Genomic DNA, 56135 nt, shown 5'->3' on the forward strand with positions numbered 1-56135 from the left:
TCCTGCCCAGCAGTCATGCTGAATCAGAAAAACACGCCCGTGTGAATCCCCCGCGATTCAAATCACCTCGAAAACGCTCTAGCAGCCGTTCAGCCCCTCTCCCCGTGCGGGAGAGGGCGACTCGGCGCAGCCGAGCGGGGAGAAGGGGGCAGCGCCGCACCCCTCTCTAAGCTTCGCTAGGCAGCCAGCTGCCAACCAAAGCTATTCTCTCCCGCAAAGGGAGAGAAGCTAGGATGGCGGGACCTCGGTTATGGAACCAGGCCGGCCGGTGGGATCGGGCATCCGCCACAGCGTGGTGCCGCCCCGTCGCCTCTTCCTAACTCGCCGCGTCGTACCCGAACTCCCGCAGCTCCTGCGCGCAGCGGCAGGCAGCGGCGATCTTTCGTGCCCATTCGACTGCGTCCTCGCGCGTCGGCAGCTCCAGCACGGTGAACCCGCCGTTGATCCGGCTGCCCGGATGGGTCCCGGCAGAGATCGACCCATCCGCGGAGACCAGCACGGGGGCGACCTGCTCGTTGATCCCGCCGCCGAACACATAGACGCCGGCGGCCTTCGCTTCCTCGATCACCCTGTGGGCGTCGGCGGAAACGGTCGGCAGATCCTCCTGTGCGACCACCATCGCTTCGCTCGGGAAGGAGATCAGATATTTTGTCATGACGCGATGGTGCATGGCGTATGGCGCGGCGGCAAGCCAGCGCGCTACTCGGCCGCGCTGACCCGCCAGATGCGGTTGCCGACGTCGTCCGCGACCAGCAGTGCCCCGGTCTTGTCGAGCGCCAGGCCGGCCGGGCGGCCGCGGGTGTGCTTGTCGCCGTCGAGGAAGCCGGCGAGCACGTCGATCGGCTTCACCCCTTTGGCGGGCATGCCGTCGTCCCCGAACGGCACGTAGATCACCTTGTAGCCGCTCAAGGGCTTGCGGTTCCACGATCCGTGCAGCGCGACGAAGGCTCCGTTGGCGAATTGGCGCCCAAGCTTCGCGCCCTCGGCGAACACCAGGCCCAGTGGCGCGGTGTGGGGGCCGAGCGCGTAATCGGGCCGGCGGGTATATTCGAGCAGGTCCGGCCGAGACTCGGTGCGCCGGTCCACATAGCCGCCCCAATAGCTGTACGGCCAACCATAGAAGCCGCCGAAATCGACGAAGGTCAGGTAATCGGGCGGGCTGTCACCGCCGAGCATGTCGCGCTCGTTGACGACGGTCCACAGCTCGTGCCGGTGCGGCTCCCACGCCAGGCCGTTCGGATTGCGCAGGCCGGCGGCGTAGATGCGGAACGTCTTGTTCTCGGGATAGACTTCCCAGATCGCGGCGCGGCGCTCTTCCTTGTCCATGCCGCGCTCACCGATGTTGCTGGCGGAGCCGACCGTCACATAGAGCAGCCGCCCGTCCGGGCTGGCGAGCAGGTTGCGCGCCCAGTGATTGCCGCCGCCGGGCAGGTTGACGATCTTCTCCGGCCTGGCCGTGATCCTGGTGTCGCCCGGCTTGTAGGGGAAGGCGAGCACGGCATTGGTGTTCGCGACGTAGAGCGTGCCGCCGACCAGTGCCATGCCGGTCGGCGAGTTGAGGCCGGAGATCAGCACCGAACGGGTCTCAGCCACGCCATCGCCGTTGGCGTCGCGCAACAGGGTGATGCGGTTCGCGGATGGGACGCCGGCGCCGGCGCGGCCCAGCAGCCAACCCATCACGCGATCGGTCAGGCTGTTCGCCTTGCGCGGCGGCGAGTTCGCCTCCGCCACCAGCACGTCGCCATTGGGCAGCGTATAGAGCCAGCGCGGATGATCGAGGCCGTCGGCAAAGGCCTGGACCTTCAGCCCTTTGGCCGGGGCGGGACGGGCGTTGCCCCAAGGGACCGGCGTCGCAATCGCGATCGTCGGAATCTGCTCGATATCGGGCGCGGCGATTGTCGGCCGCTGCCCCTCGACCGCTGTGACCGGCAAGGAAGCATTGCCCTGGCGCGTCACCAGCCAGATTCCGCCCAGGATCAGCAGCAGGACGACGATCAGGAAAAGCAGCGGGCGGGCAAGTCGGCCGAGCATCGGCACTCCAGGGCGAAAGGGTTCGCCGCCATCTAAGCGCAATTATCCGCTTCGGCAAAAAAAGTGCCGCCGGCCAGGGGGTGAAAGAACCGGCGGCACAGCGGAAGCAGGATAAGCGCTTCCTATCTAGCGACCTCAAAGGTTCGAGGGGTTGGCCCGCAAGCTCCGCCTCGAAACGTCCCCGCTTGAGACAATTCTCGTTCCTGACATGAATCAATTCCGTAGGCGGCACAATCGCCGTCAGGCGAACCGAGTCGGATTTGCGACGGACCGAAGCCTCGCAATTCTTATCCCCAGACTTGTCCGCAGAAATGGCGGATTCCGGCGCTATTCCTGCTCCAGCACCGGCTCCGGCGCGTGCAGGCGCACGCGAGTCACGTGGCGCGGGTCCGTCTCCGTCACCTCGATTTTCCAGCCGCTCGGATGGGTGACGATCTCGCCCGGCTCGGGGATCCGGCCGGCCAGGACGAACGTCAATCCGCCCAGCGTGTCGACGTCCTCCTCGATCTCCGCCAGCCGCGGGTCGAGCGTCGCGGCAACGTCCTCGAGCTCTGCGCGCGCGTCCGCGTCCCACATGCCGCCGCCCAGGTCGATCAGCGTCGCCTCGGGCTCGTCGTCATGCTCATCCTCGATGTCACCGACAATCTCCTCGACCAGATCCTCGATCGTGACCAGCCCTTCGGTGCCCGAATATTCGTCGACGACGATCGCCAGATGCGTGCGGGTCGCGCGCATCTCCGCGAGCAGGTCGAGCACGCCCATCGAGGTCGGCACATAGCGCGGCTCGCGGACCAGCCCGGCAATGCTGGCCGGCTTGTCGGCGCCGTTCGCCAGGATCTCGAACGCGTCCTTGATGTGGATCATGCCGGTGATCGCATCGAGGCTGTCGCGATAGACCGGCAGGCGGCTGTGCCCGGCCTCGGCGAACTGGGCGAGCAGCTCGTCGAAGCTGGCCGATTCCGCGATCGCGATGATATCGGCGCGCGGCACTGCGACGTCGCCGACGGTCCGCTCGCCGAAATGGAGCAGGTTGCGCACCATCTGCCGCTCGATCGGAGTCAGGTCGCCGGCCTCGGCCGGCTCGCCTTCATGCTCCTCGATCACTTCCTCGATCTGGTCGCGCAGCGTGGGCTCGCTCTCGGCTCCGAAGAGCATGTCGCGCAACCCACGCCAAAGTCGTCCGCTTCCTTCCGAGCTACTCGAATCCTCTGGCATCGAACTCCGGTTCGTCCCTGTTGTACGGGTCGTGCAGCGCCAGCCGCGCCATGACGTCGCGTTCCAGCGACTCCATGTGCTCGGCCTCGGCCGACCCCTGATGATCATAGCCTAGCAAATGCAACAGGCCGTGGACAATCAGATGGGTGGCATGCGCCTCCAGCGCCACACCCTTCTCGTCGGCCTCGCGCGCGCAGACGCCGTGCGCCAGCACGATGTCGCCCAGCAGCAGCTCGCCGTCGTCGCCGTTCTGCGACACCGTTTCCAGCAGGTCCGGCTGGACCATTGGGAAGGACAGAACGTTGGTCGGCTTGTCCTTGCCGCGATACTGGCGGTTGAGAGCGTGCACTTCCTCGTCCGACGTGAGCCGCACCGACACCTCGACGAGCTCAGGCGTGGTGGCAAGCTCCGCATGAGGCGTCGCCGCGAGCGCAGCCTTGACCGCTTGGGTCGCCAGTGCCTCCCAATCACCTTCGCGCCACGGGGTCTCCACCTGAACGGCGACGTCGATCATGCAAGGTCCGTCAGTGCGAAGTCGCCGCCCTTGTAAAGCAGCTTCGCGCCGTTCGCCTTGGCGCAGGCATAGGCGAAGCAATCGCCCATGTTCAGCCGCGCATCGTGATTGCCCTTGCCGTATTGCCGGTGAGCCTCGATCGCGAGTTCAGCTTCGCGCTCTCCGATAGCGACGTTCACAACATCAAAGCGGGAAAGCAATGCTTCGAGCTGCCGCGTGGCAATGGACGGGGACATTTGGTTGATTCGGGTCATCGCCCGCACCGTCTCCCATCGCGTAAGGCCCGATGTGAACAACTGATCGGCTGCACTCGCGGCGTCGCTCAGGACTTCGAACCCCGGCTCAGTCATGAGTATCGCGACCAAGGCCGAGGCATCGATGAAGAGCTTCAATCCTCATCCTCGTCGTTGAGCGAATCATAAAAAGCCTTGTCGGCCTTCAGGCCGGTCGGAGGCGGCAACGGGTGCTTCTTTCGATATTCCAGGATCCATTCCGTCATGGATTGCCGCGGCCGCGGTGGTTCCAAGCGATCAATGACCTCACGCAGTGCATCCTTCACGGCTTGGGTCTTCGTCTTTCCCTGCAAAGCGGCAACCTTGTCGGCCATCGCATTGGCTTCCGGGTCCTTGATGTAAAGAGAGGCCATAGATTCTCTCCGGATATCCTCGACTGCTAGATGGATATCCCGAAACTGGCAATCAAGCGCTCTCGCCCTCATACGCATCGACGATCTTGCCGACGAGCGGGTGGCGGACGACGTCGGCGGAGCCGAAGCGGATCATCGAGATGCCCTTGACGCGTTCCAGCCGGGCGACCGCGTCGGCGAGGCCGGACTTGCCGATGTCCGGCAAATCGACCTGGCGCGGGTCGCCGCAGACGACCATGCGGCTGTTCTCGCCGAAGCGGGTCAGGAACATCTTCATCTGCATCGGCGTGGTGTTCTGCGCCTCGTCGAGGATGATGAAGGCATTGGCCAGCGTGCGGCCGCGCATGAAGGCGATCGGCGCGATCTCGATCTCGCCGTTCGCCATGCGACGCTCCACCTGTTCGGTCGGCAGCATGTCGTACAGCGCGTCGTAGAGCGGGCGCAGATAGGGATCGACCTTCTCGCGCATGTCGCCAGGCAGGAACCCGAGCTTCTCGCCGGCCTCGACCGCGGGACGCGACAGGATCAGCCGGTCGACCGATCCGGCGATCAGTTGCTGCACCGCTTGCGCCACCGCGACATAGGTCTTGCCGGTACCGGCCGGGCCAAGCGCGAAGATGATCTCATCGCGCGCCAGCGCCTCCATGTAACGGATCTGCGTCGCCGAGCGCGGCACGATCGTCTTCTTGCGCGTGCGGATCATCACCGGCGGCGGCTGGCTGACATCGGTGCGGATAATACCGTCGAGCGTGGGTTCGGCCGACATCGCGATCACCGCATCGACGGTGCCGGAATCGATCTCCTGGCCTTGGACGATGCGGTTGTAGAGGCCGGTCAGCACGTCGCGAGCGCGCGCCGCCTGCTCCGCCTCGCCCTCGATCTGCAGCTTGTTGCCGCGCGCCGCGATATAGACGCCAAGCCTGTTCTCGATCGCGACCAGGTTCTGGTCGTAATGGCCGAACAGCTGGCCGAGGAGCTGGGGCCGGTCGAACACGACTTCGAGCCGGCTGCGGTCGCCCGGCTGGGCGGGAACGGGCTTACGCGACATGCACCTCCTAGTCAGGCGGCCTGCTTGCGAGTCAGAACGCCGGTCAGACTATTCGGTCCCGCCGCGACAATGTCCACGTCCAAAAGATCGCCCACCGCGCCTTCATCCACAACAATCGACTGCAGCCAGGGCGATTTGCCGATCAGCTGGCCGGGGTGGCGGCCGGGACGTTCGAGCAGGACCGATGTACGCGTGCCTACCGTTCGCTGATTGAACGCAAGCTGCTGCTCGACGATCAGCGCCTGGAGACGCTGAAGACGCTCGTCCATCACCTGCGGCGCGATCTGGTCCGGCATCGTCGCAGCCGGTGTGCCGGGGCGAGGCGAGTATTTGAAGCTGAACGCCATCGAATGGCCGATGCGCCGGACGATATCGAGCGTCGCCTCGAAATCGGCGTCGCTCTCGCCGGGGAAGCCGACGATATAGTCGCCCGAAATCGCGATATCCGGCCGCGCTGCGCGGACCTTGTCGAGGATGCGCAGGTAGCTGTCGGCCGTGTGGCTGCGGTTCATGGCCTTCAGGATGCGGTCGCTGCCGGACTGGACCGGCAGGTGCAGGAACGGCATCAGCTTGTCGATGTCGCGATGCGCGGCGATCAGCCCGTCCTGCATGTCGTTCGGATGGCTGGTCGTGTAGCGGATGCGGGCCAGGGCCGGCAGCTTTGCCATCTCCTCGATCAGGTCGTGCAGCCCGCGCGTGCCGTCGCGCCACGCGTTGACGTTCTGGCCGAGCAAGGTGATCTCGCGCGCGCCGGCATCGATCAGCGCTTGCGCCTCGTCGATGATCGCTGCCCAGGGACGCGAGATCTCGGCGCCACGCGTGTAAGGCACGACGCAATAGGTGCAGAATTTGTCGCAGCCTTCCTGGACGGTCAGGAACGCGCTCGGCCGCATCTGCCGCGCCCGCTTCGGCAACGCGCCGAACTTGGAGGCGGCTGGCATGTCAGTGTCGGCCACACGCTTGCCCTGCGCGGCGTCGGCGACCAGCTCCGGCAACCGGTGATAGGCTTGCGGGCCGACGACGATGTCGACGTCCTTGGTGCGGCGATGAATCTCCGCCCCTTCGGCCTGGGCGACGCAGCCGGCGACCGCGACCAGTGGGCGGCTGCCGTCCTCGCGGCGCAGGCGGCCGATATCGGAATAGACCTTCTCCGCCGCCTTTTCCCGGATGTGGCAGGTGTTGAGGACGACCAGGTCGGCGTCCTCGCCGTCGGCGGCGGTCAGGCCCTGGGCGTCGAGCAATTCTGCCATGCGCTCGCCGTCATAGACGTTCATCTGGCAGCCGAAGGATTTGACGCGATAGGTTTTGGGGAAGCGATTCACCGGCGGGCCTATACCCCCGAAGCTCCCCGCGCGGAAGCGGCGAGGATGCGGCGGCGCGCTTCGGCCGCGACGGCCTTGCGGTCACCGATCTCGGCTGGAGCGAACGGGTCGAGGCATTCCAAGCGGACGATGAAGCGGCCCGGACGGGTCAGCACGCGCCAGGCATTGCGCGGCGCCGGCTCGTCGCCGACCCAGGCCAGATCGCGGGCGACGCCATAGTCGATCCTGAGCGGCTGCACCCGGATCGCACGCGGCGTCGAGGCGAGCACTTCCAGCAGCGACGGCTTGAACGGCAGCAGCTCGAGCCCGTTGGACGTGGTGCCTTCGGGGAAGATCGCGATCGGCTGGTGCCGCGCCAGCGCCTGGCGGATGATGTCGATCTGCGCCTGCACGCCTTTGCGGTCGGTGCGGTCGACATAGACGGTGTTGTTGAGGCCCGCGAGCCAGCCGATCAACGGCCAGTCGCGCACCCCCGAGTTCGCGACGAAGGCGGTGCCGGTCGCGCCCGCGATGATCGGAATGTCCAGCCAGCTGACATGGTTGGAGACGAACAGCACGTCGTCGCGAAGCGGCCGCCCGCGCAGCTCGACCACGGCACCGCAGATGCGCGCCGCCACGGCAAGGCAGCGCCGCGGCCAGTGCGACCGCAGGCGCAGCGCCCGCGTCGCCAGATGGGCGGCGACGCAGAAAGCGCAGACCAGCGCCAGCGCCGTCAGGCGAGCGCAGCCGCGAAGGAGGTTCACGCCGTCGCCGACAAGCGCCCGGAAGTCAGTTCTTGCGATCGAGCGCGACGCCATAAAGCTCCATACGGTGATCGACGAGACGGAAGCCGAGCTTCTCTGCGATCTGCCGCTGCAGCAGTTCAAGTTCCGGATCGACAAACTCGATGACCCGGCCGGTTTCCACGTCGATCAGGTGATCGTGATGGGATTCGGGCGCCGCTTCATAGCGGGCGCGCCCGTCGCCGAAATCGTGGCGCTCAAGGATGCCCGCTTCCTCGAACAGGCGGACGGTTCGATAGACGGTCGCGATCGAAATGCCCGGATCGATCGCCGCCGCGCGCGCATGCACCTTTTCCACGTCCGGATGGTCTTCGGATTCGGAAATGACCCGCGCGATCACCTTGCGCTGGTCGGTGATGCGCAACCCCTTTTCCTGGCAAAGCGCCTCGACGTCGATCTTCCGCTGCATGCGGCCGATGTAATGGCTTTGAAGGAAAGGGGGAAGGCATTGAAAGCCCCTCCCCTAGGGGAGGGGCTGAATGGCACTTACCGCGCCCGGCGACGCTTGGTGCCGAGGCCGATCTTCTTCGCCAGCGTGCGGCGCTGCTCGGCGTAATTCGGGGCCACCATCGGATAGTCGGCGGGCAGGTTCCACTTGGCGCGGTACTGCTCCGGCGTCATGTTGTAGTGCGTCATCAAGTGACGCTTCAGCATCTTCAGCTTTTTGCCGTCTTCTAGGCAGACGATATAGTCCGGCTTGACCGAGGCGCGGATCGAGACCTTGGGTTCCTGCTTCACTTCCGGCTGGGGCGGCGGCCCGCCCAGCGCGGTCAACGCGTTGTGCACGTTGGAAATCAGCGTCGGCAGGTCGTTTACCGCGACGCTGTTGTTGCTGACATGGGCTGCGACAATGTCCGCTGTCAGCGTGATCAGCGTTTCTTTCATTTCGGATTGTTCGGTCATCGCACTCTTATCTTTCGTCTTGGAATGAGCATCGGAAGATGATCGGCATCGCCCATGTCTTGAACCAGAGTAGAGTTCAAGCCGAAAATGCCAATGCGACTTTAGTTAACGCCAAGACGCTTTTCGAGCGTTAGCGCGTCGAAGACTTTGCCGCTTCGCCCCCGGTAATAGGCACGGCGCATGCCGATCTGCACAAAGCCGAGCCCGCGATAGAGATCGACCGCCGGATTGCCGTCGCGCACTTCCAGGTGCAGCGTCGCCACGCCTTCGCCGGCCGCATCCTCGACTGCCTGGGCGAGCAATGCGCGCGCGGTGCCTTGCCGGCGATAGCGGTTACGCACTGCGATCAGCAGCAGTTCCGCCTCGTCCGCGACGGTGCGGAGCAGCGCGAATCCGGCCGGCTCCTCGCCTGATCGCGCGACCAGCAGCCAGCTTCCGGCCATACCGAGGATGCCGGCGCACTGCGCCTCCGTCCACGCCTCGCCATATTCGGGGTCGAAGGCGTCGCCCATCGCGATCATCACGTCTGGCAAATCGGCCATGCCGCCCGGTTCGACGCGGATGGCGAGGTCGGTCGCCATGATCATCCCGGCAGTCGCGCGTCGGGTGCCCGTCCGTAGATCGGGCTGGGCGGCAGCATCGCGAGCCGCGGCGGCAGCAACGCCGTGTTGCGCGCATCGGGGTGGATCGCGACCGTCCGCCCCGGGGCGCCCGCGGTCCGCATCGCTTCGGCGCCCGATCCGGCCACCGGATCGCTCGCGCACAGCAATGCGGCCTCCTCTGGCTTCAGGGACGCAAGCGGGGCGATCGGGCGCACTCCCTGTCTGTCGAAACGCTGCACGAAATACTCGCCATGTCCGCCGACGATTGCAACGGAAAGCGTTTCGGGGCCGTCAAGTTCCATGAAGGCGGTCGCGGCGATCAGCGCCAGCGACGAATAGCCCGCGATCTCGGCGCCCCAGGCAAGCGCCAGCGCCCGCGCCGCGGCCAGCCCGACGCGCACCCCGGTGAAGCTGCCGGGCCCGCAATCGACCAGGATACGATCGGCGCGGCCGCGGCCGGGCAGCTCGCCGATCATCGGGACCAGCCGCTCGGCATGGCCGCGCCCGACCAGCTCATGGACATGGCTGACCAGCCGCCCATCCTCGAACAGCGCGACCGAACAGGCCTCGGTCGCGGTCTCGATCGCAAGCTGTCTCAAAGGATGCGGTTGAAGCGCTCGAACGCGGGCCGCGGCGAGCGGGCGAAGATGGTCGACGGATCTCCATAGCCGAGCGTCGAGATGAAGTTGGACTTGACGCTCGTGCCGGCGAAGAAGAGCTCGTCGACCCGAGCGTTGTCGAAGCCGGACATGGGGCCCGTATCGAGGCCGAGCGCCCGCGCCGCCATAATGAAATAGCCGCCCTGCAGCGAACTGTTCCTAAGCGCGTGGACCTTGCGCACTTCCGGGTCGGGAAACCAGCTCTTCGCCGTCTGGTCGTGCGGGAAGAATTCAGGCAGCTGCTCGTGGAAATCGATGTCCATGCCGATGATCGCGGTGACCGGCGCCTTGACGATCTTGGGCCCGTTCTTGGCCGACGCGCAGGACGCGAGCCGCGCCTTGGCTTCGCCGCTGACGCACCAGACGATCCGCGCCGGCAGCATGTTGGCCGACGTCGGGCCCATCTTCATCAGGTCCCAGATCGCGCGGAGCTGGTCCTCCTCAACCGGCTTGTCGACATAGCCATTATAGGTGCGCGCGGTGCGGAACAGCTGGTCGAGCGCGCCGTCGTCGAGTGAAGGCATCAGATAGCCCGCACTTCGGTGACTTCGGGGACGTAGTATTTGAGCAATTGCTCGATGCCCTGCTTCAGCGTCGCGGTCGAACTGGGGCAGCCGGAGCAGGCACCCTGCATCTTCAGGAACACCGTGCCTTGCTGGAACCCGCGATAGATGATGTCGCCACCATCATTGGCGACAGCGGGGCGGACGCGGGTGTCGATCAGCTCCTTGATCTGGCTGACGATGTCGGCGTCCTCGGGCGCGTCGAGCGGCGGCTCGTCGTCGATCGCGATGGCGGCGGCCGAGCCGGGACGGAACAGCGGCATGTCGCCCGAAAAATGGTCGAGCAGCACGCTCAGCACGTCGGGCTTCAGGTCCCGCCATTCGGCGCCCGGGGCGGCGGTGACGGAGACGAAATCGGAGCCGAAGAACACGCCTTCAACGTCGCCCAGATCGAACAGCGCCTCGGCAAGCGGCGAGGCCTCCGCCTCCTCGGGATTGGCGAAGTCGCGCGTGCCGCCGGTCATCACCGGACGGCCGGGCAGGAATTTCAGCGTCGACGGATTGGGCGTCGTTTCGGTCTCGATCAGCATGGGCGTCATGTGGGCCGAACGCCCATGCCGATCAAGGGCGCCGTCGCGCCCGCCGCCGCCGATCAGGGAAAGACGTCCTCGTCGACGCGCGACTGGTGATATCGTCCTCGACCTGCTTCAGCCGATCAAGGCTCGTCAGAACAGTGAGCCGCTCCCCAGCAGGGACGGCATCAGCAACGACGTGAGGCCGGTGTCGCCAAAGTCGTCCGCGTAGGGTGCGTAGCTCGCCTGCTGCAGCGGCAGCACGTCCGGCGAATAAAGGCCGTTCAGACCGCCATAGCCGGTGAGCCCGCCGAGACTACCGCCGAGATCGCCGCCGAGCATGCTCTGCAGCACCATGGGCAGCAAAGCGCCGAGCAGGCCATCGCCGCCGCGCCCGAACAGCCCCGCATAGTCGCTGCCGTAATAGGGATCGACCGGGCTGTAGCCGCTCGGCCAATAGCCAGTCGGCGCATAAGCGTAGCTGGCCGGCGCGTCATAGCGGGTCGGGCCGTAATAGCGTGCCTGGTCGTAGCGCCGGACCGGGGCATAGTCGTCATAGCCGTCGCCCCAATAGGTCGGCGTCCAGACCGGCTGCTGGTAAACCGGCGCATAGCTGCGGCTCACGTAACGGACCGGCGGCCGCTCGACATAACGGACGACGCGCGGCTGCACGTGACGCACGGCCGGTCGCTCGACGTAACGCACGACCGGCGTCGGGGCGTAGCGGATGGTGCGCGGCGGAGCGTGATGCTCGACGCGGGCGATCCGCTCAGCCGGGCGGAAGCGCTCGCGGCGGTCCAACTGACGGACGACCTTGCGCTCGTCCTTTGCCGCGCGCTTCCACTGCTTGCGGGCCTGGCTGTCGTCGAACCGGGCGATGCGGACCTGAGCCGGGCGCGGGCGCTGACGCTCGGCCTTGAACCCAGGCCCACCGCTATCGGCGCGACTGGCCGGGCGGGCGAAGGCCATCGCCTGGTCGCCATGCCTGCCGCCGCGGGCCTGCATCGCGTGCGGGTTGCCGCCGCCCCTATGCTGGTTGCCAGCCCGGTGCGGATTCCCGCCGCCGCCATGCGGATTGCCTTGCGGCTTTGCGCCAGCATATTTGCCGCCGCCATGCGGATTGCCATGACCGCCGCCATGGCCGCCCTTGCCTGCCAGGGCCGGCGACGCCGCGGTGGCGGCGAGCAGCAGCCCGATGAACAGCTTGCGCATATGACTCTCCCGTCTCGCGCCCCAAAGCTCGAACGTGCGGGTGTAGGAGAGGGTGCGTGAGTCGGCCCTGAACCGGGCGTTCAGCGCGGGTTTAGGGGCCGGTGCGTGCCGTCGGTCGGCCATGCGGCGTTCGACGGCATCGTCGCGGCCGCATCATCTGGCCGGCGCGGGCTTTTCCTTCAGGTTACGCGCGAGCAGGCGGATGCGAGCGCCCTCGACGGCCCAGGCCTCCTGGCCGGGCGTCGACACATAAACCGGCAATCGCGACCAGAGCGACAGCCAGACGTGGATCGGCGTCGGCACCGGGTCCAGCAGGTGCGTGATGAAAAGCCCCTCCGGGTGCTGTCCGTCCCTCGTGTCGAGCGCGATGCACGTGCGGGTGAACTCGCGTTTTTCGAGGACCTTGCCGTCGGCCGCGACGGTCACGCGATAATGGCCGCCGAAGGGATAGACGCCCGTTTCGACCTGCGGCGTCAGCAGGTACACGGGGACCGGATCGGCGGCGGATCGGGGCGGGATCACGACCGGGTTGAAGGGCCGCTCCACGCAGCCGGTGGTCTGGCTTCGCAGCGCGACCTGGCGCGCGCGCACCATCGCTTCCTCGATCGCAGTCAGGTCCGGCTTGCCGGCCGGGCCGTGGCTGACGACCTTTTGCTGCGCGTCGACATCGGCTTCGTAGATGGCGACCGGCCGCTCGCCCTCAAGGCCGTAGAAGATGACGCGCCGCCGGTCCTGGTTGCCTTCGACGATCCAGCCGCGCACGCCTTTGGCTTCGGGGTTAGGAATGTCCGCCACCAGCTGGTCCGTCGCTACCCAGGCTGCCTGATCGTACAGGTAGATCGTGGCGCCGATGTCGAGCGCCGCCTGAACCTGCGCCACCTCGGCCGCGGTCATGCGCGCCGGAGGCGCGGGCTGCGCCGCTGCCGCCAGCGCGACCGCGACGCCGATCATTTGCCGCGCGGTTCCCTGGCAAGCCGCGTCATCAGGATCGCGGCGCGCTTGGCCTGGCGATGGATCGAATCGAGATTCACCGTCTCGCCTGGCGCGTGGTCGCCATCGCTGTCGGTGCCGAGGCCGACCAGTCCGTCCACGTCCTTGGCGACGAACGCGATGTCGCCGGCGCCGCGCTTCAGCGGGTCGAGCGCGGGCATCGCCTTCAGGCCGAGATCGGCATTGACCGCGTTCAGCCTGTCCAGCAGCGCGCGATTGCCTTCGGTTGGCGCCATCGCCGGATAGCCTTCGTCGAAGCTGATCTCGGCCTGCGCCCCCGGATAGGAGCGCGCGACGATTGCTTTCATCTTCGCCTGCACGCGCTCGGTCTGCTCGTCGCTGAGCGTGCGCATGTCGCCGCGCGCGATCGCGATCGCGGGAATGATGTTGGTCTTGCCCGCCGCGGTCGCGCGGATCTGGCCCGCGTCGAGCGCCGCCTGCGTGCCGCCGGCGATCAGGCCGACATTGTAGGTGAGGTTCGGCTCGCGCAGGTCGTCGCGGAAGGCGGCGATGATGCGGCTGGCCGCGTAGATCGCGCCTTCGCCCGCCGCGGGCGTGAAGATGCCGCTCGAATGGCTGCTTTTCGCGGTCACCTTCAGCGTCCAGCTGCTGGAGCTCCGCCGCGCGATCGAGCCCCAGTCCTGGCCGTCGATCACCGACAGCCCTTCGAAATCGAGCGCGGCGTCGGCGCGCTTGCCGGCGGCGATCAGGTCGCGGCGGGAGATGCTGGTCGGGTCGCCTGCATCTTCCTCGTCACCGGTCAGCACGATCTCGATGTCGGCGTCCTTCAGCGTGCCCGCGGCCTGCATTGCGCGGAGTGCCGCGACCATCACGACCATGCCGCCCTTGTCGTCGCCGGCGCCCGGGCCTTCCGCCTTGTCGCCCTTGCGCACGAATGTCTGGAACGGTGAATCCTTTTCGAACACCGTGTCGAGGTGGCCGATCAGCAGCATGCGCTTGCCCTTGCCGTTGCCCTTGTGAACGGCGACGATGTGGCCGGCGCGCTTGACCTCGGTCATCGGAATCCAGCTGACCTGGAAACCCAATGGCTCCAGCTCCGCGCGCATCATCTCGCCGACCCTGGTCACGCCCTCGATGTTCAGCGAGCCGGAGTTCTGGTTGACCAGCTTTTCCAGCAGCGCGACCGAGCGCTCGTATTCGGCATCGACGGTCTTAGTGATCTTTTGCTCGGCCGGGCTCAAGGCGGCGACGGAAGCAGTGGATGCGGTGAAGAGCAGGGCGGCCAGCACGGCCTTGGGGATCATCATCATGCGGGCGGTTTGCAGAACGGCGCGCCTGTCGACAAGCCCCATCGCCGCTCTTACGGTCGCCGGCCGAGAGGGGTTCCTGATGCGCAAGCTGATCCTTGCAGTAGCATTGGTCGCGTCGGCGGCTGTCGCGCAGTCCGTAACCGACGCGCGGCGCGCGGCCGTCATGGCCGAGCAGACCGGCAACGCGCCGGCTGCGCTGGCCGCCGCTGCGCGACTGGAGAATTCGGGCGATTTTGCGGACCGGTCGCTGGCGCTGCAGATCCGGGCGCAATTCCTGCCCGCCACTGAGGTGCTGAAGCTGCCGGAGCCCACATCCGACCAGCTGCTGCTCCACCAGATCTGGCGGGCGCTTCGCATCGAAGCGCTGGCGCGCGGGGGCCAGCTGGACCAGGCGCGCGACGAGCTGATGCTGATGCGCAAGGAAGGACACCGCGACAAATTCTACGGGAACGAGCCGCCGCAGCTGCGCATGGCCCAGCACATAGCGGTCGCGCGGACCAATTATGCGGCGAAGAATTATCGCGGCGCCGCGCAGCGGTTCGCGCGGGCGGCGGAGATCGAGGCCAAGGCCGACGGGCCGATCTGGCACCAGCCGATCGAGTCCGCGCTCGGCGCTGCGCTGCTGAAGGCAGGCGACGCCCGCGAGGTCCATGCCGCTTTCGGGCGCGCGCTGGCTCGCCAGCCGGACAATGTCTGGGCGCTCTGGGGCCGCGCCCAGTCCCAGGCCGCGCTTGGCGACACCGCTGCCAGCGCCTCCACGCTCGCGCAGGTCGACAGGCTCTGGAAGGGCGACAAGGCGTTGCTGACGCTCGATCGGCTCTAAACCATCGAAAGTTACGGCAGTCTCATATGTGCTCCGGCGACGGCCGGAGCGTTGCGTCCAGGGCTCCGGCTTTCGCCGGAGCACGCGCCGGATCGAGATAAGGCGCCCCGGCCTTGCTTCTGCCGCAATGCGCCTCCATATGGCGGCTCGCGCACGGGGCTCGTCCCCGATGGTCCGGCAGCGTGAACAGCTCGAACAACGAGCCCGGCCGCACCGCTTAGCGCCTCCCTGCAACAGGCTTCCCTTTTCACGCGGGTTGTCAACACAACCCCGCGTTTCCGCGGCCGCTGATCCTGCGCGCCGCCGATTCGCATATTGCGAGTTATACATGACCAAATTCACCGACCTCGGCCTGGCCGAGCCGATCCTGAAGGCTCTGTCGGCCAAGGGCTATGCGACGCCGACGCCGATTCAGGTCAAGGCGATCCCGCCCGTGCTGGAAGGCCGCGACCTGTGCGGCATCGCCCAGACCGGCACCGGCAAGACCGCCGCGTTCGCGCTGCCGGCGCTCGACTATTTCGCCCGCCATCCCAAGCCGACGCCGATCGGCGGCTGCCGGATGCTGGTGCTGTCGCCGACGCGCGAGCTGGCGGCGCAGATCGCGCAGTCGTTCCGCGACTATGCGCGCTTCATGCGGCTGTCCGTCGAGACTGTCTTCGGCGGCGTGCCGATCGGGCGCCAGATCAACAAGATGCGCCCCGGCGTCGATATCGTCGTCGCGACCCCCGGCCGGCTGCTCGACCTGATCGACCAGCGCGCGCTGACGCTGCGCGACGTCGAGCTGTTCGTGCTCGACGAAGCCGACCAGATGCTGGACCTGGGCTTCATCCATTCGCTGAAGCGGATCAGTCAGATGCTGCCGAAGCAGCGCCAGACCCTGTTCTTTTCGGCGACGATGCCGAAAGCCATCGCGGAGCTGGGCGACCGCTTCCTGACCGATCCTGTCAAGGTCGCGGTGACGCCGGTCGCCTCGACCGCGGAGCGTGTCGAGCAGTTCGTCACCTTCGTCAACCAGGCCGAGAAGCAGGCGCTGCTGACGCTGACGCTGAAGGCCGAGCCGATCGACCGGGCGCTGGTGTTCACGCGCACCAAGCATGGCGCCGACAAGGTGGTGAAGCACCTCCAGGCGGCGGGCATCGGCTGCGCGGCGATCCACGGCAACAAGTCGCAGCCGCAGCGGACCCAGGCACTGCAGGCGTTCCGCTCGGGCGAGATCAAGATCCTGGTCGCGACCGATATCGCCGCGCGCGGCATCGACGTGTCGGGCGTCAGCCACGTCTTCAACTTCGAGCTGCCGAACGTGGCCGAGCAGTACGTCCACCGCATCGGCCGCACGGCGCGCGCCGGGCGGGACGGTATCGCGATCAGCTTCGTCGATGGTGAGGAGCGTGCCTATCTGAAGCAGATCGAGCGGTTGACGCGCGTCCAGCTTCAGCCGGTGCCGCTGCCCGAGAATTTCGAGGCGCAGCGCGCGTCGCTGCCGAAGCCGGTCCAGGCCAAGCCGACCGCGCAGCGCCGCCACGAGGAGCAGCGGGCCCGCCCCGCCGGCGACCGGCCGAAGCGGCCGTTCCGCCGCCACAGGTCGGGCGTCGGCGCACACAAGGGAGCGGTCAAGCGGGCCGGCTGATAAACGCTTGATTCGGCGCGTGAACGAAATAGAGGCGATTGCGGGCGGGTAGATTCCAGGCCGGGCCTGTCCCGGCCCGACCAAGGACAGCCATGGCCGATCACGGCGAACATCCGGATCACGCGTTTGACGACCGCTATCAGCTGCTCGTCAACTCGGTCATCGACTACGCGATCTACATGCTCGACGCGGATGGCCGGATTACGACCTGGAATCCGGGCGCCCGCCGCTTCAAAGGGTATGAGCCCGACGAAGTCATAGGCGAGAATTACGCGCGCTTCTTTACGCCCGAGGATCGGGAGGCGGGGCTGCCACAGCGGCAGCTGGAGATCGCATCGCGCGAAGGCCGGTTCGAATCCGAGGGCTGGCGCGTACGCAAGGACGGCAGCCGCTTCTGGGCGCATGTCGTGCTCGATCCGGTGCGCAGGCCGGACGGCGAGCTGATCGGCTATGCCAAGATCACCCGCGACGTCACCGCCAAGCGCGAGGCCGAACGGGCGTTGTGGGAAAGCGAGCAGCGCTTCCGCATGCTGATCCAGGGCGTGCGCGACTATGCCATCTACATGCTGGATCGCGACGGACGGATCACCAACTGGAATCCGGGCGCGGAAGCCATCAAGGGCTATACCGAGGACGAGATTCTGGGGGAGCATTTCTCCCGCTTCTATACCGACGAAGATCGCGCGAACGGCGAGCCGGAAAAGGCGCTGGCGACCGCGCTCGCCAAGGGCAAATATGAGAGGCAGGCCTGGCGCGTCCGCAAGAATGGCGAGCATTTCTGGGCAAGCATCCTGATTGATCCGATCTATGACGCAAAGGGCGAGCATGTCGGCTTTGCGAAGATCACCCGGGACGTCACCGAGCAGAAGCGCGCGGAAGAGGAGCTGGAGCAGGCGCGCGCGGCTCTGGCCCAGGCGCAGAAGCTGCAGGCGCTGGGCGAGCTTACCGGCGGCATCGCGCATGATTTCAACAACCTGATCACCGTGATCCGCGGATCGGCGGAGCTGCTGCGCCGGGCCGATCTGAACGAGGAACGGCGCCGCCGCTATCTGGACGCAATCACCGACACCGCCGACCGCGCCGCAACGCTGACCAGCCATCTGCTCGCGTTCAGCCGGCGCCAGCCGCTGAAGCCCGAAGTGCTCGACCTCAACGTTCGTCTCGACGCGTTCGCGGAGGTGTTGAGCCGGACGCTGGGCAGCACCATCGACGTGCAGCTGGAGCTGGCCCCCGGCTTGTGGCGGGTGGAGGCGGACCCGACGCATCTGGAGAATGCGCTGCTGAACGCGGCGATCAATGCGCGCGACGCCATGCCGAGGGGCGGCCGGCTGACGCTCTCCACCGCCAATGTTTCCGGCAGCGACGGTGGCGGCGACATGGTGTGTATCGCCCTGACGGATACCGGCGAGGGCATGCCGGCCGAGGTCATCGAGCGCGCGTTCGAGCCCTTCTTCACGACCAAGCCGGTCGGCAAGGGCACGGGCCTGGGGCTGTCGCAGATCCACGGCTTTGCCGCCCAGAGCGGCGGACGGGCGGAAATCGAGTCGGTGCTGGGCGAAGGCACGACGGTGCGGCTGCTGTTGCCGCGCAGCGACGGGTCGGTTGCTTCCGCCGTGGCAGCCAAGGATTCGCCGGCACTGCCGCCGGGACTGCGCGTGCTGCTGGTCGAGGACAATGAGCAGGTGAGCGCATTCGCGCGCGACCTGCTGGAGGATCTTGGCTGCGCGGTTGTGGCGGCCCACAGCGGAGAGGAAGCGCTGGCCGAGCTCGAGACCGGCACGTTCGACCTGATCTTCACCGACGTCGTGATGCCGGGACTGAGCGGCGTCGAGCTTGCTCGACAGGTCCGCACCCGCTTCCCCGGCCTGCCGGTGGTGCTGGCGAGCGGCTACAGCAACGAGATGCTGAAGGGCGCCGCGCTGGAGTTCGAGCTGCTGCACAAACCCTATTGCCGCGAATCGCTGGCCGAGGCGCTGGCGAAGGTGCTGGCCGCGGTCAGGCGGCCTGCAGCGCGCGGGGAAGCTTGAACACCATGTGCTCGCGCGCCGTTTCGATCTGCTCCTCGTCGATCGCATAGCGCTCGGCCAGCTTGTCGACGACTTCGCGCACCAGCAGCTCGGGCGCGGAGGCTCCCGCAGTCAAGCCCAGCGTCGCCACGCCCGCCAGCCAGTCGAAATCGACGTCGCTGCCGCGCTGGACCAGCATGGACCGCGCGCCGGCGCGCCCGGCCGCCTCGACCAGGCGCAGCGAATTGGAGCTGTTCGGCGCGCCGATCACGAGCATCGCGTCGCACAAGGGCGCGATCGCCTTGACTGCCGCCTGCCGGTTCGAGGTGGCATAGCAGATGTCCTCGCCCCGGGGCCCCTGGATCGCGGGGAAGCGCCGCGTCAGCGCCGCGATGATCTCGGCGGTGTCGTCGACTGACAAGGTCGTCTGGGTCAGGAAAGCGAGATTGTCCGGGTCTTCGGGAGCCAGGCCGGCGACGTCGTCGACCGTCTCGATCAGCGTCATCCGGCCCTCTGGCACCTGGCCGAAGGTGCCGATCACTTCCGGGTGGCCCTTGTGCCCGACGAACAGGATATGGCGGCCGGCGGCGACCAGCCGCTCGGCCTGGCTGTGCACCTTCGAGACGAGCGGGCAGGTTGCATCGAGATAATCGAGCCCGCGCGCCTGCGCTGCCGCCGGCACCGACTTCGGCACGCCATGTGCGGAGAACACGACCGGCGCGCCGTCAGGCACCTCGTCCAGCTCCTCCACGAACACCGCGCCCTTGGCCTTCAGCCGGTCGACGACGAAGCGGTTGTGGACGATCTCGTGGCGCACATAGACCGGCGCGCCGAGCTGCTCGATCGCGAGCTCGACGATCCGGATGGCGCGGTCGACGCCGGCGCAGAAGCCGCGCGGCGCAGCGATCAGCAGCTTCAAGGGAGGAAGGTTCGTCATCTGCGGCCCACGTAAGCGATTGCTTGCCTGCTTTGAAGCGCCTTCCTATGCTTTTGCTGCCTTTCAGCCCTTCCCGAGGATCCGTCTTTGTCGCTTCGCACTGTCCTGGCCGCTGCCGCTATCGCCCTGACCCTCGGGGCCTGCTCCCGCGCGGGAGAGATGGACTATCTGGGCGGCATCCGCGTCGCGCGCTCGACCTGCCCGGCGGTCGGCGTGCCGGCCTATACCGGCGACATCACTTTGTTCGACCCGCCGCAGAGCCGCGACGCCAGCGCGATCGACGTGACCGCGACCATCACCAACTTGCGTACAACCTGCGACGAGACCAGCGGGCCGGACGTGATCGCGACGACGACGTTCGACGTGGTCGCCCGCCGCCGCGACGCCACCGCGCCCCGCCAGGTGGTTCTGCCCTATTTCGTCACCGTGGTGCGCGGCGGCAATGTCGTCGTCGCCAAGCGGATCAGCCGCGTCGCGCTGAACTTCGCCGCCGGCCAGGACCGGGCGCAGACGACGGGCCAGGGATCGAGCGTCATCGCCCGTTCCGCGGCGACGCTGCCGGAGGACATCCGCACGCAGATCACCCGCAAGCGCAAGCCCGGCGAGCAGGACGCGGCAATCGACCCGATGTCCGAGCCCGGCGTCCGCGCCGCGGTCGCCCGCGCCAGCTTCGAGCAGCTGATCGGCTTCCAGCTGACCCCGGATCAGCTCCAGTACAACGCGACCCGCTGACCGGAACGGGGCCGTTCCTTCCGGCGTTGCGCGCGGGGAGGAGAGCCGGCCGATGGACAACCCCCGCAGCACTGCCAGGATCGCCGGTCACCCGGTGCATCCCATGACGGTGATGTTCCCGATCGTTCTGTTCATCCTGGTCTGGGTAGCCGACCTGATGTTCTGGCACAGGCACGATCTCATCTGGGCGACGCTCGGCATGCTGGCCCTGGCGCTGGGCATCTTGCTTGCGCTGCTGGCAGCGGTGTTCGGGCTGATCGACTATTTGGGCGACGCGCGGATCAGGGCGCTCCCGGCGGCCAACCATCACCTGGTCGCCAACCTGATCGTCCTCACGATCCAGATCGCCAACTTCATCTGGCGGATGAACGGTGGACCGGGATTTCTGATTCCGACCGGGCTAATTCTGTCGACGCTCGCGGTGTTGCTGCTGGGCTATTCGGGATGGAAAGGCGGGACTTTGGTCTATCGGCATGGCGTGGGCGTTGACTCCGGCGCGGAGCACAGCCAGAGGCGCTGACGTCGCGGCGGGCAACCGTCGGGCGTTCGCGGGAGAGTGAGGCAGGGCGACCTGTTTCCGCCGAAGGAGCAACCGCCCCGGAATCTCTCAGGTCAAAGGACCGCGACCGCCTGTCCAGCGACACTCTGGAAAGTGTCCGCGCCTCGGCACGGGCCGCCGAAGGGGTAACCCCGGATCCGTCTGGGGGAAAGCTCTCAGGTTCCGTGACAGAGGGGGCAGCGGGTGCGTTTTCCGAAGCGGAACGCGGCTGCCTGTCACGGAGGCGAATGTGAGCGAAGCGAACGATCTTCCCCCCCAGACCCTGCCGCTGGACGGCTGGCATCGCGCGCGCGGCGCCCGCATGGTGCCGTTCGCCGGCTACCAGATGCCGATCCAGTATGAAGGCATCATGGCCGAGCATCTGTGGACGCGCGAGAATGCCGGGCTGTTCGACGTCAGCCATATGGGCCAGCTGCTGATCAGCGGGCCGGATGTCGACGTTGAGCTCGAAGAGTTGCTTCCGGCGGACGTGAAGGGGCTCGGCATCGACAAGATGCGCTATTCGCTGCTGCTGAACGAGCAGGGCGGCATCCTCGACGACCTGATGCTCACGCGGCAGGCCGATGGCTTCTACATGGTCGTGAACGGCGCGACCAAATATGATGATATCGGCCATATGCGTGAGCATCTGCCCGATGAGATCACGCTCAATCACCTGGAGGAAAGCGCGCTGCTGGCGCTGCAGGGCCCGAAGGCGGGTGAGGTGCTGGCGCGCATCCAGCCGGAGGTCGCGCGGCTTTATTTCATGGAGGCTGGCGCTTTCGACCTCGACGGCGTTCCTGCCTGGGTCAGTCGTTCCGGCTATACCGGCGAGGACGGGTTCGAAATCTCGATCGCTGCGGAACATGGCGAGCGGATCGCGAGCCTTTTGTGCGATCAGCCCGAAGTGAAGCCGATCGGCCTCGGCGCGCGCGATTCGCTGCGGCTGGAAGCGGGGCTGCCGCTCTACGGTCACGACCTGGACGAGGAGACGACGCCGATCACCGCCGATCTCGGCTTCGCGCTCAGCAAGCGGCGACGCGAAGAAGGTGGCTTCCCGGGCGCCGATCGCATCCTGCTGGAGCGCGAGCAGGGGCCGGTGCTGAAGCGCGTCGGCCTGATCGTCGAAGGCCGCCAGCCGGTCCGCGAAGGCGCCGCGGTGGTCGATGCGGACGGGAACGAGGTCGGCAAGGTCACCTCGGGCGGCTTCTCGCCCAGCCTCGAGCGGCCGATCGCGATGGCCTATGTGCCGGCTGGGTCCGCCGTGCCCGGCACGCGCGTCCGGCTGAACCAGCGCGCGAAGATTTTCGAGGCCGAAGTCACGGCGATGCCGTTCGTCCCCCACCGCTATCACCGCAAGGGAGCCGCCAAATGACCCGCTATTTCACCAAGGACCATGAATGGATCGACGTCGACGGCGACGCCGCGACCGTGGGCATCACCGATTATGCGCAGGGCCAGCTCGGCGACGTGGTGTTCGTCGAAGTGCCCGACGCCGGCCGCCAGCTCAGCCAGGGCGGCGACGCGGCGGTGGTCGAATCGGTCAAGGCCGCCTCGGACGTTTACGCGCCGGTTTCCGGCACCGTCACCGAAGGCAATGCGGCGCTCAGCGACACGCCGGACCTGGTCAACACATCGCCGGAGGCGGACGGCTGGTTTTTCAAGCTGACGCTGTCGAACCCGTCCGAGCTCGACGGGCTGATGGACGAGGGTGCGTACAAGGAATTCGTCGCCGGGCTGTGAGCCGCGTTCCCCTCCCGCTTGCGGGAGGGGTTAGGGTCTGTCCCGGCTTTCCCGCGTGCCCTCCCCCGGCCCCTCCCGCAAGCGGGGAGGGGAGAAGCAGAGGAAGCCAATGCTCAACCCCACTTCCCGCTGGTCTCCGACCGATTACGCGAAGAACGCCGCCTTCGTGCCGGAGCTCGGCCGCGCGGTGGTGGAGCTGCTTGCGCCCAGGGCCGGCGAGCGCATCCTCGACCTCGGCTGCGGCGACGGCGTGCTGACCGAGGCGCTGGTCGCGGCCGGCGCGGAAGTGGTCGGCGTCGATGCCTCGCCCGAGATGATCGCGGCGGCGAAGGCGCGGGGGCTCGATGCGCGCGTGATGGACGGACAGGCGCTCGATTTCGACGGCGAGTTCGACGCCATCTTCTCGAACGCGGCGCTCCATTGGATGCTTGACCCGCCCGCCGTCGCGCGTGGCGTGTTCCGCGCGCTGAAGTCCGGCGGCCGCTTCGTTGGCGAGCAGGGCGGAGCCGGAAATATCGCGCAGCTCCGCGGCGCACTTCGCGAAGTGCTGGTTGCGCGCGGCTATCCAGTCCCGGCCGAAGACCCGCAATGGTACGCCTCGCCCGAGGAGTTCACGCGTGTCTATTCGGAAGCGGGCTTTGCCGATATCGAAGCCTGGCTGATCGACCGCCCGACGCCGCTGCCCGCCGGCGCCGCCGCCTGGTACAAGACCTTTCGCGCCGGCTTCCTCGATTCCGCGCACGTGCCGGATTCGGAGATCGACGCCGTCACCGCGGACGCCGAATCCCGCGCCGCCCCTGCGCTCAAGCAACCGGACGGCCGCTGGATCGCTGATTATGTCCGCCTCCGCTTCACGATGAAGAGACCCTGATGACCCAGGCAAGCCCTGTGCTCCGGCGAAGGCCGGAGCTCTGCGACACAGGGCTCCGGCCTTCGCCGGAGCACAACTAAATAGCGCCTTTGGAGTTCGTGCTTTGAGATACCTCCCCCTCACGCCCGTCGACCGCAGTGCGATGCTGCAGGCTGTCGGCGCCAGTTCGGTCGACGATCTGTTCGTCGACGTGCCCGCCGAGGCGCGGCTGTCCGGTCCGATCGCCGGCCTGCCGAATCATGCGTCCGAGCTGTCGGTCGAGCGCCAGCTTGCCGCGCTCGCCCGGCAGAATACCGTTGCGGGCGAAGTGCCCTTCTTCCTCGGCTGCGGCGCCTATCGCCATCATGTGCCGGCCACCGTCGACCACATCATCCAGCGCGGCGAGTTCCTGACCGCCTACACGCCTTACCAGCCGGAAATCGCGCAGGGCACGCTGCAGATGCTGTTCGAGTTCCAGACTCAGGTCGCGCGGCTGCTCGGCTGCGACGTCGCGAACGCGTCGATGTACGACGGCTCGACCGCCTGCTGGGAAGCGATCACGATGGCGCGCCGGATCACCCGCCGGGCCAAGGCGCTGATCTCCGCCGGGCTGCACCCGCACTACGTCTCTGTCGCGAAGACGATGGCGCGCTTCACCGGCGACGAGCTGCACACCGCGCTGCCCGAGTTGGAAGCCGCGACCGACATCGACACGCTGATCGGCCAGATCGATGGCGATACCTCGTGCGTGGTCGTCCAGTATCCCGACATTCTCGGCCGTGTCGCCGACCTGTCGGAGCTGGCCGCGCGGGCGCATGAGAAAGGCGCGCTGCTGGTCGCAGTTGTCACCGAGCCGGTCGCGCTCGGGCTGCTCAAGTCGCCCGGCGAGATGGGCGCGGACATCGTCGTCGGCGAAGGCCAGTCGATCGGCGTCGGGCTCCAGTTCGGCGGACCGTATGTGGGCCTGTTCGCCTGCAAGGAGAAATTCGTCCGCCAGATGCCGGGCCGGCTCTGCGGCGAGACTGTCGATGCGGAGGGCAAGCGCGGCTTCGTGCTGACGCTCTCGACCCGCGAGCAGCATATCCGCCGCGAAAAGGCGACGTCCAACATCTGCACCAACTCCGGGCTGTGCGCGCTCGCTTTCTCGATCCACATGACCCTGCTCGGCGAAAAGGGCCTGCGCGGGCTGGCCGAGCTGAACCACGCGGGCGCCGTCGCTGCCGCCGAGCGGCTGGCCAGGGTGCCGGGCGTCGAGTTGGTCAACGGCTCCTTCTTCAACGAGTTCACGCTGAAGCTGTCGAAGGAAGCGCGGCCGCTGGTCCGCCGCCTCGCCGATCGCGGCATCCTCGCCGGCGTGTCGCTGGGCCGTCTCTACCCCGGCGTCGACGCGCTGGAGCACGGCCTCGTCGTCGCCGTCACCGAAACCACCACGCCGGAGGATGTCGAGGCCTTGGCCGCCGCCCTCCAGGAGGACCTCGCATGAGCATGAATCGCCAGGGCCGCGTCTCCCGCCCCGAAGGCGAGACCGCCGCCAACACCGAAACCTTCACCGGCAACCGCGCGCTGATGCTGGAAGAGCCGCTGATCTTCGAGATCGGCAACGAGCACACGACGGGTGTGGATCTGCCATATCCTCCCCTCGATTTCGAGGGGAAGGGGACCGCTCGCGAAGCGAGCGGTGGAGGGGCCGCCGGCGTAGCCGGCGGGCTAACGCCCGCCGCCCCTCCACCGCCTTCGGCGGTCCCCCTCCCCGAGCAAGCTCGGGGAGGATTTGAAGGCCTCCTCCGCACCCGTCCGATCGGTCTTCCCGGGCTGTCGGAGCCGGAGGCGACCCGTCATTACACGCGGCTGTCCCGCCAGAATTACGCGATCGACCTTGGCCTGTTCCCGCTCGGCTCGTGCACGATGAAGCATAATCCGCGGCTGAACGAGAAGGTCGCGCGGCTGCCGGGTTTTGCCGACGTGCACCCGCTGCAGCCGCAGGAAACGGTGCAGGGCGCCTATGCGCTGATCTACCTCGTCGCCGACTGGCTGTGCAAGCTGACCGGCATGCCCGCGGTGGCGATGAGCCCGAAGGCGGGCGCGCACGGCGAGCTGTGTGGGCTGCTCGCGATCCGCTCTGCGCTGGAGGCGCGCGGCGACATGCGCTCGGTGGTGCTGGTGCCCGAATCGGCGCACGGCACCAACCCGGCGACCGCCGCCTTCGCCGGCTATGCGGTCGAGAACATCCCGGCCACGCCCGAGGGCCGCGTCGATTTCGAGGCGCTGAAGCGGCGGCTCGGGCCCGACGTCGCGGCGGTGATGATCACCAATCCGAACACCTGCGGATTGTTCGAGCGCGACATGAAACGCATCGCCGACGCGGTCCATGCGGCGGGCGCGTTCGTCTATTGCGACGGCGCGAACTTCAACGCGATCGTCGGCCGCGTCCGCCCCGGCGACCTGGGCGTCGACGCGATGCACATCAACCTGCACAAGACCTTCTCGACCCCGCATGGCGGCGGCGGCCCCGGCTCCGGTCCGGTCGTCTTCTCGGCCGCGCTCGCGCCGTTCGCTCCGCTGCCGTTCGTCGAGAAACAGGGCGATCATTATCACCTGGTCGAGGAGGAAACCGCCGAGGAGCACCACGCGCACAGCTTCGGCCGGATGGTCGCGTTCCACGGCCAGATGGGCATGTTCACCCGCGCCGCCGCGTACATGCTGAGCCACGGCGCCGACGGCCTGCGGCAGGTCAGCGAAGACGCGGTGCTGAACGCCAACTACATCCTCCGCAGCCTCGACGACCTGCTCGACGCACCGTTCGGCGACAGTGGCCCCTGCATGCACGAGGCGCTGTTCTCCGACGACGGCATGGCCGAGGGCTTCACGACACTGGACATCGCCAAGGGTCTGATCGACGAAGGCTTCCACCCGATGACGATGTACTTCCCGCTCGTCGTCCACGGCGCAATGCTGGTCGAGCCGACCGAGACGGAGTCGAAGGCGAACCTCGACCAGTTCATCGGCGCGCTGCGTTCGGTCGCCGCGCGAGCGAAGAACGGCGATCCTTCGTTGAAGGCCGCGCCGCACTTCGCGCCGCGGCGGCGCCTCGACGAGACGTTGGCAGCCCGCAAACCGGTGCTGGTCTGGAAGGACCCCGAGGTCGCACAGGCGGCGGAGTAGTTCGTCGATCCGGGCACGCCGCCGGTCGGTTCATCGAACCGCACCGGCGGCCGATAGAAGACGCATTGTCCCGAAGCCCCGTCCTGCGCTCTCCAGCGGCGCGAGACGAGGGAGGATCGATTGCGTCACCTGTTGTTCTGCGCGCTGGCCCTGGCCGCGCCGCTGGCGCCGGCCGCCGGAAGGCCTGCGCCCGCCGCAAACGCCCAAGCCGCCTATCAGGCATTGTTGGCGGCCGATCGCGGCTGGTCCGATCGGGCGAAGGACAAGGACCTCGCCTCCGCGATCGCGGCGATGATGGACGACAGGGCCGTGATGGTGTCGGGCGGCGCTGCGGAACTGATTCGGGGGCCCGACGCGATTCGCGCCAGGCTCGCGGCGAAGCCCGAGAATCTCACCGCCGGTGTCGCGTGGACGCCGGTCGGCGGCGGCATCTCGGCCGACGGCACCCATGGCTTCACCTATGGCTCGATGACCGTCCGGCCGAAGGACGGGAAGCCGCAGCCGCTCAAATATCTCGCATACTGGGTCAAGCGGCCGGACGGCTGGCGGGTCGCCGCCTACAAGCGGCTCGGCATGCGCGATGCGGTGGCGCTGAAGCCGGCGGGTCCGATTCTCGGCTGGGGCGCGCGGCGCGGCGACGATGCGGGCGCGACCCTCAAGGCGTCCGAGGGGGCGTTTTCCGACGAAGCGCAGAAGATCGGCCTGCGCGCCGCCTTCCAGAAATGGGGGCGGCCCGATTCGGTCAACTTGAGCAGCCCCGAGGGCGTCGCGATCGGCGCGCAGGCGATCGGCGAACTGGTCGGCCCGCGCGGGCCGGTGAGCGCCGTCACCTGGGGCGCCGACGAAGTGCTGGTCTCTCCATCGGGCGACATGGGGCTGAGCTATGGCCTGCTGCACATCAACCAGCCGCAACCCGGCGGACCGGGGGTCGTGCCGTTCTTCACGATCTGGGCGAGACCCGCGCCCGGGGATCCGTGGCGGTACGTCGCGGAGTAGGGCTGCGTAGACTGAGTCTCAAACCCGTTCGGGCTCAGCCTGTCGAAGCGCCCTTTCCTTTTCTGAGGCGCAAGAAGAAGAAGGGAGGCCTTCGACAAGCTCAGGCCGAACGGAGTCTAGAGTGCAATCTGGCATTGCCCGCCACGCCCCCGCGACCGAGCGCAATCGCGAGCCGATCCTCGCCGTGCTGTGCGACGTCCTCCCCGCGTCCGGGCTCGTCCTCGAAATCGCGAGCGGGACGGGCGAGCATGTCCGCTTTTTCGCCGGGAAGTTCCCGCAGCTCGACTGGCAGCCGAGCGATCCGGATCCGGACGCGCTCGCCTCGATCGCCGCGTGGAGCGAGGGTAGCCCGAACATCCGCCCGCCGCTTGCGCTGGACGCCGGCGCACCCGACTGGCCTCTCGACCGCGCCGACGCGATGCTTTGCATCAACATGGTCCATATCAGCCCCTGGGTCTCCACCTTGGGCTTGTTCGCCGGCGCCGCTCGCCTGCTCGGCCCGGGCGCGCCCCTCTATCTCTATGGCCCCTATCTTCGCGAAGGGGTGCCGACGGCACCGAGCAACGAAGCGTTCGATGAATCGCTGAAGGCTCGCAATCCGGAATGGGGGCTTCGCCTCCTGGAAGACGTCGTCGCGCTCGGCGCTCGCACCGGGTTTCGCTTCGAGCAAGTGACCGAGATGCCCGCCAATAACCTGTCGGTGATCTTTCGGCGCGTATGACCGGTCGGCGCGGCTATCTTCGACTGCGCCGGGCTGATAGGGCTGTCGCATGAAATTGGCGCTCGCAATGGTGCTTCCGGTGCTCGCCGCCGCGGTGTTCCTTTCGCTCGGCCTGCTCGAAGAGGCGGTCGGTGTCGGCCTCGGCTGCGCCGTCGTGTCGCTGCTGCTGGCCATGACCGACCGGCCGCTGCGGCCTTAGAGTCGGCGCTCCCCCTAATCCGTCGCGACCGCGCCGGTGGTCTTCTCCCGGTGCAGCTTCTGCTCGCGATAGACGATGTAGAGGCCGCTCGCGATGATCAGCGGCGCGCCAAGCCAGAGGTGCGGGCTCGGCACCGTCGCAAACACCAGCCAGCCGATCAGTGCCGACCAGACCAGGCTCGAATAGTCCATCGGCAGCACGACCGACACGGGCGCAAGCCGCAGCGAGGCGGTGAGCGCGAGTTGGGCGAGCCCGCCAAACAGGCCCAGCGCGAGCAGCAGGCCGAAGGTAGTGGCATCATGCGGCTTGCCGAGGAACGGCATCGCCAGGCCGAACGGCACGGCCGACAGCATCGTGAACCAGAAGACGGTCGTGCTCGCGCTTTCCGTCCGCCCGATCTGGCGCAGCGTGATGCTGACGCCTGACACCACGACCGCGGCGAGAAGGCCGACCGCCACCCCATGTGGCACGAGGCCGCCGCCGCCGGGCCGGACCACGATCAGCACGCCGATGAATCCCAGCATCACCGCGCTCCAGCGGTGCCAGCCGACCGGCTCCTTCAGCACCAGGGCCGACAGGATCGTCGCGAAGATCGGCACGGTGAACAGCAGCACCGTGGCCTCGGCCAGCGGCAGCAGCAGATAAGTGAGGAAGTTGAGCGCCATGCCGGTCATCCCCAACACCGTCCGCCACACATGCGCCCATGGCCGCCGCGTCTTCACCGACCCAAGCCCGGGTCCGGCCGCGATCACGCCCAGCACGAGCGGAAGCGCGAGCGCCTGGCGATAGAACAGGCTTTCGAACAGCGTCACGCCGTGCGCGGCTGCCAGCTTCACGATCGCGAACATCGCGGTCAGCGCCACCGCCGCGAACAGGCGCAGCAGAATCGCGAACAGGCGACGTTCGGCAGGGGCGGATGTCACGCCGCGTCCCTTGTCCCGAAAGTGGCGAAAGGGCTAGGGGCGATGCGAAAGGACTCAGATCATGCGTGATATCGATCATCACATCGTCGGCGGCCCTGGCATTTCGGCGAGCCGGTTCGGCGAGGTGTTCAATCCCAATTCGGGCCAGGTGCAGGCGCGGGTCGCGTTCGGCGACAAGGCCGCGCTTGATCGCGCCGTCGCCGCTTCGCAGCAGGCGCAGCCGGGCTGGGCCGCGACCAACCCGCAGCGGCGCGCGCGCGTGATGTTCAAGTTCAAGGAATTGGTCGAGGCCAATCTGGAAGAACTCGCGCACCTGCTCGCGTCGGAACACGGCAAGGTGATCGCGGACGCGCGCGGCGATGTGCAGCGCGGGCTCGACGTGATCGAGTTCGCCTGCGGCATCCCGCATGCCCTGAAGGGCGAGTACACCTATGGCGCCGGGCCCGGCATCGACGTCTATTCGATGCGCCAGCCGCTGGGCGTGGTCGCCGGCATCACCCCGTTCAACTTCCCGGCGATGATCCCGATGTGGATGTTCGGCGTCGCGATCGCGGTCGGCAACGCCTTCATCCTGAAGCCGTCGGAGCGCGATCCTTCGGTGCCGGTCCGCCTTGCCGAGCTGATGGTCGAGGCGGGGGCGCCCGAAGGCATCCTGCAGGTCGTCCACGGCGACAAGGAAATGGTCGACGCGATCCTCGACCATCCCGCGATTTCGGCGGTGAGCTTCGTCGGCTCGTCCGACATCGCCCATTACGTCTATCGCCGCGGCGTCGAGAACGGGAAGCGCGTCCAGGCGATGGGCGGCGCTAAGAACCACGGCATCGTCATGCCCGACGCGGATCTGGACCAGGTGGTGAAGGACCTGTCCGGCGCGGCCTTCGGTTCCGCGGGCGAGCGCTGCATGGCGCTGCCGGTGGTCGTGCCCGTCGGCGAGAAGACTGCGAACGAGCTGCGCGAGGCGCTGATCCCGGCGATGGCGGCGCTCCGCGTCGGCGTCTCCACCGATCCGGACGCGCATTACGGCCCGGTCGTCAACGCCGCGCACAAGCAGCGGGTCGAGAATTGGATCCAGACCGGCGTCGACGAAGGCGCGGAGCTGGTGGTCGACGGCCGCGGCTTCTCGCTCCAGGGTCACGAAAATGGCTTCTTCGTCGGCCCGAGCCTGTTCGATCACGTCAAACCGACGATGCAGAGCTACAAGGAGGAAATCTTCGGCCCGGTCCTCCAGATCGTCCGCGCGCCGGACTTCGAGACGGCGCTGCGTCTCCCGAGCGAACACCAGTACGGCAACGGCGTCGCCATATTTACCCGCAACGGCCACGCCGCGCGCGAGTTCGCGGCGCGTGTCAATGTCGGCATGGTCGGCATCAACGTGCCGATCCCGGTGCCCGTCGCCTATCATACGTTCGGCGGCTGGAAGCGATCGGCCTTCGGAGACATCAACCAGCACGGCATGGAAGGTGTCCGCTTCTGGACCAAGACCAAGACGGTCACGCAGCGCTGGCCGGACGGCTCGGTGACGGGCGAGAACGCGTTCGTCATCCCGACCATGGGCTAGGCGCGGTGGAGCGCCAGCGCACCGCTTCCGCTTCGCCGTACGAGGAGACGATCGGTTTCTCGCGTGCGATACGGGTCGGCGACCGCATCCTGGTCTCCGGCACCGCGCCGGTCGAGGCGGACGGGTCGTCCACGCCGGGCGACGCCGAAGCGCAGGCGGAGCGGTGCTTCGACATCATCGTCGGCGCGATCCGGCAGCTGGGGGGCACGCGGACCGACATCGTCCGCACGCGGATGTTCATCACCGATCCGGCGGACGGGGAGGCGATCGGCCGCGCGCACGGCCGCCGCTTCGCCGATGTCCGGCCGGCGGCGACGATGGTCGTGGTTTCGGCACTGCTCCGCCCCGAATGGCGGGTCGAAATCGAGGCGGAGGCGTTGGTGGGCGAATGACCAGGCTGCTGATCCTTCCGCTGCTGGCGCTCGCCGCCTGCCAGGCCAACGCGCCCGACAATTCCGCGAACGACGCGGTCGCCGCCAACCAGGCGGAGGCGCCGGTGAAAGAGGTGGAGACGCTGCCGCCCGACGAGACCGTCGTCGAGCCCGAGAACGAAGCGGAAGCTCCCGCCGCCGCGATTCCCGAAAGCATGCAGGGCCGCTGGGGGCTCGTGCCGGCCGATTGCACCTCGACCCGCGGCGACGCCAAGGGGCTGCTGACCATCACCGGCGACACGCTTCAGTTCTACGAATCGCGGGCGAAGCTGGCGAAAATCGTCGGCAATTGGCCGGAGAAGCTGAAGGCGGAATTCGCCTTCACCGGCGAGGGCCAGAGCTGGACGCGCACCGAGACGCTGTCGCTGACCAACAGCAGCAACACACTCGTTCGCGAGGACGAGGAGCTGGCGCAGCCGCTCCGCTATTCGCGCTGCAAGTGAGGCTCTGGCGGGTGCCCCCGCGCCTCTGCTAGGCGCCTTCCCATGACTCAATTCGACCTGACCGACGATCAGCGCCAAATCCAGGAAATGGCGCAGAAGTTCACCGCCGACGCGATCACGCCGTTCGCGGCGGAGTGGGACGAGAAGCACATCTTTCCCCGCGACACGATCGAGGCGGCCGCCGAGCTCGGCTTCGCGTCGATCTATGTGTCGGAGGAGATGGGCGGGATCGGCCTCGGCCGATTGGAAGCGGCACTGATCATGGAGGCGATGGCCTATGGCTGTCCCTCCACCAGCGCGTTCATCTCGATCCACAATATGGCAAGCTGGATGATCGACCGGTTCGGCTCGGACGCGGTGAAGCGGAAATACCTGCCGTCGCTGGTGACGATGGACCGGATCGCCAGCTACTGCCTGACCGAGCCATCGTCCGGCTCCGACGCGGCGGCGTTGAAGACGAAGGCTGTGCTGGAGGGCGACCATTATGTCGTGACCGGCTCCAAGGCGTTCATCTCCGGCGGCGGCCAGAACGAAGTCTATGTGACGATGGTCCGCACCGGCGTCGAAGGGCCGAAGGGCATTACCTGCCTGGTGATCGAAAAGGACATGCCGGGCGTTTCCTTCGGCGCCAATGAGCGCAAGCTCGGCTGGCATTCGCAGCCGACCGCGCAGGTGAACTTCGACGGCGTCCGCGTGCCGGTCGAGAACCGCGTCGGCGCGGAAGGCGAGGGGTTCCGGATCGCGATGATGGGGCTGGACGGCGGCCGGCTGAACATCGGCGCCTGCTCGCTCGGCGGTGCGCAGCGCTGTCTCGACGAGGCGGTGAAGTACACCAAGGAACGCAAGCAATTCGGCACCGCGATCGCCGATTTCCAGAACACGCAGTTCATGCTGGCCGATATGGAGACCGAGCTGCAGGCGGCGCGGATGCTGCTCTACACCGCCGCGGCCAAGGTGACGGCGAACGCGCCGGACAAGACCAAATTCGCGGCGATGGCCAAGCGCTTTGCGACCGACACGGGGTCATCGGTCGTCGATCGCGCGCTGCAACTCCATGGCGGCTATGGCTATCTGATGGACTATCCGGTCGAACGATTCTGGCGCGACCTGCGCGTCCATTCGATCCTGGAAGGGACGAACCAGGTGATGCGCATGATCGTCGGCCGGGAGCTGACGCGGCAATGAATGGCCACCCTCGCTGTGTTCCTGCCAAGGCAGGAACCCCGGACGTCTCGCTCGGCGTCCGTCGCGCAGGGCTCCTGCCTTCGCAGGACCACAGAGAATGAGTGACGAAGTTTTAGCCTTCGCCGAAGGCCATGTCGGGCGGATTCGGCTGAACCGGCCCAAGGCGATCCATGCGCTGACGACCGCGATGTGCCAGGCGATCCTCGACCGGCTCGCCACATGGCGCACTAACGACGGCGTTCGCGCGGTGTTGTTCGACCATGCCGAAGGGCGCGGTTTCTGCGCCGGCGGCGATATCCGCATGCTTGCTGAGAGCGGGGCGAAGGACGGTGTGGAGGCGCGCGCGTTCTTCCACGCCGAATATCGGATGAACCACCGGCTCTTCACCTACAGTAAGCCCACGGTCGCGTTCATGGACGGCATCACGATGGGCGGCGGCGTCGGCATTTCGCTGCCGTGCAAGTTCCGCATCGCCACCGAGAATACGCGTTTCGCCATGCCCGAGACCGGGATCGGCCTGTTCCCGGACGTCGGCGGCGGCTGGTATCTGTCGCGCCTGCCGCGCCGGGCGGGTCAGTTCTTGGCGCTCACCGGCGCGCGGATCGACGGGGCCGAGTGCCTCTATCTGGGCCTCGCCACCCACTACATCCCCGCCGCGGCATTAGACGAGGTGAAGGCGAAGATCGCGGCCGATCCGTCGGCGATCGAAGCGATCCTCGACGCCTTCGCCGAAGAGCCGCCGCCCGCGCGCATCGCGGACAATATGGAGCGGATCGACCGGCTATTCGCGTCCGACCGGTTGGAGGACATCTACGCCGCGCTTGAGGCTGATGGGTCGGACTGGGCGCAGAAGGAACTGGCGACACTCAAGACCAAGTCGCCGCAGACGATGAAGGTCGCGCTCCGCCTGCTGAAGGAAGGCGCGCAGATGCACAATTTTGCCGACGAGATGCGGCAGGAATATGCGGTCGGCGCGCACGTCGTTCAGCGGCACGATTTCCTGGAAGGCGTGCGCGCGGTGATCATCGACAAGGACAATGCGCCGAAATGGAACCCGGCCACGCCCGAGGAAGTGACTGAGCATATGCTCGACACGATCTTCGCACCGCTGTCGGATGACGAGGCGTGGACGCCCGCGTGACCTACGCGCACTGAACCGTCACCCCGGGCTTGACCCGGGGTCCCGCTTCTTTTCTTGAGAGCAGAAGGAAAGCGGGATGCCGGATCAAGTCCGGCATGACGAACGGAGATATTGGTGGCCAATTACGAAACCATCCTCATCGAGCGCCACGACGCGGTCACGCTCGTCCGCCTGAACCGCCCGCAGGCGCTGAACGCGCTGAACAGCCGGGTGCTGGCCGAACTGATCGACGTGATGGGCGCCTATGATGCGGACCCCGACCAGCGCTGCCTGGTGTTGACCGGCAGCGAGAAGGCATTCGCGGCGGGCGCCGACATCAAGGAGATGTCGAGCCAGGGATTTGCCGACATGTATGGTTCCAATTTCTTCGCCGGATGGGAGAAGGTGACGGCGACGCGCAAGCCCTGGATCGCGGCGGTCGCCGGCTATGCGCTGGGCGGCGGCTGCGAAGTGGCGATGATGGCCGACTTCATCATCGCCGCCGACACGGCCAAATTTGGCCAGCCGGAAATCAAGCTGGGCGTCTCCCCCGGCATGGGCGGATCGCAGCGCCTGACCCGCGCGATCGGCAAGGCCAAGGCGATGGAAATGTGTCTGACCGGCCGGATGATGGACGCACAGGAAGCCGAACGCTCCGGCCTCGTCGCGCGGGTGGCCCCCGCCGCCGAGCTGATCGACGAAGCGCTGAAGACCGCGAAGACGATCGCCGACATGCCCCCGCTCGCCGCGATCGCGAACAAGGAAATGGTCAACGCCGCGTTCGAAACGGGGCTCGCCCAGGGCATCGTCTTCGAACGCCGCCTGTTCCACGGCCTGTTCGGCACCGAGGACCAGAGCGAAGGCATGGCCGCCTTCGTCGAGAAGCGGCCGGGGGCGTGGAAGGGAAAATAGATCTGTGAGGGTGTGGAGACGCAGGCATTTCGAGCGACTTGCTCGTTGGCTGCGCTTTAATGCCTTCCTCTTCCCGACAGGCCTCGCAGTCATCACCACGGCAAATGTCCAGGCAGGCATTCCGCTGGCGCCGTGGTGGTTCTATGCGGTTTTCATCGCAGCCTCTTTGCTGTGCTGGTTGGCGAGTCGACACCTCTTTGCCCTGCTTAAACGGAGTTAATATGGCACGGATCGGTTTCATCGGGCTCGGCAATATGGGCGGCGGCATGGCCGCGAACCTTGCCAAGGGCGGGCATGACGTGCGCGCCTTCGACCTGTCGCAGGATGCGCTGGACAAGGCCAAGGCCGCCGGCTGCCTGCCCGTCGAAAGCGCCGCCGCCGCGGCCGAAGGCGCCGAGGCGATCGTTACCATGCTCCCGGCGGGCAAACATGTCGCCCAGGTCTATGAGGAGTCGCTGTTCGGCGCCGCCAGGCCCGGCACGCTGCTGCTCGACTGCTCGACGATCGACGTCGGCACCGCCAAGAAAGTCGCCGAGGCCGCTTCGGCCAAGGGCCTGCCGGCAGTCGATGCGCCCGTTTCCGGCGGCATCGCGGCGGCGGCGGCGGGAACGCTGACCTTCATGGTCGGCGGGCCGGCGGACGCCTTCGCGCGCGCAGAGCCGATCCTGAAGCTGATGGGCAAAGCGGTGATCCATGCCGGGGGGAGTGGCGCAGGGCAGGCGGCCAAGATCTGCAACAACATGCTGCTGGGCGCGACGATGGTCGCGACGTGCGAGGCGTTCCTGCTCGCCAAGTCCCTGGGCCTCGATCCCCAGACCTTCTTCGACATCAGCTCGGTCTCGTCGGGCCAGTGCTGGTCGATGACCAGCTATTGCCCGCTGCCGGGCGTCGGGCCGGAAACGCCCGCCGACCGCGACTATCAGGGTGGCTTCGCCGCGGGCTTGATGCTGAAGGACCTGAAGCTCGCCGTGCAGGCGGCAAGCGACGCCAACGCCTCGGTGCCGATGGGCGCGGAGGCGATGGCGCTCTATCAGGCGTTCGCGAACGGCGGCCATACGGGGCTCGATTTCTCCGGCATCATCCGGATGCTGGGGGGCGAGCAATAGCCGGAACAGGCGCCATGCCCGCCCGTTGACCGCGAAACGGTTCAGGAGCGAGACCATGGCGAAGAAGAACAAACGGGCGAAACAGGGTTCCTCCAGCACGGGCACAATCGCGGCGCTGATCGCCGGCGGCGTTGCGGTTGCGGCCGGCCTCGTCGCGCTCGCCCGCCGCAGCCGTGGATCGCGGGAAGGCGGCAGCAGCGCGGCCGACCTTGCGCTGGGCAAGCCCCACGGCCCCGGCGACCGCGCCAACCCGGATTTCCGCCCGGACCCGACTGCGCCGGTGCCCGCGGACCGCCGCGACGCGATGGCGCCGGCGACGCTGCCCAATCCGATCAATGCCGGACCCGTGGTCTAACCGGATTCCCTTTGTGCCGCGCCCCCTTTAAGCAGGGGGCATGACCCTTTGGCGCGACTTGCCGGACCGGCGCTACGACGTGATCCTCGCCGACCCGCCCTGGGCCTATTACGGCCAGCAGGACAAATGGGGCGCGGCGGCCAAATTCTATGCGACCGCGCCGGACGAAGCGATCGTGCGGCTGCCGGTGCCGGAGCTGCTGTCCGATCGCGGCGTGCTGTTCCTCTGGGCGACCTCGCCGCGGCTGGATGTCGCGATGGCCTGTCTGGCGGAATGGAGGCTCCATTTCCGCGGCGTCGCCTTCGTCTGGGTCAAAGCGCGCAAGGACGGCGGGCCGATCGGCGCGCAGGGCGTGCGGCCTTCGATCGTCAAGCCGACCGCCGAATATGTCCTGGCCGCCAGCCGCATCGCGAAAGGCCGGCCGATGCCGCTTGGCGACGAAGGGGTGCCGAACGTGATCCTGGCACCCAGGCGCGCCCATTCGCAGAAACCGGAGGAGGTGCGCGACTCCATCGACCGGCTGTATCCAGACGCCTCGAAGCTGGAGCTGTTCGCGCGCAGCGAACGGCCGGGCTGGGACGCGTGGGGGAACGAGGTGGGCAAGCTGGACGGGCCGAAGGCGCTGGCGGCGGAATAGTATTTCCCGTCACTGGCCTTGAGCCGGGGCTTACCTGCCTTCCTGGCGGGATCTCCGTCCCGAAGTAGGTGGGTCCCGGGTCAGGCCCGGGATGACGAAGCGGCGGCTCTCAAACGAAATGGGGGCCGGCGTTTCCGCCAGCCCCCACTGCGCCGAGCTTGACAGTTGGTCTCCGGCCCCGAGGGGCGGACATCTTCCCTCAAGCTCAGGCGTCGCTTCGCTGCCGCGCTCCTCCGAGGAGGAAACGTGGCGGTTCCGCGGCCCTTCTTGGGATGCCGCTGTCGCGCTCGCTTCAGACCCTTGCGGGCTTCGGCAGGCGCGCCGGCAACATCGCTTCCGGCGCCTGTGCCGGTGGGTTGGCATCAAGCCGAAGCTCTCAGACTTCCGTACCGGCCATGATCTTCCCTCCTTCGCGTCCGGTTCCGCCGGGGGCGGTTCCTTCGTGCGATCTTGTTCCGATCACGAAACAGATGGTCTCATGAGCGCCGAGTCGCACCAAGCGGAATCTGCCCCCAGCCGCCTGTGGATAACGGGGATATCGGGTGTAACTCAGCGCCGGCTGTCGATCAGCCAGAACAGGGTCGCCAGCACCGCCGCGAGCGCCAGTCCCGCGAGCAGTCCGATCACCGGCTGGCCGATCAAGCCGAGCCCGATCGCCCCGACGAGCGGCAGCACCGCGAACAGGATTCCGGCGGATCGGGGGGCGGGCGAGCGGGGCATCGCCGCGCCCTTGCCACGGCCGCCGCGCCTGCGCCAGCGAAGATGGTCAAGATGATGTTGACCCTTCTCGTCCGCCGGACCGCAAGCTTCTCCGGTCTAAGGCAGCGCCCGTGGAGAAGAGCCGCGTGACCCCGACACCTTATGTTGCCGACCGCGCGGTGCTCGCCGACGCGACCGACCTGATCGCGCGCTTCGGCCTGGACGCGGCGATCGAGGCGGCCTCGCGCGCCGACCGCAGCCGCGATCTGGGCAATGTCGTCCATTTCTGCCGCTGGCGGCAGGTCGAGCGGCTGGTCGTGCTGCTCACCGCCGACGAAGTGATCGGCACCGTGCACTAACGCTGGCGGCGCGGCCGCTGACGCGATAAGCCACGCGCCATGATGTGCTGCTCGTCGCGGCGCCCCGGCGCGGCGTTGGCCGTGGCCGCGTTCCTGGCTGCGGCGACCGGTCCCGTTTCTCCGCTTTTCGCGCAGGCCGAGCCCGTGCTCGACCCGAACTCGCCGCTCGACCCGTTGCCGGGGCTCGGCGTCGACTGGCCTGACCTGGCGCCGCAGCCGGGCGAGCCGCCGCCGTCCGCGCAGGCGGCGACGACCGAGGCCGGCGCGGACCTGGACTATGACGTGCGGCTGGAAGGGCTCGATCCGGAGGAGACGGAGCTGGTCACAGCCCAATTCGACTCCCTGTCGGCGCTGAAGGCCGGCGAGAAGCAGGACGCCAACGTCGCCCAGATCGACCGCCGCGCCCGCGAGGATGCCGACCTGCTTGCCGAATTGCTGCAGGCGCGCGGCTATTATGACGCCGAGGTCGAGCCGCGCGTGACGCCGGAAGCGGGGCGCGTGGTCGTCACTCTCGCCGCCCAGCCGGGCGAGCTCTACCGCTTCGCCAGGGTCGAGGTGCGCGGGCTGGAGGGCGCGCCCGACCAGGCCGAGGCCTTGCGCCAGGCGTTCGGGATCAAGCCACAGGATCCGGTCGACGCGGCCGCGGTCAACGCCGGCACCGCGGCGCTGCGGCAGCGGATCGGGCAAGGGGGCTTTCCGTTCGCCAAGGTTCCCGACCCCGAGGTGATCGTCGATCATGAAAGCAAGCTCGCGACCCTGGTGCTGAACGTGGAACCGGGCGGAGCGCAGCGCTATGGCAGGATCGTCGTGCCGCCGGGTTCGCTGTTCAGCGCGAAGCACGTCCAGCGGATCGCCCGGTTCAAGCCGGGCCAGCCCTACGAAGCCAGCGACATGGACGACCTCCGCCGCGCCTTGATAGCGACCGGCCTGGCGTCGGTCGTGACGGTGACGCCGCAGCCGGGGGCGACGCCGGATACGGTTGACGTGGCAGTCAGGGTCGAGCCGGCGCCGCCGCGCACGATCGCCGGCGAGCTCGGCTACGGGACCGGCGAAGGCGCGCGGGCGGCGATCAGCTGGCAACACCGCAACCTGTTCCCGCCCGAAGGCGCGCTGACGCTCCGCGCCGTCGCCGGCACGCGCGAACAGTCCGCCGCCGCCAGCTTCCGCCGCAGCAACTATCACAAGCGCGACCATGTGCTGACCGCCGACGTCGCGCTCAGCCATCTCGACCAGCCCGGCTATGAAGCGCGTACCTTCCTGCTCGGCGCCGGGATCGAGCGGCAGTCGAACATCATCTTCCAGAAGAAGTGGACCTGGAGCGCCGGCGTCCAGCTGCTCGCCTCGAACGAGCGCGGCGCGATCAACTCGCTGACCAGCACCGCCCGCCGAACCTACCTGATCGGGGCCTTGCCTGGCACGCTCGCCTATGACGGCAGCGACAGCCTGCTCGACCCGACCCGCGGCTTCCGGCTGTCGGGGCGTTTCAGCCCCGAGGTGTCGCTGCAGAACACCGTCTTCGGCTATGCCCGGATGCAGATCGACGGCAGCGCGTATCAGCGGGTCAGCGACCGCGTGGTGCTGGCCGGCCGCATCCGTCTCGGCTCGATCGCCGGCGCGTCGGCCGACCGCATCGCGCCGTCGCGGCGCTTCTTCGCCGGCGGCGGCGGATCGGTGCGCGGCTATGGCTATCAGGCGATCGGCCCGCGCGACGCAGACAACAATCCGACCGGGGGGCGCAGCCTGGCCGAGTTCGGGGCGGAGGCGCGCATCCGTTTCGGCAATTTCGGAATCGTGCCTTTCCTTGACGGCGGCAACATCTATCGCGCCGCGCTGCCGGACTTCAGCGGCCTGCGCTATGGCGCCGGACTGGGCGTGCGCTATCATTCGAGCTTCGGCCCGATCCGGGTCGATGTCGGCACGCCGATCAACCCGCAAAAGGGCGATTCGCGCATCACCGTATTCGTCTCGCTGGGCCAGGCGTTCTGAATGGACGAGGGGGCGCCCGCACCGGTGACGAAGCGGCGCCGCCGCTGGCGTCTTGCCTTGCTGCCGGTCGCGCTGCTGCTGGCCGTGCTCGCCGGGCTTTGGGGTCTCGACACCAGCGCCGGCCACCGCTTCATCATCGACCGGATCGAGCGGCTGCAGATCAAATCGGGGCTGCGCATCCGCATCGGGCGGATCGAGGGATCGATCTACGGCAGCGCGCGGCTGAAGGACGTGCGCTTCTACGATCCGCAGGGCCTGTTCCTGTCGGCGCCCGACGTGCGGCTGCGCTGGACGCCGTGGCGCTGGACGGTCAACCGGCTCGACATCGAAGCGCTGACCGCCGCGACCGCGACCCTGCACAAGGTCCCGCAGTTCCGCCGGACCGGCAAGCCGTTCACACTGCCGAGCTTCGACATCCGGCTGGGCCGCCTCGCGATCGACCGGCTGCGGATCGTCAAGGGCGTCGCCGGGCCGGAGCGGGTCGGCGCGCTGGCTTTCGCCGTCGACGTGCGCAGCGGCCGCGCGATGGTGCGCGGCGGTGCCTGGACCAGTGCCGGCGACCGGCTGAAGCTGCTGCTCGATGCCGAGCCGAAGCGGCGCAAGTTCGACCTTGGCGCGCAACTCGCCGCGCCCGCGGGCGGCGTGATCGGCAAGCTGATCGGCACCGGGCGGCCGCTCGCGCTCGTCATCGGCGGCAAGGGCAATTGGAGCGTTTGGAACGGCACCGCCCGCCTCGACGCCAGCGGCACGCGGATCGTCGACACGGCCTTGCAGGTCCGCGAGGGCGAATACCGGCTGAGCGGCGGGCTTTCGCTGGAGAGCGTGACCAAGGGCCGGGTGCAGCGCCTGTCCGGCAAGCGCATCGCGATCGACGGGCGCGGGGTGCTGGAACGCGGCGTGCTGACCGGCCGGCTGAAGCTCCGCTCCGATGCGCTGGCCGTGCAGGCGGATGGCGGCCTCGATCTCCGGCGCGGGCAATATGACGCGCTGATGGTACGGGCCGCGCTGCTGCAACCGCCGGCGCTGTTCAGGAACATGCGCGGGCGCGATGTGCGGCTCCACGCGTTGTTCGACGGACCCTATGGCCGCGCCAGGTTCCGATACGAGATCACCAGCCCGGTGGTGTTCTTCGACAACACCGGGTTCGAACAGGCGCGGATCGTCGGCGCCGGACGGCTGTCGCCGTCGCCGGTGACGGTGCCGATCCGCTTCACCGCGCGGCGCGTGACCGGTGTCGGCGATGTGGCGGGAGGCATTCTCGCCAACCTTCAGGTCGACGGGCTGCTGAAGGTGACGGGCAAGGCGATCACCGGCGACAATCTCCGCGTCCGCTCGGACAAGCTGACCAGCACCGCGTCGCTGTTCGTCGACCTGCGCACCGGCGACTATGACGTGCGGCTCGCCGGCGAGCTCAGGCGCTACTACATTCCCGGGCTGGGCATCGTCGACGTGAAGACGACGCTGTCGGTGGTGCCCGGCGCCAACCGGCTCGGCACGCATGTCACCGGACGCGCCCAGGCCTGGGTGCGCCGCTTCGACAACGGCTTTCTCGCCGGCCTGGCGGGCGGGCTGCCTTATCTCGAAGCCGGGCTGGCTCGCGACCGCGACGGCATCGTCCACTTCACCAACCTCAGGATCACCGCGCCGAGCCTGGTGCTTGCCGGCAACGGCTATCGGCGGCGCGACGGCAGCTTCCATTTCGAGGGCGGCGGGCGGCAGGCGACCTATGGCCCGCTCCGGCTGATGCTGGACGGCCGGATCGAGCGGCCTACGCTCGATATCCTGCTGCCGCGACCCCTCGATGCGCTCGGCATCGCAGACATGCGGCTGCTGCTCGACCCCAACCCGAGCGGATTCGCCTATCGCGCCGGGGGAGGCTCGGTCCTCGGCCGGTGGGCCAGCGCCGGCGCGATCCTGCTGCCGAAGGGCGAGGCCGCGCAGATCGACGTCGGCACGCTTGGCGTTGCAGGGCTGACCGCGACCGGCGTGCTGACGTCGCACGGCCGCGGCTTCGACGGGCGCTTGCGCGTCACCGGCCCCGGCCTCACCGGCATGCTGGGCTTCGATCGCCCCGGCGACATGCAGCGCATTTCGCTGAGCTTCGACGCGACCAACGCCCGGATCGCGACCGAGCCCGATATCCGGGTGGTGCGCGGCGGCCTGGACGGCGAAGTCGTGCTTGATCCGCGCGGGCTGGTGACGCGGGGGACGATCACCGCGCGTGGGCTGCGGCGCGGCCCGCTGGCGCTCGCCCGCCTGGCGGCAAGCATCGACCTGCGGGATGGGCGCGGGCAGGTGAAGGCTGCGTTCGCCGGGTCGCGCGGACGCGCGTTCGACCTGCAGACCGCGATGCAGGTGGCGCCGGACCGGCTGACCGTGACCGGCGGCGGCACCATCGACCGCAAGCCGGTGCACATCGACAGCCCGGCGGTGCTGACTGCCGAAGCCGGCGGCTGGCGGCTGGCGCCGACCGCGCTCAGCTACGGCGGCGGCCAGCTGAAGCTTGCCGGCCTGTTCGGCGATGCCGCTACCGAAGTGGACGCGTCGCTGGCGGCGGTGCCGATGACCGTCTTCGACATCGTCGCGCCCAATCTCGGCCTGGGCGGCACCGCCACCGGGCGCATCCGCTACCGTGAAGGGGCAGGCACGCTGCCGTCCGGCTCGATCGACCTGACCGTGCGGCAGCTAACCCGGTCGAGCCTGGTGCTGACCTCCAAGCCGATCGACCTCGGCCTGAAGGCGGTGCTGAGCGGCAACCAGGCGGCAGCGCGGGCGGTGGCGGCGAGCGGCGGCCAGATCATCGGACGCGCGCAGGCGCGGCTGGCGCCGCTGCCGCCCGAGGGCGATCTCGCGACGCGCCTGTCCAATGCGCCGCTGTTCGCACAGCTTCGCTATGCCGGGCCGGCCGATACCTTGTGGCGCCTGACCGGCATCCAACAATTCGACCTCTCCGGCCCCGTCGCCATCGCTGCCGACGTCGGGGGCCGGCTGCCCGATCCGGTGATCCGCGGGTCGATCAAGGCGACCGGCGCTCGGCTGGAAAGCGCGACCTCCGGCACCGTGCTCACCAACCTCGATGCGACCGGCCGGTTCGGCGGATCGCGGCTGGCGATCGACCGGATGACGGCCACGGCCGGGCAGGGCGGCTCCGTCACCGGCTCGGGCACATTCGACTTCGGCGCGGCGCGCGGCGTCGGCATGGACCTGACCGTCAACGCGCACGAGGCGGTGCTGCTGAACCGCGACGATATCGGCGCCACCGTCACCGGGCCGCTCAGGATCACGTCCAGCGGCTATGGCGGGCTGATCGCGGGCGAGGTGACGCTGGACCGCAGCCGCTACCGGCTGGGCCGCGCGCGCGCCGAGACCACAGTGTCGCGCCTCGCCAGGCTGAGCGAGCTGAACCGGCCGGCCGACGAGGTGGAGCCGCCCGCTCCACCGGCGCCATGGCGGCTCGACCTGAAGGCGACTGCGCGCAACCGGCTGATGGTGACCGGCCTGGGCCTCGACAGCGAATGGCGCGCCGGGCTTGCGATCACCGGCACGGTCGGCGAGCCGGTGCTGGTCGGCACCGCGACGATGCTGCGCGGCGGCTATGAGTTCGCCGGCCGACGCTTCGACCTGGAGCGCGGCACGATCCGCTTCAACGGCGCCAACCCGCCCGACCCGGTGCTCGACATCGCCGCCAACGCGAACATCCAGGGCCTGTCCGCGACGATCCGCGTCACCGGGACCGGGCTGAAGCCGGATGTCGCCTTCACCAGCAACCCGGCGCTGCCCGAGGACGAGCTGTTGTCGCGGCTGCTGTTCGGCACCTCGATCACCAACCTGTCCGCGCCCGAGGCGGTGCAGCTCGCGTCCGCAGTCGCGGCGCTGCAGAGCGGCGGCGGGCTCGACCCGATCAACGCGCTGCGCAAGGCAGTCGGGCTCGACCGGCTGCGGATCATCGCCGCCGACCCGACGATCGGGCAGGGCACCGCGATCGCGGCCGGCAAGTACATCACCCGCCGCGCGTTCGTGGAGCTGATCACCGACGGCCAGGGCTATTCGGCGACCCGCGTCGAGTTCCAGATCACGCGCTGGCTGTCGGTGCTCTCCACTATCTCCACGATCGGCCGGCAGAGCGCCAACGTGCGGGTGTCCAAGGACTATTGAACCAGCCCGCCGGGTCCCTATCTCGCCCTAAGCATTTCGAGATCGTCGGCGGCCTGGTTCTGCGCGGGAGGTCCTCTCCTGCAGCGGCCGGGAGCTGACGGGCGGCGCGGCTCCCCTCCCTTGCCGCGCCGCCAAACCTACAGGCTGGTGGCCATCGCCTGGGCCAGCCGGTGCAGCACCCGTTCCCCATAGGCGTAATAGAGGTCGGGCTCGATCGCCTCGAACTCGGCGACGGCGAGGCGGCCGTCGAGGCGGCGCAGCAGGTCGATGCGCGCATAGAGCGGCTCGGCCGGCGTTGCCGCCAGCGCGGCTTCGACGACGGCGCGCGCTTCCGCATCGGGCCGCCAGCGCCGGTTGGTGCCGCCGAACTGCGGCTGGACGCGGAACTCGCCCGCGGCGGCGGTCTTGCGGATCGCGTGGCTCAGGACGCCCCCGATGTGGAAGATCGCATATTCGCCCTCGGTCTGCACTGCCGGCAGGAAGGGCTGGATCATCGGTTCGGCCAGTGGCGGCAGCGTGTCGCCGCGCTTCAGCCGCAGGATGCCGTCGCTGCTGGCCGAGACCTGCGGCTTCGCGACCAGCTCATCGACGCCGAACAGGTCGAACGCGGCTTCGATGGCGGCCGGATCGCCGTCGAACCGCGTCGGCACCGTCGGCACGCCGGCGGCTTCCAGCTCAGCCAGATAGGTCTTGCGCGTGTTCCAGCGCATCAGCGGCGGCGGGTTGAACAGAGGCAGGCCGGGCGGCCAGCCCTCCAGAAGCGCCAGCCAGCGCTCGACATCAAGGTGGTAGCCCCAGGCGAACAGCGCCAGCGCGGGGCTATCGCCGGCCTCGGTCCAGGCCCGCGGGCGGAGCGCCAGCCCGGCCCGCGCGAAGGCTTCGACATAGGCACCGACCTGTTCCGCCGCCAGCGCCGCATGGGCGTCGCCGGGCGACGGCATCAGCAGGTCGATCGGCCACACCCCTGGCGCGTCAGGCGGGTTCGCCGACGACCGACTTCACTTCCATGAAGTCGGTAAGGCCCCATTTGCCGTATTCGCGGCCGTTGCCCGACTGCTTGTAGCCGCCGAACGGCGCGCCGGGATCGGGCGACCAGCTGTTGATCGTGACCAGCCCCGCGCGCATCCGCCGCGCGACCTTGCCTGCTTTCGCCGGATCGCCGGAGATGGTCGCCGACAGGCCATAGGCGGTGTCGTTCGCGATGCGCACGGCCTCGTCCTCATTGCCGTAGCTGATGATCGTGGCGACGGGCCCGAACGTCTCTTCCTTCGCGATCCGCATCTCGGGCGTGACGTCGCGGAACAGGGTCGGGCGGATGTAATAGCCGCGATTGACGCCTTCCGGCAGGCCGGTGCCGCCGGTGACGAGCGTCGCGCCCTCGTCGATCGCGCTCTGGATCAGGCCCTGGATCTTCTCCCACTGCGCCTTGTTGACGACCGGGCCGATATGCGCCCCTTCGGTCAGCGGATCGCCGACCGGCGTCGCCTCCATCATGTTCTTGATGAAGGCGGTGGCGTCATCGACCTGGCTCTGGTGGACGAGCACGCGGGTCGGCGCGATGCAGCTCTGCCCGGTGTTGGCGAGCACGCCCATCACCGTCGGCGGCAGCACCGCGTTCAGGTCGGACCCTTCGAGCACCAGGTTCGGCGCCTTGCCGCCCAACTCCTGATGGACGCGCTTGACGGTCGGCGCGGCGGCGGCGGCGATCGCGATGCCCGCCCGGGTCGAGCCGGTGAAGCTGACCATATCCACGTCCGGGTGCGACGACAGCGCCGCACCGACAGTCGGGCCGTCACCCTGCACCAGGTTGAACACGCCCGCGGGCACGCCCGCCGCGTCCATCACCTCGGCGAGGATCGCGGCGCAGGCCGGCGTCTCCTCCGACGGCTTCAGCACCATCGTGTTGCCGGCGGCGAGCGCGGGCGCGACCTTCGCGGCGATCTGGTTGACCGGCCAGTTCCACGGCGTGATCATCGCGACCACGCCGATCGGCTCATGCAGCACCTTGGTGGTGCCGACCACTTCCTCGAACCTGAACTCGCGCAGGGCACGAAGCGTGTAGGCGAAATGGCCGAGGCCGGCCGGCGCCTGCGCGCCCATCGCCAGGCCCATCGGCGCGCCCATCTCGATCGAGATGGCGCGGGCGATATCCGGGATGCGCTTCTTGTATTCGGCGATGATCCGTTCCAGCAGCGCCGCGCGTTCCTCGACGCTGGTCTGGCTGAAGCTCTCGAACGCGCGCCGCGCCGCCTTGACCGCCTTGTCCGCGTCGGCCGCCGAACCGAGCGTGATCTCGGTGCACGGCTCCTCAGTGGCGGGGTTGATGACGAGGTGGCGCTTGCCGCCCTCGCTGTCGACCCACTGACCGTCGATATAATGCTTCAGATAGCTCATCATGGCTGCGCTCTCCCGACTCCGGTTCGCGACCAGATTGCGTTTTCAAACGCAACTGGCAAGCGCGGAAGGTTAGGAAGGTTCGGCATGCGGAAAAAATCCGCTCGATCTATGCGGCGCCGGTGATCGACCCGGTCGATCAAAGGCTGGGCAGCGAGGGCAAAGCGACTCGGCATGACGCGAGGCTAGGCCAGCAGGCCGCGTGTAGGACAGGAATTTCTCGTCAGCCCGGACCGCCGGGACAGTAGCGCGCTTTCTCGTCCGGCGCGGCGCGGAGACGCGTGTCGATATAATAGCCGATCATACCGGGGACGCGGTCTTTGTCCGCGGCCGGGATGAATGGGGCGGCATCCTTCATCCAGCCTTCGATGCAGGCCTGGCGCCCGACGCTGCCCGCGGCGCAGTCGAGCAGCGCATCGAAGGCTTTGCGCCAGCTGTCGAAGTCGGCGCGGCTCATGACCGCGCCGTGACCGGGGACCAGCGCCTTGAACGGCGCGGCGGCGATGTGGCCGAGCGCGGTGCGCCAGCCTTCGGGGCAGGCCGTGTCCATGAACGGGGCGAGGCCGACGACCAGATCGCCCGCGATCGCGAGCCGCGCCTGCGGGTCGTACAGCCAGACATCGCCGGCGGTCGCGGCATAGCGCTCCAGATGCACGTCCAGCCGGCGGCCGGCGATCGTCATCGTGCCCGTCCGCGCGACGACGCGGCTCGGGCGAAGATCGGCGAGATCGTCCATCGCCGCCATGTCGCGGCGGATCTCGGCGACCTGCTCGGGTTTGGCCTTGCCCGACGCGATGAATTGCTCGGCGCCCGCCCGGCTGCGCGGGAAGAAGCCCGTCAGCGCCCCGTCGACGGCGTTGCTGGCGTAGATCGGGATACCGGGAAAGGCGGCGCGCAGCGCGGCATTGCCGCCGGTGTGATCGAGGTGCCAGTGGGTGTTGACGATCGCCGCGACCGGCTTGCCGCGCGCGCGGGCGGCGGCGAGGATCGCATCCTGATGCGCCTGGTGGCGGCCGGTATCGACGACGACCAGCCCGTCGGGCGCGTCGAGCAGGACCGTGTTGCCGTCGGGCCCGCGGCCGCGTTCGAAGCTGCCGGGGATCAGCTGCCAGTCCGGCGCGGCGGCGGCGAGGAGCAGGGCAAGGGCGAGCATGGGTTCAGCCTAATCGCTCGACCGGCGGGGCCAAGCACATTGGTCGACACATCCAGGCGCTTGGTAGAACGGACCCTAGGTCGGGGTCGCTAACGCCGCCGGCCCTGGTGCCGGATATTGGCCGGCCGCCCGCGACGCTTGCCCGGGCGTTCGCGGTCGCGGCGGTTGGGTGCGGCACGCGGGCTGCCGCCTTCGGGCAGCTCGAAGCGGAGCGCGCCGGTGACCGGATTGGCTTCGGCAAGGCGCAGCTTCAGCCGCTGGCCCGGCGCGAACATTGTCTCGCTGTCCTCGCCGGTCAGCGTCTGGCTGGCCTCGTTGTAGCGGAAATATTCAGTGCCGAGCGTCGAGACCGGCACCAGCCCGTCGCCGCCCAGCCCTTCGACGGTCGCGAAGAAGCCAAACGGCTGGACGCCGGTGATCCGCGTCTCCAGCACCTCGCCCACGCGTTCGGACAGATAGGCGGCGACGTAGCGGTCGATCGTCTCGCGCTCCGCCTCCATCGCGCGGCGCTCCAGCTGGCTGATCGATTCGCCGATCAGCTCCATCGCCTCGCTTTCGGCCGCGGTCAGCGCGGTCTTGTCGACATCGGGGCCGAGGCCATAGGCGCCGACCAGCGAGCGGTGAACGATCAGGTCGGCATAGCGGCGGATCGGGCTCGTGAAATGCGCGTAGCTGCCGAGCGAGAGGCCGAAATGGCCCTTATTGTCGGGCGAATAATAGGCCTGGGTCTGGCTGCGCAGGATCTGCTCCATTACCTGCGGGCGGAAGTCCGCGTCGCCGATCCGTTCGATGATCCGGTTGAAGGTGCCGGGCTTGATCACCTGGCCGAGCGCGAATTCGAGGTCGAAGGTCTTCAGATAATCCTTCAGCGCAACCAGCTTCTCGCGGCTGGGCGGCTCGTGATCACGGTACATGACCGGAGCCTTCCTCGCCTCCAGCGCCTTGGACGCGGCGACGTTGGCGGCGATCATGTAATCCTCGATCAGCTTGTGCGCATCGAGCCGCTCGCGCGGGGCGACGGAGAGGATGCGGCCGGTCTCGTCGAGCACCACGCGGCGCTCGGGCAGGTCGAGCTCCAGCGGCTCGCGCTGTTCGCGGGCCTTGTACAGCGCGCGCCAGCAATCCCAGAGGGGAAGGAGGGCGGTTTTTGCGAGATCATGGTCCACCGTGTTCCGGCGCAGGCCGGAGCCTTGACCAGCGCTCCGGCCTTCGCCGGAGCACAGGGAATCAATCGCTGCCTGCGCATCCTCATAGGCGATGTTTGCCGCGATCCGGACCACCGCGCGGCTGAAGCGCCAGCTCTTCAGCTTGCCATCCTTGCCGACCTGCATGTGGCAGGCGAGGGCGGCGCGATCGACGCCTTCCTTCAGCGAGCAGATGTCGGCCGACAGCGTTTCCGGCAGCATCGGCACGACGCGGTCGGGGAAATAGACGCTGTTGCCGCGGCGTCGCGCCTCGCGGTCGAGCTGCGAGCCGGGGCGGACGTAATAGCTGACGTCGGCAATCGCGACGATCGCGTTCCAGCCGTCGTTGGTGGCCTCGGCCCAGACCGCGTCGTCATGGTCGCGCGCGTCGACCGGATCGATCGCGACGATGGGGAGGTGGCGGAGGTCTTCCCTCACTCCTGCCCGAGCTTGCTCGGGGAGGGGGACCGCCGAAGGCGGTGGAGGGGCCTGGAGCGGAGCGGAGGGTTGCCGTCCTCGCTTCGCTGCGGCCCCTCCACCATGCTTCGCATGGTCCCCCTCCCCAAGCGGAGCTTGGGGAGGATTGATCGGCCCCAGCTCCAGCTTCGCGACGCGCTCGGCCTCGGCCAGCACTTCTTCCTTGAAGACGTGCGGGATGCCGTGGCGGTGGATCGCGATCAGCGAGAAGCTGCGCGGCTCGAACGGGTCGCCGAGCCGTTCGACCACGCGGGCGGAGAGGCGGGGCGGCCGGCCGGTCTTTTCGGCGAGCACCAGGTCGCCGGCCTCGGCCTCGCCGCGGTCCGAAACCGGGAAGTCGCGGCGCTCGCGCTTTTCCACGCCCTGCAGGAACCAGCGCTCCCCTTCCTGGTGGAGCACGCCCAGCATCAGCTCCTCGCCGCGGGCGAGCTTCTTCATCGGGTGGGCGATCCAGCCTTTGCCGGCCTCCTCGGTACGGGCGAGGATGCGGTCGCCGGGGCCGAGCGCCGATTGTTTCTTGCGCTCGCGAATGCGGAGCTTCGGCGCGGCGGTGTCAGCTTCCCAGCGCTCCGGCACGGCCCAGGCCTGGCCGTCCTCGTCGACGTCGACGACGCGCAGCACGGTGACCTTGGGGATGCCGCCCATCTTGTGGAAGGCGCGGCCGGGGGCGCTGTCGATCAGCCCTTCGTCGGCCATGTCCTTCAACAGCGCCTTCAGCGCGATCTTGTCGGCGCCGTGCAGGCCGAAGGCACGCGCGATCTCGCGCTTGCCGGCGGGGGTGTCGGACGTGGTGATGAAGTCCAGGATCTGCTCGCGGGTGGGAAGGCCTGCGGGTCGTTTCGGCTTGGGCATGGTTGCGCTCTGGCCTTCTCTCCCGTTCGTGTCGAGCGAAGTCGAGACACGCGTTTCTCGACTTCGCTCGAAACGAACGGCTATGGGGCGAAACGTGTCCAGCTACGACCTCCTGATCATCGGCGGCGGCATCAACGGGGCGGCGATCGCGCGCGAGGCGGCGCTGAACGGGCTGAAGGTGTTGCTGGTCGAGAAGGACGACCTGGCCTCGGCGACGTCGTCGGCTTCCACCAAGCTGATCCATGGCGGGCTGCGCTACCTCGAATATAACGAGTTCAAGCTGGTTCGCGAGGCGCTGATCGAGCGCGAGCGGCTGCTGAAGGCGGCGCCGCACCTGATCTATCCGCTGGAGTTCGTGCTGCCCCACGAACATGCGGTGCGGCCCAAATGGATGATCTGGGCGGGGCTGTTCCTGTACGACCATCTGGGCGGGCGGATGTCGCTGCCGAAGTCGCGCGGGATCAAGGGCGGGCCGTATCTGGCGCCGCTGAAGACCGCGACGAGCGGCTTCGTCTATTCGGACGCCTGGGTCGACGATGCGCGGCTGGTGGTGCTGAACGCGCGCGACGCCGCCGACAATGGCGCGGCGATCCGGACGCGGACGGAGCTGTTGTCCGCCCGGCGCGAGGGCGATGTGTGGCGCGCAGTGCTGAGCGACGGAGAGGTCACGGCGCGCGCGTTGGTCAACGCGGCCGGACCATGGGTGTCCGATGTCGCGGCGCGGCTGGGCGTTCACAGCAAGGCCGGCGCGCGGCTGATCCGGGGCAGCCACCTGATCGTGCCGAAACTGTTCGAAGGGGAGCACGCCTATATCCTGCAGCAACCGGACCGGCGGATCGTGTTCGCGATTCCCTATCATGGGCATACTTTGGTCGGGACGACCGACGTGCCGGTGGAAGGGCCCGGCGAGGCGCGGATCAGCGAGGCCGAGACCGATTATCTGCTGGCGGCGGTCAACCGCTATTTCATGACGCAGACCGAGCGGGGCGACATCATCGCCACTTATGCCGGCATCCGGTCGCTCTACGACGACGGCGCCAGCGAGGCGCGGCAGGTGACGCGCGATTACGTGCTGGAACTGGACGCGGAGGGACCGCCCTTGCTGTCGGTCTTCGGCGGCAAGATCACGACCGCGCGGCACTTGGGGCAGGTCGCGGTCGGGAAGCTCGCCGGGGCGATGGGGTTCGAAGCCACGCCGGTGACGGCGGCGCGCATCTTTCCCGGCGGCGAGATCGACCGGTTCGACGATTTCCTGGGCCGAGTCCGCGCGCGCTGGCCGTTTCTGGGCGACGCGCGGAGCTTGCGCATGGCCCGCGCCTATGGATCAATGCTGGAAGCGATGATCGGCGACCGCACGGAGCTGGGCGAGGAATTCGGCGCCGGCTTGTCCGCCTGCGAGGTTGATTGGCTGATCGAGCGGGAATGGGCGCGGACGGTGGAGGACCTAGTCTGGCGGCGCACCAAGCTGGGGCTGACCGGCAAAGTCGACGAGTCCCGGTTGCAAGCCTATCTCGACCGCCGCTAGGGGCGGGGGCATGACCGCAAACAAGCACGCCCTTTCCGTCACGCGCACCGAGGACTTCGCCGCCTGGTACCAGGCCGTCATCGCCGAAGCCGACATGGCCGAGGAGTCGGGCGTGCGCGGGTGCATGGTGATCCGGCCGTGGGGATACGGCATCTGGGAGCGGATGCAGCGGCTGCTCGATGACGCGATCAAGGCGACGGGCCACGAGAATTGCTATTTCCCGCTGTTCATCCCCCTCTCGTACTTCGAGAAGGAAGCCGAGCATGTGGAGGGCTTCGCCAAGGAGATGGCGGTCGTCACCCATCACCGGCTGAAGTCCGAGGGCGGCAAGCTGGTCGTCGACCCGGAGGCGAAGCTGGAAGAGCCGCTGGTGGTGCGCCCGACCTCCGAGACGGTGATCGGCGCCGCTTTCTCCCGCTGGGTGCAGAGCTGGCGCGACCTGCCGGTGCTGATCAACCAATGGGCGAACGTGGTGCGCTGGGAAATGCGCACCCGCATGTTCCTGCGCACCGCCGAGTTCCTGTGGCAGGAAGGCCATACTGCCCACGCGAGCGAAGCGGAGGCGCGCGAGCACACGCTGCGCATGCTCGAAGTCTATCGCCGCTTCGCCGAGGACTGCGTCGCGATGCCGGTGATCGCGGGCGAGAAGCCGGAGAATGAACGCTTCCCGGGCGCCGTCGCCACCTACTCGATCGAGGCGATGATGCAGGACGGCAAAGCCTTGCAGGCCGGCACCTCGCATTTCCTGGGCACGACCTTTGCCGAAGCGCAGAATATCCGCTTCCAGAACAAGGAAGGCGAGCTGGAGCTGGCGCAGACGACCAGCTGGGGCGTCTCAACCCGGATGATCGGCGGGCTGATCATGACGCACGGCGACGATGACGGGCTGCGCGTGCCGCCGCGCGTCGCGCCCTGGCAGGTGGTGATCGTGCCGATGTTGCGCGACACCGACGAGGACGCCGCGGTGCTCGACTATTGCCGCGCGCTGGCCGCCGAGCTGCAGGGCCAGAGCGCGCTGGGCGAACCGGTGCGGGCGCTGCTCGACGCGCGGCCGGCCAAGGCGGCGAACAAGCGCTGGGCCTGGGTGAAGAAAGGCGCGCCGATCATCGTCGAGGTCGGCCCGCGCGACATGGCCGGGGGCAATGTCAGCGTGATCCGCCGCGACCGGCTGTACCAGGACAATGGCAAGCTCGCCTCCACGATCCAGCCGCGGGCGGAGTTCGTTGCAGCCGTGGGCACGCTGCTGGCCGAGATCCAGTCCGGCCTGTTCACCGAGGCAAAGGCGCGGCTGGACGCGAACATCAGGCGCGGCGTCACCGAGTTTGCGGAGCTGGAGCGCTTCTTCGAGACCGGCGGGCAATTCCCCGGCTGGGTCGAGGTCGAATGGTCGCGGCCGACCGGCGCTGAGCTGGAAGCGGTCGACCAGCGGCTGAAGGCACTGAAGCTGACGCTCCGCAACGTGCCGCAGGATGCGGCGCCGGCGACCGGCACCTGCGTCTTCATCGGCAGGCCGGCGGTCGAGCGGGTGCTGGTCGGCCGGAGCTATTAGGGTGACGTGAGCAGCGGCGATCCTCCTCCCGAACAGGCGCAGTGGCCGGACGGCGCGATCTTCACGGTCGGCCACTCGACCTTGCCGATCGCCGACTTCGCCGCGCTGCTGAAGACCTATGGCATCGCGCGGCTGGCCGACATCCGCACCGTGCCGCGATCGCGCCACAACCCGCAGTTCAACGCTGATGCCTTGTCGGACAGCCTTGCCGGGGAAGGCATCGTCTATGTCGCGATGCCGGCGCTGGGCGGGCTCAGGCACCCGCACCGGGATTCGCCCAACGCGGGTTGGCGGAACAAGAGCTTCCGCGGCTATGCCGATTACATGCAGACCGACGCGTTCCGCGACGCGGTCGACGCGCTGATCCGGATGGGGCGGGAGAAGCGCACCGCGATCATGTGCGCCGAGGCAGTGCCGTGGCGCTGCCACCGCTCGCTGGTCGCCGACGCGCTGGACGTGCGCGGCGTGCCGGTGGTCGAGATCCTGTCCCCCACCAGCTGGCGCATGCACGGCCTGACGCGGTTCGCGCATGTCGAGGGGGTGGAGATCACCTATCCGCCGGAGCAGCCGCGGTTGCTGTAGAAGGAGGGGAGGTCCCGGCTCGAGGCCGGGTGACGGTGGTGTGCGACACCCAAGTCGTCATCCCGGGCTTGACCCGGGACCTACCTTCTTCTTCCTTGCGGATGTGGAACGAACGCCGGCAGTCTACATCGTGACGAACACGTTGCACGGGACGCTGTATACCGGCGTCACCTCAAATTTGCCGGGTCGCATCTATCAGCATCGGAACGGAAGCTTTCGCGGCTTTACGGCCGAGCATGGCTGCAAGCGCCTCGTGTGGTTCGAGGTTCACCATTCGATGGAAGAAGCCATCGTTCGCGAAAAGCGCATCAAGCGGTGGTTACGCGATTGGAAGTACGCGCTGATCGAGGCGGAGAACCCAAGTTGGCGCGACCTGGCGGAAGATTTCGGGTTCGAACCTTTGCTGCGAACGCCTGGCGCAGAAAAAAGGTAGGTCCCGGGTCAAGCCCGGGATGACGAGTGAGATGCGCGCAAAGATTCCGTTCTACTGGCCAAGCGGCAGCGGGCCGTTTGGGGTGGCGTCCAGCTGGGAGTCGCCGCCCAATGTGCGGTAGAGCTGGACCAGGTTCTGGAGCTTGACGAGGCGCGTCGAGGCGAGGGTGCGTTCGGCGCTGTAATAGCTGCGCTGGGCGATCAGCGTGTCGAGGAACGGATCGATGCCGCCGCGGAAGCGGGCTTCGCTCAAGCGGTAATTGTCCTCTGCGGCGGCGAAGAAGGCGGTCTGCGCGCGCAGCTGCTCGTCGATCGTGCCGCGGCGGGCGAGCGCGTCGGCGACTTCGCGGAAGGCGGTCTGGATCGCGCTTTCATATTGCGCGACCGCGGCGTCGCGTTGCGCCTGGGTCAGGCGCACATTGGCCCGGGCCGCGCCGCCCTGGAAGATCGAATAGCTCGCCTGCGGGCTGACCGACCAGTTGAAATTGCCTCCCGAGAACAGGCTCGACAGCGCGGTGCTGGCGAAGCCGAGCACGGCGGTGAGGCTGATGCGCGGGAACAGCTCGGCGCGGGCGGCGCCGATCTCGGCATTGGCGGCGCGCAGCTGGTATTCGGCCTGCACCACGTCCGGGCGGCGAAGCAACACGGTCGAATCTAGGCCGGCGGGAAGCTCGGCGACGCTGCCGGTGACTTCGGCAAGCGAGGCGGGGAGCAGGGCGGGATCGACCGGCGCGCCGACCAGCAGCTGCAGCAGGTTCACGTCCTGGGCGAGGTCGGTGCGCGCCTGCGCGACATCGGCGCGCGCCTGTTCCAGCGTCTGCTCGGCCTGGCGCAGGTCGGTGCGCGGGGCGATGCCGCCGTTCAGGCGGGCGCGGGTCAGTTCGACCGAGCGCTGCGCCGAGGCGACGGTGCGCTCGCCGATCGCGAGCAGGTCCTTGTCGGCGGCATAGGTGAACCAGGCATTGGCGATGTCGCCGACCAGCGTCAGCCGCGTCGCGCGTGCGCCCGCCTCGGTCGCGAAATAGCGGTTCTGCGCGGCTTCGGAGAGCCCGCGGATGCGGCCGAACAGGTCGAGCTCGAACGCAGTGATGCCGCCCTGGACGCTGAACGTGGTGCGGCGGCCGGAGGCGGCGTTGCCGATCCCGCTGCCGGCGCCGCTGCCGCGATCGGCCTCGGTATAGGTGGCGTTGGCGCCGACCTCCGGCAGGATGTTCGCGCGCTGGATGCGGTATTGCTCACGCGCGGCGGCGATGTTGGCGGCGGCGAGGCGGAGGTCGCGGTTGTTGGCGAGCGCGTCTTCGATGATCCGCTGCAGCCGCGCATCGCGGAAAATGTCGCGATAGGTGACGGCGGGCAGCCCCGCCTCGGACTGGCGCAGATAGGCGTCGCCGACCGGCCAGGATTGCGGCACCGGCGGCGCCGGGCGCTGGTAAGGCGGCACCATCGAGCAGGCCGACAGGCTCGCCATGAGCGCCAGGGTGAGCGTGCGCTTCATTCCGCCGCCTCCGGAGCGG

At 68.2% G+C, this 56135-nt stretch carries 56 protein-coding genes and 2 riboswitches (1 of these 58 running past the window's edge); of the genes, 29 read left to right on the forward strand and 27 right to left on the reverse strand.

Features of this window, described 5'->3' with window-relative positions:
* Window positions 1–316 precede the first annotated feature (316 nt).
* The 18 genes from GON01_RS07420 to GON01_RS07505 form a co-directional block, all read right to left on the reverse strand.
* A complete protein-coding gene (locus GON01_RS07420; RefSeq protein ID WP_157026749.1) occupies window positions 317–655 on the reverse strand; it encodes a YciI family protein in 339 nt (112 codons plus the stop codon).
* 44 nt (window positions 656–699) lie between these two features.
* Window positions 700–2031 carry a PQQ-dependent sugar dehydrogenase gene (locus GON01_RS07425; RefSeq protein ID WP_157026750.1) on the reverse strand — a complete coding sequence of 444 codons (1332 nt, stop codon included), beginning with the start codon at window positions 2029–2031 and terminating at the stop codon, window positions 700–702.
* Window positions 2032–2358: 327 nt separating this feature from the next.
* On the reverse strand, window positions 2359–3246 hold the full coding sequence (locus tag GON01_RS07430) for a hemolysin family protein (protein WP_157026751.1): 888 nt from the start codon (window positions 3244–3246) through the stop codon (window positions 2359–2361).
* Window positions 3227–3760, reverse strand: coding sequence for an rRNA maturation RNase YbeY (gene ybeY, locus GON01_RS07435; RefSeq protein WP_157026752.1), 534 nt, complete (start codon window positions 3758–3760; stop codon window positions 3227–3229). Before ybeY ends, GON01_RS07430 begins: the two co-directional genes overlap by 20 nt.
* On the reverse strand, window positions 3757–4152 hold the full coding sequence (locus GON01_RS07440; protein ID WP_157026753.1) for a type II toxin-antitoxin system VapC family toxin: 396 nt from the start codon (window positions 4150–4152) through the stop codon (window positions 3757–3759). Before GON01_RS07440 ends, ybeY begins: the two co-directional genes overlap by 4 nt.
* A complete protein-coding gene (locus GON01_RS07445) occupies window positions 4149–4406 on the reverse strand; it encodes a type II toxin-antitoxin system VapB family antitoxin (protein ID WP_157026754.1) in 258 nt (85 codons plus the stop codon). Before GON01_RS07445 ends, GON01_RS07440 begins: the two co-directional genes overlap by 4 nt.
* Before the next feature lie 52 nt (window positions 4407–4458).
* Entirely contained in the window at window positions 4459–5454 is a 996-nt protein-coding gene (locus GON01_RS07450; protein WP_157026755.1) for a PhoH family protein, read from the reverse strand.
* Between the two features lie 11 nt (window positions 5455–5465).
* Entirely contained in the window at window positions 5466–6776 is a 1311-nt protein-coding gene (gene miaB / locus GON01_RS07455) for a tRNA (N6-isopentenyl adenosine(37)-C2)-methylthiotransferase MiaB (RefSeq protein ID WP_408640905.1), read from the reverse strand.
* 8 nt (window positions 6777–6784) lie between these two features.
* Window positions 6785–7573, reverse strand: a complete 789-nt coding sequence (locus tag GON01_RS07460; RefSeq protein WP_157026756.1) for a lysophospholipid acyltransferase family protein — start codon at window positions 7571–7573, stop codon at window positions 6785–6787.
* Window positions 7545–7967 (reverse strand): Fur family transcriptional regulator, encoded by a 423-nt coding sequence (locus GON01_RS07465; RefSeq protein WP_157026757.1) that lies wholly within the window; start codon window positions 7965–7967, stop codon window positions 7545–7547. Before GON01_RS07465 ends, GON01_RS07460 begins: the two co-directional genes overlap by 29 nt.
* Window positions 7968–8044: 77 nt before the next feature.
* Entirely contained in the window at window positions 8045–8443 is a 399-nt protein-coding gene (locus GON01_RS07470; RefSeq protein WP_408640906.1) for a MucR family transcriptional regulator, read from the reverse strand.
* A gap of 119 nt (window positions 8444–8562) precedes the next feature.
* Entirely contained in the window at window positions 8563–9042 is a 480-nt protein-coding gene (locus GON01_RS07475) for a GNAT family N-acetyltransferase (RefSeq protein ID WP_157026759.1), read from the reverse strand.
* Window positions 9043–9044: 2 nt separating this feature from the next.
* On the reverse strand, window positions 9045–9662 hold the full coding sequence (tsaB, locus tag GON01_RS07480) for a tRNA (adenosine(37)-N6)-threonylcarbamoyltransferase complex dimerization subunit type 1 TsaB (RefSeq protein ID WP_157026760.1): 618 nt from the start codon (window positions 9660–9662) through the stop codon (window positions 9045–9047).
* Window positions 9659–10246: a malonic semialdehyde reductase gene (locus GON01_RS07485; RefSeq protein ID WP_181600105.1), complete on the reverse strand. Its 588-nt coding sequence runs from the start codon at window positions 10244–10246 to the stop codon at window positions 9659–9661. The genes tsaB and GON01_RS07485 overlap by 4 nt, the downstream gene beginning before the upstream one ends.
* Window positions 10246–10815, reverse strand: coding sequence for a NifU family protein (locus GON01_RS07490; protein ID WP_157026762.1), 570 nt, complete (start codon window positions 10813–10815; stop codon window positions 10246–10248). Before GON01_RS07490 ends, GON01_RS07485 begins: the two co-directional genes overlap by 1 nt.
* A gap of 135 nt (window positions 10816–10950) precedes the next feature.
* Window positions 10951–12009, reverse strand: coding sequence for a hypothetical protein (locus tag GON01_RS07495; protein ID WP_157026763.1), 1059 nt, complete (start codon window positions 12007–12009; stop codon window positions 10951–10953).
* 153 nt (window positions 12010–12162) lie between these two features.
* A complete protein-coding gene (locus GON01_RS07500) occupies window positions 12163–12960 on the reverse strand; it encodes a hypothetical protein (protein WP_157026764.1) in 798 nt (265 codons plus the stop codon).
* Entirely contained in the window at window positions 12957–14267 is a 1311-nt protein-coding gene (locus GON01_RS07505) for a M20/M25/M40 family metallo-hydrolase (protein WP_157026909.1), read from the reverse strand. The genes GON01_RS07500 and GON01_RS07505 overlap by 4 nt, the downstream gene beginning before the upstream one ends.
* Before the next feature lie 82 nt (window positions 14268–14349).
* Here GON01_RS07505 and GON01_RS07510 point away from each other — a divergent pair, with 82 nt between their 5' ends.
* The 3 genes from GON01_RS07510 (at window position 14350) to GON01_RS07520 (ending at window position 18747) form a co-directional block, all read left to right on the forward strand.
* Window positions 14350–15093, forward strand: coding sequence for a tetratricopeptide repeat protein (locus tag GON01_RS07510; protein WP_157026765.1), 744 nt, complete (start codon window positions 14350–14352; stop codon window positions 15091–15093).
* Between the two features lie 328 nt (window positions 15094–15421).
* Window positions 15422–16720 carry a DEAD/DEAH box helicase gene (locus GON01_RS07515; RefSeq protein ID WP_157026766.1) on the forward strand — a complete coding sequence of 433 codons (1299 nt, stop codon included), beginning with the start codon at window positions 15422–15424 and terminating at the stop codon, window positions 16718–16720.
* Window positions 16721–16812: 92 nt separating this feature from the next.
* Window positions 16813–18747 carry a hybrid sensor histidine kinase/response regulator gene (locus tag GON01_RS07520; RefSeq protein ID WP_157026767.1) on the forward strand — a complete coding sequence of 645 codons (1935 nt, stop codon included), beginning with the start codon at window positions 16813–16815 and terminating at the stop codon, window positions 18745–18747.
* Here the strand turns inward: GON01_RS07520 and ispH are convergent.
* The gene (gene ispH / locus GON01_RS07525) at window positions 18716–19663 is read right to left on the reverse strand and encodes a 4-hydroxy-3-methylbut-2-enyl diphosphate reductase (protein ID WP_157026768.1); all 948 of its coding nucleotides are present in this window, start codon (window positions 19661–19663) and stop codon (window positions 18716–18718) included. The genes GON01_RS07520 and ispH overlap by 32 nt on opposite strands.
* Window positions 19664–19750: 87 nt before the next feature.
* Here ispH and GON01_RS07530 point away from each other — a divergent pair, with 87 nt between their 5' ends.
* The 10 genes from GON01_RS07530 (at window position 19751) to GON01_RS07575 (ending at window position 28604) form a co-directional block, all read left to right on the forward strand.
* On the forward strand, window positions 19751–20395 hold the full coding sequence (locus tag GON01_RS07530) for a hypothetical protein (protein WP_157026769.1): 645 nt from the start codon (window positions 19751–19753) through the stop codon (window positions 20393–20395).
* A gap of 52 nt (window positions 20396–20447) precedes the next feature.
* On the forward strand, window positions 20448–20915 hold the full coding sequence (locus tag GON01_RS07535) for a DUF2231 domain-containing protein (protein WP_157026770.1): 468 nt from the start codon (window positions 20448–20450) through the stop codon (window positions 20913–20915).
* 19 nt (window positions 20916–20934) lie between these two features.
* Window positions 20935–21028: riboswitch (glycine riboswitch) on the forward strand.
* Window positions 21029–21030: 2 nt separating this feature from the next.
* Window positions 21031–21135, forward strand: a riboswitch (glycine riboswitch).
* Window positions 21136–21183: 48 nt separating this feature from the next.
* Window positions 21184–22308 carry a glycine cleavage system aminomethyltransferase GcvT gene (gene gcvT, locus GON01_RS07540; RefSeq protein WP_309503595.1) on the forward strand — a complete coding sequence of 375 codons (1125 nt, stop codon included), beginning with the start codon at window positions 21184–21186 and terminating at the stop codon, window positions 22306–22308.
* Entirely contained in the window at window positions 22305–22676 is a 372-nt protein-coding gene (gcvH, locus tag GON01_RS07545) for a glycine cleavage system protein GcvH (protein WP_157026772.1), read from the forward strand. The genes gcvT and gcvH overlap by 4 nt, the downstream gene beginning before the upstream one ends.
* 109 nt (window positions 22677–22785) lie before the next feature.
* The gene (locus GON01_RS07550) at window positions 22786–23547 is read left to right on the forward strand and encodes a class I SAM-dependent methyltransferase (RefSeq protein WP_157026773.1); all 762 of its coding nucleotides are present in this window, start codon (window positions 22786–22788) and stop codon (window positions 23545–23547) included.
* A 103-nt stretch (window positions 23548–23650) separates the two neighbouring features.
* Window positions 23651–25009, forward strand: a complete 1359-nt coding sequence (gcvPA, locus tag GON01_RS07555; protein WP_157026774.1) for an aminomethyl-transferring glycine dehydrogenase subunit GcvPA — start codon at window positions 23651–23653, stop codon at window positions 25007–25009.
* Complete coding sequence (gene gcvPB / locus GON01_RS07560) at window positions 25006–26688, forward strand: aminomethyl-transferring glycine dehydrogenase subunit GcvPB (protein ID WP_157026775.1); 1683 nt, start codon at window positions 25006–25008, stop codon at window positions 26686–26688. The genes gcvPA and gcvPB overlap by 4 nt, the downstream gene beginning before the upstream one ends.
* A gap of 120 nt (window positions 26689–26808) precedes the next feature.
* Window positions 26809–27684, forward strand: a complete 876-nt coding sequence (locus GON01_RS07565; RefSeq protein WP_157026776.1) for a YybH family protein — start codon at window positions 26809–26811, stop codon at window positions 27682–27684.
* Window positions 27685–27805: 121 nt separating this feature from the next.
* Window positions 27806–28405 (forward strand): DUF938 domain-containing protein, encoded by a 600-nt coding sequence (locus tag GON01_RS07570; RefSeq protein WP_181600106.1) that lies wholly within the window; start codon window positions 27806–27808, stop codon window positions 28403–28405.
* A 49-nt stretch (window positions 28406–28454) separates the two neighbouring features.
* Window positions 28455–28604, forward strand: coding sequence for a hypothetical protein (locus tag GON01_RS07575; protein ID WP_157026777.1), 150 nt, complete (start codon window positions 28455–28457; stop codon window positions 28602–28604).
* A 14-nt stretch (window positions 28605–28618) separates the two neighbouring features.
* Here GON01_RS07575 and GON01_RS07580 read toward each other — a convergent pair whose 3' ends face one another.
* Entirely contained in the window at window positions 28619–29527 is a 909-nt protein-coding gene (locus GON01_RS07580) for a DMT family transporter (RefSeq protein WP_181600107.1), read from the reverse strand.
* A gap of 61 nt (window positions 29528–29588) precedes the next feature.
* On the opposite strand from GON01_RS07580, the gene GON01_RS07585 reads away from it, so the two are divergent.
* The 9 genes from GON01_RS07585 to GON01_RS07625 all read left to right on the forward strand — a co-directional run bounded on the left by GON01_RS07585 (window position 29589) and on the right by GON01_RS07625 (window position 37274).
* Window positions 29589–31085, forward strand: a complete 1497-nt coding sequence (locus GON01_RS07585; RefSeq protein WP_157026778.1) for a CoA-acylating methylmalonate-semialdehyde dehydrogenase — start codon at window positions 29589–29591, stop codon at window positions 31083–31085.
* A 5-nt stretch (window positions 31086–31090) separates the two neighbouring features.
* Window positions 31091–31477 (forward strand): RidA family protein, encoded by a 387-nt coding sequence (locus GON01_RS07590; protein ID WP_181600108.1) that lies wholly within the window; start codon window positions 31091–31093, stop codon window positions 31475–31477.
* Entirely contained in the window at window positions 31474–31959 is a 486-nt protein-coding gene (locus tag GON01_RS16640; protein ID WP_198159807.1) for a hypothetical protein, read from the forward strand. Before GON01_RS07590 ends, GON01_RS16640 begins: the two co-directional genes overlap by 4 nt.
* A 42-nt stretch (window positions 31960–32001) precedes the next feature.
* Window positions 32002–33144: an acyl-CoA dehydrogenase family protein gene (locus GON01_RS07600; protein ID WP_157026779.1), complete on the forward strand. Its 1143-nt coding sequence runs from the start codon at window positions 32002–32004 to the stop codon at window positions 33142–33144.
* Between the two features lie 97 nt (window positions 33145–33241).
* Complete coding sequence (locus GON01_RS07605; protein WP_157026780.1) at window positions 33242–34285, forward strand: enoyl-CoA hydratase/isomerase family protein; 1044 nt, start codon at window positions 33242–33244, stop codon at window positions 34283–34285.
* Window positions 34286–34399: 114 nt separating this feature from the next.
* Window positions 34400–35176: an enoyl-CoA hydratase gene (locus GON01_RS07610; protein ID WP_181600109.1), complete on the forward strand. Its 777-nt coding sequence runs from the start codon at window positions 34400–34402 to the stop codon at window positions 35174–35176.
* 221 nt (window positions 35177–35397) lie between these two features.
* Window positions 35398–36282: a 3-hydroxyisobutyrate dehydrogenase gene (gene mmsB / locus GON01_RS07615; RefSeq protein WP_157026782.1), complete on the forward strand. Its 885-nt coding sequence runs from the start codon at window positions 35398–35400 to the stop codon at window positions 36280–36282.
* A gap of 55 nt (window positions 36283–36337) precedes the next feature.
* Window positions 36338–36637 carry a hypothetical protein gene (locus GON01_RS07620; protein WP_157026783.1) on the forward strand — a complete coding sequence of 100 codons (300 nt, stop codon included), beginning with the start codon at window positions 36338–36340 and terminating at the stop codon, window positions 36635–36637.
* Window positions 36638–36677: 40 nt separating this feature from the next.
* The gene (locus tag GON01_RS07625; RefSeq protein WP_157026784.1) at window positions 36678–37274 is read left to right on the forward strand and encodes an MT-A70 family methyltransferase; all 597 of its coding nucleotides are present in this window, start codon (window positions 36678–36680) and stop codon (window positions 37272–37274) included.
* 549 nt (window positions 37275–37823) lie between these two features.
* On the opposite strand, the gene GON01_RS16645 is transcribed toward GON01_RS07625, so the two are convergent.
* Complete coding sequence (locus GON01_RS16645; protein WP_181600110.1) at window positions 37824–37994, reverse strand: hypothetical protein; 171 nt, start codon at window positions 37992–37994, stop codon at window positions 37824–37826.
* A gap of 125 nt (window positions 37995–38119) precedes the next feature.
* On the opposite strand from GON01_RS16645, the gene GON01_RS07630 reads away from it, so the two are divergent.
* From GON01_RS07630 to GON01_RS07640, 3 genes are read left to right on the forward strand one after another with little or no spacing between them, the layout of a single operon-like run.
* Window positions 38120–38332, forward strand: a complete 213-nt coding sequence (locus tag GON01_RS07630; protein WP_157026785.1) for a hypothetical protein — start codon at window positions 38120–38122, stop codon at window positions 38330–38332.
* 39 nt (window positions 38333–38371) lie between these two features.
* Window positions 38372–40318 carry an autotransporter assembly complex protein TamA gene (locus GON01_RS07635; protein WP_332308477.1) on the forward strand — a complete coding sequence of 649 codons (1947 nt, stop codon included), beginning with the start codon at window positions 38372–38374 and terminating at the stop codon, window positions 40316–40318.
* Window positions 40319–44473, forward strand: coding sequence for a translocation/assembly module TamB domain-containing protein (locus tag GON01_RS07640; RefSeq protein ID WP_157026786.1), 4155 nt, complete (start codon window positions 40319–40321; stop codon window positions 44471–44473).
* A 137-nt stretch (window positions 44474–44610) separates the two neighbouring features.
* Here the strand turns inward: GON01_RS07640 and GON01_RS07645 are convergent, their stop codons facing one another.
* From GON01_RS07645 to GON01_RS07660, 4 genes are all read right to left on the reverse strand, one after another.
* Window positions 44611–45435, reverse strand: coding sequence for an ATP-grasp domain-containing protein (locus GON01_RS07645; protein ID WP_157026787.1), 825 nt, complete (start codon window positions 45433–45435; stop codon window positions 44611–44613).
* Between the two features lie 10 nt (window positions 45436–45445).
* Window positions 45446–46870 carry an aldehyde dehydrogenase family protein gene (locus tag GON01_RS07650; protein WP_157026788.1) on the reverse strand — a complete coding sequence of 475 codons (1425 nt, stop codon included), beginning with the start codon at window positions 46868–46870 and terminating at the stop codon, window positions 45446–45448.
* Window positions 46871–47090: 220 nt separating this feature from the next.
* The gene (locus GON01_RS07655) at window positions 47091–48020 is read right to left on the reverse strand and encodes an MBL fold metallo-hydrolase (protein WP_157026789.1); all 930 of its coding nucleotides are present in this window, start codon (window positions 48018–48020) and stop codon (window positions 47091–47093) included.
* Between the two features lie 89 nt (window positions 48021–48109).
* Window positions 48110–50533 carry a ribonuclease R family protein gene (locus GON01_RS07660; RefSeq protein ID WP_232328728.1) on the reverse strand — a complete coding sequence of 808 codons (2424 nt, stop codon included), beginning with the start codon at window positions 50531–50533 and terminating at the stop codon, window positions 48110–48112.
* An 82-nt stretch (window positions 50534–50615) separates the two neighbouring features.
* Here GON01_RS07660 and glpD point away from each other — a divergent pair, with 82 nt between their 5' ends.
* The 4 genes from glpD to GON01_RS16925 all read left to right on the forward strand — a co-directional run bounded on the left by glpD (window position 50616) and on the right by GON01_RS16925 (window position 54622).
* On the forward strand, window positions 50616–52058 hold the full coding sequence (gene glpD, locus GON01_RS07670; protein ID WP_157026790.1) for a glycerol-3-phosphate dehydrogenase: 1443 nt from the start codon (window positions 50616–50618) through the stop codon (window positions 52056–52058).
* Window positions 52059–52068: 10 nt separating this feature from the next.
* On the forward strand, window positions 52069–53607 hold the full coding sequence (gene proS, locus GON01_RS07675; protein ID WP_157026791.1) for a proline--tRNA ligase: 1539 nt from the start codon (window positions 52069–52071) through the stop codon (window positions 53605–53607).
* A 6-nt stretch (window positions 53608–53613) separates the two neighbouring features.
* Complete coding sequence (locus GON01_RS07680; protein WP_181600111.1) at window positions 53614–54189, forward strand: DUF488 domain-containing protein; 576 nt, start codon at window positions 53614–53616, stop codon at window positions 54187–54189.
* A gap of 130 nt (window positions 54190–54319) precedes the next feature.
* Complete coding sequence (locus GON01_RS16925; protein ID WP_309503602.1) at window positions 54320–54622, forward strand: GIY-YIG nuclease family protein; 303 nt, start codon at window positions 54320–54322, stop codon at window positions 54620–54622.
* Window positions 54623–54673: 51 nt separating this feature from the next.
* Here the strand turns inward: GON01_RS16925 and GON01_RS07690 are convergent, their stop codons facing one another.
* Together GON01_RS07690 and GON01_RS07695 are read right to left on the reverse strand one after the other, a co-directional pair.
* A complete protein-coding gene (locus GON01_RS07690; protein ID WP_157026793.1) occupies window positions 54674–56116 on the reverse strand; it encodes an efflux transporter outer membrane subunit in 1443 nt (480 codons plus the stop codon).
* Window positions 56113–56135 carry the final stretch of an efflux RND transporter permease subunit gene (locus tag GON01_RS07695; protein ID WP_157026794.1) on the reverse strand. It continues 3166 nt past the right edge of the window, so only the last 23 of its 3189 coding nucleotides appear in the window; its start codon lies beyond the right edge, outside the window; the stop codon is at window positions 56113–56115. The genes GON01_RS07690 and GON01_RS07695 overlap by 4 nt, the downstream gene beginning before the upstream one ends.

This window comes from Sphingomonas horti (assembly GCF_009753715.1).
GTDB classification, from domain to species: Bacteria; Pseudomonadota; Alphaproteobacteria; order Sphingomonadales; family Sphingomonadaceae; genus Sphingomonas_B; species Sphingomonas_B horti.

What these genes read in the sequence shown, in the direction of transcription:
- GON01_RS07420 (WP_157026749.1), bottom strand. Translation starts at nt 655, where the DNA reads ATGACAAAATATCTGATCTCCTTCCCGAGCGAAGCGATGGTGGTCGCA.
- GON01_RS07425 (WP_157026750.1), bottom strand. Translation starts at nt 2,031, where the DNA reads ATGCTCGGCCGACTTGCCCGCCCGCTGCTTTTCCTGATCGTCGTCCTG.
- GON01_RS07430 (WP_157026751.1), bottom strand. Translation starts at nt 3,246, where the DNA reads ATGCCAGAGGATTCGAGTAGCTCGGAAGGAAGCGGACGACTTTGGCGT.
- ybeY (WP_157026752.1), bottom strand. Translation starts at nt 3,760, where the DNA reads ATGATCGACGTCGCCGTTCAGGTGGAGACCCCGTGGCGCGAAGGTGAT.
- GON01_RS07445 (WP_157026754.1), bottom strand. Translation starts at nt 4,406, where the DNA reads ATGGCCTCTCTTTACATCAAGGACCCGGAAGCCAATGCGATGGCCGAC.
- GON01_RS07450 (WP_157026755.1), bottom strand. Translation starts at nt 5,454, where the DNA reads ATGTCGCGTAAGCCCGTTCCCGCCCAGCCGGGCGACCGCAGCCGGCTC.
- GON01_RS07460 (WP_157026756.1), bottom strand. Translation starts at nt 7,573, where the DNA reads ATGGCGTCGCGCTCGATCGCAAGAACTGACTTCCGGGCGCTTGTCGGC.
- GON01_RS07465 (WP_157026757.1), bottom strand. Translation starts at nt 7,967, where the DNA reads ATGCAGCGGAAGATCGACGTCGAGGCGCTTTGCCAGGAAAAGGGGTTG.
- GON01_RS07470 (WP_408640906.1), bottom strand. Translation starts at nt 8,443, where the DNA reads ATGAAAGAAACGCTGATCACGCTGACAGCGGACATTGTCGCAGCCCAT.
- GON01_RS07475 (WP_157026759.1), bottom strand. Translation starts at nt 9,042, where the DNA reads ATGGCGACCGACCTCGCCATCCGCGTCGAACCGGGCGGCATGGCCGAT.
- GON01_RS07485 (WP_181600105.1), bottom strand. Translation starts at nt 10,246, where the DNA reads ATGCCTTCACTCGACGACGGCGCGCTCGACCAGCTGTTCCGCACCGCG.
- GON01_RS07490 (WP_157026762.1), bottom strand. Translation starts at nt 10,815, where the DNA reads ATGCTGATCGAGACCGAAACGACGCCCAATCCGTCGACGCTGAAATTC.
- GON01_RS07495 (WP_157026763.1), bottom strand. Translation starts at nt 12,009, where the DNA reads ATGCGCAAGCTGTTCATCGGGCTGCTGCTCGCCGCCACCGCGGCGTCG.
- GON01_RS07500 (WP_157026764.1), bottom strand. Translation starts at nt 12,960, where the DNA reads ATGATCGGCGTCGCGGTCGCGCTGGCGGCAGCGGCGCAGCCCGCGCCT.
- GON01_RS07505 (WP_157026909.1), bottom strand. Translation starts at nt 14,267, where the DNA reads ATGATGATCCCCAAGGCCGTGCTGGCCGCCCTGCTCTTCACCGCATCC.
- GON01_RS07510 (WP_157026765.1), top strand. Translation starts at nt 14,350, where the DNA reads ATGCGCAAGCTGATCCTTGCAGTAGCATTGGTCGCGTCGGCGGCTGTC.
- GON01_RS07515 (WP_157026766.1), top strand. Translation starts at nt 15,422, where the DNA reads ATGACCAAATTCACCGACCTCGGCCTGGCCGAGCCGATCCTGAAGGCT.
- GON01_RS07520 (WP_157026767.1), top strand. Translation starts at nt 16,813, where the DNA reads ATGGCCGATCACGGCGAACATCCGGATCACGCGTTTGACGACCGCTAT.
- ispH (WP_157026768.1), bottom strand. Translation starts at nt 19,663, where the DNA reads ATGACGAACCTTCCTCCCTTGAAGCTGCTGATCGCTGCGCCGCGCGGC.
- GON01_RS07535 (WP_157026770.1), top strand. Translation starts at nt 20,448, where the DNA reads ATGGACAACCCCCGCAGCACTGCCAGGATCGCCGGTCACCCGGTGCAT.
- gcvH (WP_157026772.1), top strand. Translation starts at nt 22,305, where the DNA reads ATGACCCGCTATTTCACCAAGGACCATGAATGGATCGACGTCGACGGC.
- GON01_RS07550 (WP_157026773.1), top strand. Translation starts at nt 22,786, where the DNA reads ATGCTCAACCCCACTTCCCGCTGGTCTCCGACCGATTACGCGAAGAAC.
- gcvPB (WP_157026775.1), top strand. Translation starts at nt 25,006, where the DNA reads ATGAGCATGAATCGCCAGGGCCGCGTCTCCCGCCCCGAAGGCGAGACC.
- GON01_RS07575 (WP_157026777.1), top strand. Translation starts at nt 28,455, where the DNA reads ATGAAATTGGCGCTCGCAATGGTGCTTCCGGTGCTCGCCGCCGCGGTG.
- GON01_RS07585 (WP_157026778.1), top strand. Translation starts at nt 29,589, where the DNA reads ATGCGTGATATCGATCATCACATCGTCGGCGGCCCTGGCATTTCGGCG.
- GON01_RS16640 (WP_198159807.1), top strand. Translation starts at nt 31,474, where the DNA reads ATGACCAGGCTGCTGATCCTTCCGCTGCTGGCGCTCGCCGCCTGCCAG.
- GON01_RS07600 (WP_157026779.1), top strand. Translation starts at nt 32,002, where the DNA reads ATGACTCAATTCGACCTGACCGACGATCAGCGCCAAATCCAGGAAATG.
- GON01_RS07605 (WP_157026780.1), top strand. Translation starts at nt 33,242, where the DNA reads ATGAGTGACGAAGTTTTAGCCTTCGCCGAAGGCCATGTCGGGCGGATT.
- mmsB (WP_157026782.1), top strand. Translation starts at nt 35,398, where the DNA reads ATGGCACGGATCGGTTTCATCGGGCTCGGCAATATGGGCGGCGGCATG.
- GON01_RS07620 (WP_157026783.1), top strand. Translation starts at nt 36,338, where the DNA reads ATGGCGAAGAAGAACAAACGGGCGAAACAGGGTTCCTCCAGCACGGGC.
- GON01_RS07625 (WP_157026784.1), top strand. Translation starts at nt 36,678, where the DNA reads ATGACCCTTTGGCGCGACTTGCCGGACCGGCGCTACGACGTGATCCTC.
- GON01_RS16645 (WP_181600110.1), bottom strand. Translation starts at nt 37,994, where the DNA reads ATGCCCCGCTCGCCCGCCCCCCGATCCGCCGGAATCCTGTTCGCGGTG.
- GON01_RS07635 (WP_332308477.1), top strand. Translation starts at nt 38,372, where the DNA reads ATGATGTGCTGCTCGTCGCGGCGCCCCGGCGCGGCGTTGGCCGTGGCC.
- GON01_RS07640 (WP_157026786.1), top strand. Translation starts at nt 40,319, where the DNA reads ATGGACGAGGGGGCGCCCGCACCGGTGACGAAGCGGCGCCGCCGCTGG.
- GON01_RS07650 (WP_157026788.1), bottom strand. Translation starts at nt 46,870, where the DNA reads ATGATGAGCTATCTGAAGCATTATATCGACGGTCAGTGGGTCGACAGC.
- GON01_RS07655 (WP_157026789.1), bottom strand. Translation starts at nt 48,020, where the DNA reads ATGCTCGCCCTTGCCCTGCTCCTCGCCGCCGCCGCGCCGGACTGGCAG.
- GON01_RS07660 (WP_232328728.1), bottom strand. Translation starts at nt 50,533, where the DNA reads ATGCCCAAGCCGAAACGACCCGCAGGCCTTCCCACCCGCGAGCAGATC.
- glpD (WP_157026790.1), top strand. Translation starts at nt 50,616, where the DNA reads ATGGGGCGAAACGTGTCCAGCTACGACCTCCTGATCATCGGCGGCGGC.
- proS (WP_157026791.1), top strand. Translation starts at nt 52,069, where the DNA reads ATGACCGCAAACAAGCACGCCCTTTCCGTCACGCGCACCGAGGACTTC.
- GON01_RS07690 (WP_157026793.1), bottom strand. Translation starts at nt 56,116, where the DNA reads ATGAAGCGCACGCTCACCCTGGCGCTCATGGCGAGCCTGTCGGCCTGC.